The following is a 54,907-nucleotide window of genomic DNA, read 5'->3' on the forward strand; positions in this document are numbered from 1 at the left end:
GACATGATGTAAACATTAAGTACAAAAGAAAAAAGCACCACATTGGGTGCTTAATCTCAGCCAAACAATATCGCACTAAGCCATTTTTTATTACTGTATAATATTAAACACAGATAAATGGCAAATAGAAAAAATTGTCTTTTAAGTAAAAGAGCTAATGCATTAAGGCCAAGTAAGATTAACATAGCTATGTATGTCTTTCCAGTATCTTCGTCATCTAAATGGACAAACAAATAAATTGTAACAAAAATTGCAATAACTAATTGGATATAAAACCAAACTTTTTTAAACCGATCTGTTTTGCTAGGTGGCATTTTCTTATCTATGCTGACTCACCTCTGTCTCTGCAAACTTAACATATATAAAGTATTATTATAGCGGTTCAACTACAAAACCAAAAGTGAGATTTGTAGTAGTAATCAAAACCCCATTACCTTCATTTGCTTCTTCTATTTTATTAACAGTAGTTTGGAGAAACCAGGCTATTAAAGATGAAACAAAAGTAACTGATTTTGAATCAGGATAGTCCAAATTGACATTTATCATGGCTAATAACGTAGCAAATGCGACTCCTGCTTTATGTTGGCGTATCATATCTCTAGTAGCCCTATCATCTAGCCACATTCCATAACCCCACCAATATACTTTAATGTCTACGTTGCCTTTTAGAGAACGTTCTTTTGCCATTGCCATTACTTTATTACTTCTTTTTTTGTTCTCTTTTATGGTCGTGATACTTAGGTCTTTATTTACTACAATATTACCCTCTTTTACTTGTATGTTCAAATCATTCATATGATTCTGAATATCATCAACAAATTCTTCAGGGATTGATAATTCAGAATGGTACGATTGATCTAAAGAGATTGTTCCATCCTCTTTTCTAATAACATATTCTGCTAACATTTCGACATATTTATTTTGATTCTCTTCAATACTTTTTTTAGCGGTAGATGATTCAGCGGCAGTATTAGTTTTATCATAAGCTTCTGCTGGTACTGCTATAGATGTTAAAAGAGCTAACATCGAAAGTGAAAGTAAGACTTTTTTCATGGTTTTCATATCCTTTCAGACTATTTTTTACAATATAAGCATAACATTTAAAAAAAGGTAAATATATGTAAAAAATTCGACACCTTTTTCAATCAAACCAATATATTGTCGAATATTAATTTGAAAGCAATATAAAAAATAGCCACCCGCAGGTGACTAATGCACTTATTTCCCTATTACTCAGTCTTTTCTTCTATTGATTGCTCAATAACATAGTTAATTTTTAGCAATATACCAAGGCGCCAATAATACCAGATTAAGATTGCTAAAGCTAGTAACAAAGCAGAACCAAACATTTTAAAATAAGATAACATATTGTTTTCGAGAGCTTTTAATAAAACTTTGCCTACTTCGTTATTAATAAATTCATTAAATTCTTCTTTGGATTGTAGAGTTTTAGAAGCTATCAGGGAAATGATCCCTAAGAATGTAGCTTCCGTTGTGGACAGGCCCAAGGCAAGGAAAAAGGAAATGGAAGTCTGGGAAGTGGAAGAAGCCCACCTTTTTCTAAAATCATCTGAAAAGGATTCGTTATTACATCGCTTTTCTTTTAGCCCTAGCTTAGGTATGCGCCAAGGTGAAATTATTGGTTTGCGATGGAAGGACATAAATTTGGAGAATGGGGTTATATCAATAACCCAAACCTTAAGTCATGACGGAAAAGAGTTACAGATTGGAGCTAAAACTAATTCTGGAAATAGAACTATAGCTATTGATGCAGAAACAGTAAAAGAGATGAGGAAAGTTGAAAAAAGATACAAAGCTGAAAAATTAAAAGCTGATCCAGGTATGTATGAAGATAACGGGCTAGTTATTTGCACTATTGTAAAAAATCCGGTAACACCAAGAAATTTAATGAGGTCATTTTACCGCTTGATTGAACAAGCGCAGGTAAAAAATAAGATTTCATGATCTTCGACATTCACATGCCACCATGCTATTAAAAGCAAACGTTAATCCAAAGGCTGTTGTTGAACGTATGGGGTGGTCTGATATGAAGATGATAGACCGCTATGCTCACGTTTTGCCTAACATTCAAAAAGAGACTGCTGAAACTTTTGGTAAAGTATTCTTTGAAAATAAAGAAGCTAAATAGAAATTTCATTCGCGCCAAATTCGCACCAAAATTTCTTTTCGCACCAAAAAACATATGGACAATTCTATCTGTTAATAACAAAAACCCCTTGATTAACCAAGGGGTTTAACAATCTTATGTATGGTGATCCGGACTGGGTTCGAACCAGCGACCCCCACCCTGTCAACTATCCGATTTGGGTTCGGAGCCTTTCCGTTATGTCCTCCCGCCTGTCCATCCGCTACATATCAACGTTTGTCCATCCGCTCTCTTTCCGTTAATGAGTATTATACCGTACAGGAGCAGTAAACAGCAAATTTCTTGACCTACAGACTGGGTTGCAAATGTGCCCTCGGGTCTCTTCTATTTTAATCGGTAACGGACGCAATGTTCCCGAAATCAATCCACGTCCAATCCCCGTTTTCTTCCTCGATTCTAACTTGCTTCATAATCGTATCAAACGACTTGGCAACGCCCCTCACCGTCAGGAACTCGCCTCCATTCTTGGAGACTTCCCGCCAATACTTAACGGTTATCTCGAAGTTATAACGTTTACTTTCCGTCAACCTATAGTTAATCGCCATGATTTCGTCGTGATCGAGGTCAGGCTTCGGTAGTAACGATAGCTCTCTTCGATGCTTTAGATACCATTCGCGTTGCTCCGGCAATACCATACGCATGGAGCCGAATAGGTCGTTAATCTTTGTTCGCTTTTGCATAGTAAAACTCATCCTCCGTCCATAGCCAATCTATCAAGTCTAGGTTAGGTGATACGATGATGTCAACGATTTGATTGACGCGGATCGTATGAGAGTTCCAATCCGTTACTAGCTTGATTTGTTCACTATCATTAGCCGCGATCCAGCCCCACGACGTATGGGCTCCCGATTGATCCGACCAGATAGCCAATAGTGGCCTGTTGTTGTTGATGACATTTTGTACACCCTCTAAAAACAAATCCAGCAAAATGACCGCCACCTTCTATTTGAATAGAACATTTGTTCCTATTATATGCGAACAGAACGGGAACATGCAACAAAAAAAGTGCCCACCTACCAGCCGTTAGGCCAATAAGTGGGCTCGTTTCCCTATTTAAGTTTTCCTTCGCTATTGTCCGGTTTAACGTAACTATACGCACCTGCCGCAGTCAATCCGACCACGACCGTAGTCAATAGATTCGCCTTCAATGCGCCGTCCGGCAAGAACACGAACACGCCCGATAGCGCAATCGCTACCAACGGAGCAAACTTCGTCGGCACTCCGAATCCTTTCGCGATTCCAGTCAAAGCCGCCACGATTGCGGCCAGCGTCGCGATGTCATACGTAAGTTCCACGTTATGCACCCGCCTTTCTCGATACCCGATCCGCTAGTACGAAGACCAGCCACGGCATGTCCTCGATTACCTTCTGCGGCTCCTTTCGTAACCGCTCCTTCCATTCGGCCGCATCCGACAGTAGTTCCTGTGCCGCGAGATTATCTATCGACTTATCCGCGAGTTCTAGCTGCCATTCTTTTAACGCCAAATCCACCGCCTCCTCGATTTTCATTATAGGTACCGGGGCCACCGGCTTATCAAAACGGGTTAACTTATTCCCGTTTACAATCGACATAATTAACGTAACGTAATTCGGATCAGTCGCGTACCCGCCCCGTTTGACCGCCTCCGCAAACTCCCGTGGTGTCTTCGCTTTCCACACGCCCGCATTTACGTAGCGCGGTTTCTTCAGCAGAGCGAAATGGTCGTCGATGGCCTCGCCGTAATTGTTGTACGCTCGGAACCGTGCCTTTACTTGTACCTTCGTCTTGTTGCCGGAAGTGCCGAGTATCTTTACGAGGTCACCGCTGGCCCGCGCCTTCGCTACGTCCGCCGCCGAATAATACTCCGTGGTCAAGATCGTAACGCTACCGGCCGACCCCGTTCCTTTGATATTGCCGAGATTATACGACTCGCGCCCCGTCACCATATCGCGCGGTGTCCGCAAGTCCCATCCGACCTCTAGTATGAGTTGCGCGATAACACCGGACGGGCACGGGTAGCGCCCGACTACGTGCGGTGCTATCAACAAGATTAGCCGTTCTTGCTTCGTCATTTGTTCGACCTCATTTCGTTAGAAAATAAATAAGGATGGACCCGATAAAACTCGTTCCCATCCCGATGATTACGCCCCAGCTTCGGCGCGAATCCGATTTGATTTCTGCAATGTCACGCGCGTTTTCTTGGGCCAACGCTAGTGCTTCCCGTGCTTTGTCGTGTACTTGTTCGAGCTTTTCACGGTCACGCGATAAGTGGTCGACCTTTTCTTCCACGCGGACCATGCGCTCCCGTACGTCTTGTAAAATTGATACAGTGTCGTGTTCTCCCATGCGCACCCTCCTAGAATTTGATTCCGGTAATTTCTTCGTAATCGGCCGGTGTGATCTCTCCATACGGGTTGGCATCTGTTTGTACAGCAAGTCGTAGCAACTCGTCCGTAATCCAATTGTATCTATAAGCTAACGACCAGAAGTTCATTACTTACTCCCCCCTTTTAACTGGATGATTTCTAGTCTCAGATTCGCCAACTCTTCTCCCAACGACTTAATTAGTGCATTCTTTTGTGAAAGTTCAATCTTAGTCTTAGCGACTTCTTGGCCTAGTGTTACAATTGGCATTTTAGCGTTGTCCCGTTCCTGCTCCATTTCGCCCAAATCCATAGGTTTTATTAAAATCAATCGAATGCACCTCCGAATCCTCTTACAATTACAGGCTCAGTTGCAACTCCTTTAACAAAAACAAAGCGTACACTAACGCCCCATTTTTCTGCTGTTTTTTCCTTGTTAGTGAAAATGAAGCCTCGGTTGAATTTAACGTTATTAGTGGCATCTTCCCATGTCGGCAACTCGTCAAACGCATTGTTACACACCTCTACTTTATAATCTGCACCAGGAGGAACCGTCGCATCAATCGTTATAAGAATACGTTTAGCAGCAATAGTGGTATCAAAAGGTTTCTTTAGAGAGAACGCTATCTTGTCGGCTGATCGACGGAAAGTAAACGTCCTAGTCGATTTCAAGCCTTTACTGTCGGTTGCCTCGATCGTTAATGTGTGGGCTTCTGTTAAAGAGAGCCGTAGCCACATGTCCAGTGGGATAGTCAAAGTATTTTCCATTTTGTCAGTTCCAGCGAATGTGCGGATTGCCTTACCGTTGATTTTCTCAGTGATGGTAAACGTGTCACCCTCTGGCTCTGTTACCGTGTATTTCTTCATAGGGACAGAACTGAGTGTGCCAAGGTCTTCATTTTGACCGCTTATAACGGGTGGTCGGTTATGGACGACTCGGAATTTACGCGTAATCTCAGTTGATTTACCGCCTTGGTCATCTTCCGCCCAAACAGTTAGGGTGTAATCGACGTCTTGGGCTAGGTCAGATCCTGTTATATCGGTTGTACCGTCATAGAGACGCTTGGCTCGGAATGTTAAGGTTTTGGCAAATGAAATAGGCGTACTACCGTTGGATACCCCCGATTGCAACGCCCTTGCCGTTCCTTTATTTACTTGGTACTTTACTGTAACTACGTTATCCTTGTCGATGTCGGATGCGGTTCCTTGAATGCTTAACGTTGCATTTTCCGTAAGCATTTGGTTGTCGGTTGGTGATGAAAGGGTAAGTGTCGGATTAGAGTTATCAGAATACTCGATAGTTACCGCATACTGATAGTAATGGGTATAGCTTCGCGTGTCACTTCCTGGTTTTGTAACGGTACCGCGATAGTTTTGCCTATAACTATAGACCGCAGTTGAGGGTCTTGTAACCGTGCCGGAATACGTTGCTGTTGCTGTCATACTCCAATATTCGTCTGGATTTCGACCAGATCGTGTGCAAGCCCCAAAAGAAACGGAACCCGTGCGATATAGAGTTCCACTATACCCACCCTCGTTATATGAAATGGAGCTAGGCAACGATCTTTCCGCGCTTCTCTCCGCTTCTGGACAAGAGTTCATCATGCCACTTGATGCAGTATAGCTTTTCGATACAGATTTACTATCCCCAGTAGAGCCACTTACAAGTGTTTGTGTGGGGCTACCGTCTTTATTTAATGTCCCACTGAATCCCCCACTATTATAGGAAATACTGCTCGGAAAGGAATTAGATGAGCTTGTCTGCGAAGTAGTTACCTCTTTACTCTGAGAGGGTGTGTAGGAACCTCCTGTTTGAATCCACCGTGTGTAGGAACCGCCACCGAGTGTAAATGTTACAGTGTTACCGTTCACTCTATATGAAACTGTCCCCGTATTAACTACTACAGACTTAACGCTATTCAATCCCGGTATGGTTAAAGTGTGCGTTTGTGAACTGTATGGTAGTTCATCAAATTGTTTTTCAAGTTTTTTTATAACGGCCACTATACCACCAGCCTTTTGTTAGTCTCGTCATACCAGCCCTCGGTTAAAATCACATCATTTAGAGTTACAAAATTTTCGAAGAACACATTGCCTGTGAAGTTGTTAAACAATGCGTCCTTAACTGTCTGCACCTCGATCTGTAAGGCAGCAATCGCTACCGTATGCTGTTCCAGAAGCTTGTGCGCATCAGCTATTCCTTTTTCCCATCTGTTGACGTCATTTTCAGTAATATCATCTTCGAACTTCCAGTCTAACCGAACGTCATACGACATCAACGCACCCCCTCTCGAATAACAAAATTGAACCGAAATTCCAAACGCTGTCCTTCGCTAACCGGAACGTCCGCCTGCCTCTCCGCAATCAGACCGCCCGCTTCATCGTACAGTCTTAATGAAGAAACTCGCGTAATCCCTTTGACTGATTCCGTACGGACGGTCACCGCCGCCCCATTCCGGCTAATGTTCCGAATAGGTACCGTTTGATTATTAAGAACGATAGATGTCGCGCGTGTAGCGATGTCCTCCGCAATGCGTTCGAGATATCTTACGTCCATCTATAACGTCACCTCCCGCTGCTCCTTACCGATCGTATCCCCGACACGCAGTTCGCCGATCGTCCGATATCGCCGTAGAATTACCGTTACCGTATCGACTACTTCGATTACTTCCCGTGGCATGGGCGCTAGTACCACATCGACATGAGCCGGTGCCATTTCACGGAGGGCAACGTAAGCATCGCATAGATTCGGTGGGATATCGCCGCCAATTACGATAATGACCGTATACTTACGGGGTTCCTCCTCAGCCGTGGCGTCGGGGAAGAACGCATCGGCAATGGATTCGAGTACGGCTAATGTAACCGTCCCCGTACCGCGTAGCTTAGACTTGATAACGGAGCGTCGCTGCTCGATCGGTTTAGATAGATCGGTGGGCACTCCGACAACGGCTTCCCATCGTGCTAGACCCCACGTTGCCGTATCTACGAAGAACTGGTCGGCTAAGTCCCGAATCCCCTCGTGCAATAACGCAAACTCTTCTGATTCTCGGTCAATTATGTTCTTTATGTGCCGCGACTCTCCGTAATGGATCGTTGGCAATGAATCGAGCATTCGGCGCTTAATTACGTCATTCACTGAGTGTCACCGTCCCTAGTACCGCGATTGAATCGGTGCCTATCGCTATATTCTCCTCCGCACCATTAACGGTCAGATCGGCATAATCAAGTACCGAAGCCGAGCCTCCGATCACGCCGGCAACCCGTGTAAAACGTACAACTGAGTCAACTAGCGCGAGCTTACCGAGATAATCCGTCAGTGCTTTCGTCACTTCTTCGCGGGCCTCTTCGATGGTATGGCCGTTCACTAACGTTATCTTTGCGGCTACATTGATCGGTATTTCGGCTACACCAACGACCGTCACTTCCGCACATGCAGGTCTCTCCTTTTCGATGTAAGTCGCTACCTTGTCGATAAGCTCTTGGGAGGGCGCCCGCTTCCGATCATCAAGTAAGACGACTTTTACCGTTCCCGGCCCGTCCCACACCTCGTATACTCGCGCATCAGAGATACCAACGACATCAAGCGCCCATTTCCGGTAATGATGACGATTGCCTGACGTAATAGGCTTTCGGACGCGATCAAGGTACCGTTCTAACAGGGCGTCGTCTGATTCTTCGTCAATACCGCCCTCGAATGGCAGCTCGTTGGTGACGCCGGTTATCCCTGTGATATTACCTTGCGTTAGCTTGATTTCGCCAGCACCCACGTTGCCCGATTTACCGCCTTCAACGGCTTTCGCTGCTAACGTAATAGTCCCGTTTAAAATGACGCCAGACTCCGTGACTTCAAAGTAAATCGGCTCTTCACCATCCGTAGAAACTTCGGTACCTACGGGGATTTCCGTATTCTCATGCCCGTAAATAGTAACGGTACCAATAGCCTTTTCCGAGGGCTTTCGGTAGACACCTAATTCAGCACATCTACGCGTCAGCCACTCGTTGTAAGACGACATGGTACCGTCAGTATTTATCGCGAATCCTTTATCGAGTACCGCGTCCAGCTCCAGCCATAACGCCTCTAACTCGGGTGCCACGGGAGCCGTCGCATCATACAAGATCGCACCAGGTCGCTTGTCTACGTCCGGCCGAGACCTTTCGAGTATCCGTTCAAGGATTTCCTCACGCGTTTGTTGTTCGTACACCGTCACACCTCCTCTACGACATCTAACGTTAGCCCGTCCGTCGTATCAACGTAAAAAGAGACGGTCAATTTGTCCGCCTCTCGTTCTATCTCAAAGTCGTATACATCGTCTATTCGATCGTCGTAGATCAATGCCTCAGTTATGACACGGGGTATCTCCGACCGCAAAAGCTCTATCGGTAAATCTTCCCCGATTAAGTCTATGAGTTCACAACCGTACTCGCCGTCGTAGTAAATCGGAAACCGAAACCGCGCAGTCATAATAACCTTGCTGATAAATTGACGGATGGCCGCCTCGCCGTCGATCATGCCGTCAATATCGCCGGTATTGAAGTCCAGCGAATAAGTTAGCGTTGGCTGGACTTCTGGCTCCGATTGGATCACTCGATCCTCTAGTCGTTGTAACGGACTAAGCGCCATTATAGATCACCACCCGATCTTGAATGATATACGTTTGGCCCTCGTCAATAGACTGGATGATGACGCGATCGCCCGCTTTCAATTCGTCGGTAAACTCGATCTCGCCCTCGATAACCAACTCCGTGATATCGTGCACGTGGGGCGTATAGCCTGCTCTCGTCATAACCTCGCGCACTGTCTCACTGGTTAAGGTAACCTTCCGTTTATGCCGCGTCAGATGCTCCGCAACAATCAAGTCTTCCGCTAACAGCTCAAGTTTTTCATCGTTATCGACTGTAACTCGTATAGCTGGCGGAGGAGCAACGACAGTGCCAAGCTCGATATCCACGTCCTTGTTGTATCCGATCTGTTGAATGAGCTGTCGAAACTGACTCGGACCTCCGCCTTCCAGCCGACTAGGCTCTTGGAGTCTTTTTGAGGATTTCGTCGACAATAGATTTCCGCCCCTTTCGTTTCTTTCTTTTCTTCTTCGGCTTGTCTTCCGGTGGTGGATCGTATTTCAACGTTGGAAGATCGTCCGTCGCGCTCAACGTAAGTGACATCGTATGTTTGCCGCTCTCAAATGTGTGACTATCGGTTGAAACGCAGTAACCTCCGATGATCTCCGTCATTGATTCTTGTACATAGACGCCTACCCCCGCGTACACGGTGTCAATCCCTAGCGCATTGACGGTCGCCTCGTCGTGTATGGTTCCGAGGTCTTTTAGGAGCTGTTTCGCTAACTGCTCGATTTGGGATCGGGTTTTATCCGAGTCAGCACTTTCGAGGTGCTGCATGATGCCGAACCGTTTTATGAGTGCGTCGTTTTTGACTACGGCCACCAACGGCTTTTTCTTGTTATCCCCGCCGGTCACCTTGACCTGTGTTCGTAGTTCTTCGATCGACTGCGAGTATGACGCGTCCAGTATATTAACGCCGTTTTCGAGTACCCACCGAACAGGCTGTTCTTTCCGCGATAACAGATTAAACTTGCCTTCCTTCGAGCAAATAAAAAAGCGCCGTCCGGTCTGCTTCTGCGTAACCGTTAGCGCTGTTATCATCATGTCCCATATGGATTTATTCCGGAGCACAAGCTTTGGTATTACGTATCCTGTATCGTCAATTTTACCGACTGCAATTCCGAACTGTTTGCATAGTTTCTGCGCAATGGCACTCGCCTTCATTCCACGGAATATCTGCGTATCCTGATTCTTCGCAAGATAGATATTATCATCGTATGCCGTAACGCTCATGATCCCGCGATCATTGATATTATGCTTGAACGTCAGACCCCGGAATAGTTCACGTCCATTACTGTAGAGACGTAACTCCTTGCCGAGTTCTACGGGGACAGCTTTTTTACGGCCGTCCACCGTGTTTACGAAAGATATTTCTAGGGTACGGGCTGGCTGCGTAATATCGCCGGACCATGTAGCACTTTGAACAACCATAGGCGCGCCGTCATAATGCACTTCCCACGTCATACTAACACCAACTTCTGACCCGGCTTTATTTTGTTGGGATCGGAACCAACAACGGCTTTGTTCTTGGCGTAGATGTCCCGTGTTTTAAGTCCGTATCTAGCCGCGATCACAGATAGGCAATCGCCTTTCTTTACGACATATGGCTTCGGAATCTCTTTCTTACCGCCTCTTGCGGCCGCCTTTTTCACTTTTGCCGTCGTTGCTGTACCGTTGCCTTTCTTCGCGCCCATGTCAACTTGACGGATGCTTGTGAACTTGTACTCTTTGAGGTCAAGATCGTAGTAGATATCACCGGGCGCCCCGTGTTTTTCGGGCACGATATCGAACCTGCGTATGGTGACCGCATAGTTTATCGGGGTTCCCGTAATCGTCAGGCGGCACGGCTTCCGGGAGTCGCGCCACCTCTCTAGCATCTCTCTAGCTGACCACGGATCGGGAAAGCCTTCGTACTCGCAATAGGACGGGTGGTAGTCGCGAGGAAAGAACGATGAAAACGAAAAGTCTCGCAACTTAGGATCACCGATAACGGTAAATTCACCTAAGTGCGAGACCTCAACGTCCTGATAGCCGAAATCGCTCGATATTTTAATAGACTCCGGATTAACCGGAAGTTGCAGGCGTTCCGCCCCGTTATTGTAAGAGAGCCAGAATTGAATACCGTTTGTAATCGTCATCACCTCGTTTACATAGAAAAAGACCCCTTAAAAGGGGTCTTTCTTTTTGTCGAATTATATTTCTTTATGTCAAATACATAAATATGCTATCATCAAATATAGCAACAAGAAATCCACCATTAATACGCCTCGACGAAAGGAGGTGATAATGATGAGCGAATACGAGTCTTTAAGTATAGCTATCCAACTAGCTGTACTTATCGTAATGATCACTAAGTAGTATATCTACTGTGTCATTTAACCATTTCAGGATTTGCATTGTCACAAGCTGAACCTTCCTTAAGAAAGGTCATAAGTGGGCCAACACTTATGGCTTTTTTCTTTACTCTACTTTGTAGAATAAATGACTACTAGCAATAATTTATCATCAGTAATGACTTCTTGTCAATTATTTTTTACAAAAAATTACGATGAAAATGTAACTACTCCTAATTATAGCCTAAACGTAGTGTTCCAAAACCATAAGGATAACTATCCTTCCCATAAATCCCGTCACCTCTGTTTACACCTGTTCGCTGATTTTACGTACCATAATCGACATGATCTTGTCTGCCGCTGTCTCTAAGTTTCCGTTGTAACCCTGTATGATAATGTCTCCAAACGAGATGTTTTTCACGCCGTTAGAGTCCTTGCCGTCGATCGTAAGGTTTCGTCGTCTATCGGATGGAGTGTTAGAAGCCTCTTCCTTGCTGGCTCGGTTTTCCTCTGCGGTCATTACCCTTTCGCCTTTATGCAAACGAGCTTGGTAGCCATCGAATGGTACGTAATCAAGGCCGCTGTAGTGAGAGCCGTCGTCCCCGACACCGATGTTACGACGTTCGCGGAAATCTCTCATCTTCTCTTGTTGAAGCGAGTAATCCATTTCGACTTCGGTTATTTTCGGGATATTGAGCGCGAACTCTTGACCACCCATCAAGTCAGGCATTTTAAAGTTGAAGGCTTGGTTCATCGCGTCAATTAACGTATTTAACTTCCCGATTACCCAGTTCACTCCGGTCGCAAACGTGTTTTTGATAGTAACCCACATGGAATGGCCTGCTTCTTTCACGGTCTCCCAATTCTTAACCAGTAGATACCCCGCCCCGACTAACGTACCTATACCGACAACTAATAGTCCTATCGGGTTAGCATTAGCCGCGGTATTAAACGCCCATTGTGCGGCTGTTGCCGTTAACATTACGGCTTTATAGGTAGCCCATGCCGTAGTAGCTCCGACAACCAATGGTCCCACAATTTCAAGTACGTCTTTAGTCGTTTTCCCCCATTTTTCCGCCTCTTTACTTCCGAGCCACTTGTTGAAGACGGAGGCCGCATTCGCTCCCTTTTCCGCGAGGTCCTTTAAGGTAGGGAGTAACGGAGTGAACACTTCTATCTTTAATCCTTCCAGTGCGGATTCCAATTGCACAAGCGAACCGTTAAAGTTATCGAGTTGTACTTTCGATACCCTCCCGGCTGTTCCCCCGCTGTTCTCTAATTCCTTCGTAAATTTTCGTAGCTTATCGGGGCCCGCATCCATCAACGCTAGAAATCCGCTACCAGCTTCCATACCCGCGATTATGCCAGAAAGCGCCGTTTTCTGTTCGCTGGTCATGCCTTTCATTGCGTTCTGGAGGTCTTCGAGGATCGTGGCAAGCGATTTCATCTTGCCTCCGCTATCAAACAGTTTAACGCCGAGCTTATCGAACGCTTCTGCGGCCTCTTTCGGAGGCTTCGCAAAACGGGCGAATAGTCCCCGTAACGTAGTACCCGCTTGTTCCGCTTGGATACCCGCATTACCGAGGATACCCGCCGCGGCCGCCGTTTCTTCTAACGACACACCGAGCGCTTTCGCCCAAGGAGCCGCGTACTTCATCGTGTAACCGAGCATTTGAAGGTCAACGTTAGCTGACGTAAACGCCTTCGTAAGCACGTCGGCCACACGTCCTGTATCTCCTGCCGCGATACCAAAACCGGAGAGGATATTCGAGACGATATCGGCGGTTGTTCCGAGGTCTGTTTGGCCCGCCGCGGCCGCATCGAGAAGTCCGGGCATGGCCGCTATGATTTCGTTAGTTTTATAGCCTGCCATCGCGAGGAACTGCATACCTTCGGCGGCTTGACTTGCGCTGAATACCGTAGAGGCGCCGAGCTCTTTGGCTTTCGTGGTTAGTTTCGCAAGGTCTCCGGCGCTAGCGCTGGAAAGGGCCGCAACACGGGACATTGAGCTTTCGAAGTCTGCCGCCGTTTTGATCCCGTCAAAGGCCGTACCGACAGCGACTACTGCGCCCGCCACCATCTTAAGCTTGCCGAGAAGATTCGGAAGTCCCCCCGAGAAATTATTCACCGATTGCGTGGCGGCATTTTGGGCATTACGATAGGAGCCGGTAGATGCGGCAACCTTTTTCACCGATAAGTTCGTCCGCTCGAGTTCCGAAGACACTCGGCGGAGGGTCGGGGTCATCACGTCCACAATCCGTAATCGGCCGACTAGATCAAACGCCATGATTAGCCGCCCCCTTCCTTATTCAACGCCGCAATCTCGTCTTCGACGACCACCTCTGTGGAGGCGTACATAAAGATGCGCTCACCTCTTGGCGCGTTATAAATGTAGGCCGGCGGGAGGCCTTGTCGTTGGAATATCGTGTGTATAACGAAAGCCTCGCCTCCCGCGCGTATTAGTTTTTTACTTGGTCAACCGCTGTTCCAATGTCATACCCAGATAAGTCTAAAATCTCAGAGACAAGCTTAATCCTTTCGCCCGGAAGTAACGTCTTTTCAACAACTTTTACAGGGTCTTGTGTCTCATATTTCGCGAGTAAATCCGGATGTGACCAGTCTGGTTCAATCGTTGCTTTTTGTATCATTATTAGTGCTTTCTTAGTCTGATCGACCGTCTTCCCAAACGTCGCTCTTTCTTGGCTATCTTCGATTTCTTGATCATCAAGAGCACGGATACGGAATGTCCCAAATCGTTTCAGTGGCACTTCTTTTTCGGGTTTTTTATCAGCATCAAGCAGGGCTTTTAATAGATCGTCTGTCATGTAATCATCCTCCTAATTTTTACTCCTCCTCAATGAAATCTAGGAACTCGTAATCTTCAAAAACAAAAGGCCACTCCGTCTCGACGGGTGACCCATGCTCAAATTTCATTACATCAATTTTGGTAAACTGGACGCCCTTTGCGAGTACTCGCTCGGCACCGTATGCCTCGGGATCATCGAGTTTCATAACGAGCTGGCAAACGAAGGCCCCGGCACGGTCGTCCATGATCTGTCCTATCTTACGAGCAAATGCGGACGATATCTTGTATCCGCGAATAGAACCGGTACACTCGATACTCATCGGCTTGTTCCCGGCTTTGCGGCTACCGGATCGCTTAATCTTCTCATATTGAATCTCAACGGATAACTCACCCGCATTGAAATTCGCCAGCCACACGCCGTCCATCCAGATTTCGCCGAACGAACCACTTAGGACGCGGTTGGATTCTAGTAAATTTTTCGCCATCTATACTTACCTCCCTATACGTGGATTCGTAGGAAGATGCGTTCCATACTATCGGTCTCTGTATAAGCGATGTACAAATATACCGCGTCTCCCTTCGATTCAAATTCGGGGTCTAACGTTACAACGGGGTCTTCGAGGACATTCGCTTTACCTAATCGTTCTAGGTACGCTTTGATCGCCGCAATTAAGGCTGCCTGCCCGTCTCGATTGTTATCGATTTTCCCGATGTAGTCGCTCGCGGCCGTTTTCACGATATCCGTATTAATCGCTTGTCGTCCGCGAATCTTACGTATCTTGGCACCACTCGTTAATTGTCCTTTTTCAACGATCACGTAATCACCGTTGTGTACGAGGACAAGCGAACCCGCTTCGAGTGCTTCGTCGATCTGTGCGTTCGTAAGACGTTTGTTAACGTCGTCTAACGGTAGCCTTGCGTACGTAATCGACTTATTGATCGGTGTACCTGCGATTAAGCCGGCAATGTACGTCGCGTACTCACAAGACGGGTACTCCTTGCCGTTGACTACGCCGCCGACAATCAGGTTAGCTACGTAGCTATCCGCTATCTTCTTACTGCGCGCGTTCCCTACTTTCGGATCAGCATCATCTGCCGCCGTACCGCCTGTGACGTATACGAAATGCTTGCCTTCCGCACGATTGCGTTTTACCCACGTTACTGTCGCGTCAATCTCAGCCGAATCCACAGCTCCGTCGTATGCAAACACGTTAAATGCTCGTGTATCAAAGGAATCGCGCATCTCAATAAATGCCTCTGCCGTTTGCTCCTTCGGCATGGTGTAAACGAGCACTTGCCTTGCTCCGCCTTGCAAAACGAAACGAATGGACTGAATATTGGTGACGCCGAACAAGTCAACCGCTTGCTTTTCGGTCTCAATCGTGTAGAACGTCTTTTCTGTCGCTTTTGCTCCGTACTTCATAAGTGGAATTGCAACAATACCACGAGCACCGCCTCGAATCTGTGATGCCGCGGCTTCCACGTACATCAAATAGAGCCCGGGACGGGTCGGCTCATTAAGTGGGTCCCATTCCATCGCGTTACCTCCTTTTATCGGGCTTCAAATCGCCCGTATACGTGCATAATCTTGTCGTACTGTTCTTGCGTTCTTGCCTCGCGTACCTCCGTTGATAACACGCCTAATCGTGCGTAGAGGCCGCCCTCCGTCTTGAATGTCGTTGAAAAAGAAAAAGACCCGATACGGATATACCGCTTCGAGTCTTTCATTGGGATTAATGTAGTTCCATCGTTTGCTTTACGTTCGATTACGTCCATTTTTGCTAGGACATCCTGCGCATCAACACCGTATACCACGATCTGATAGTCGCGATCAATCCGGTAGTGATAACGCGTCTCGGACTCAGAATCGGAGGACAGGAGCCGGACGACTACGTTATTTTTCGCAGGCTTGTCAGGTACCTCGTATTTCAACGCGATCGAAGGTAAAACCGCCTTTATAAACTCGCCCACTGATTCCTGTTCAACAAGTGCGGACATCGTACCACCTCCGTTAGAAACCTAGTCTCTGGACTTCCGCTTTTACTCCGTCTTCAATGTCTTTTAGCCACTTCTGCTTATGTTCGTCGGCCGGAGCATCTATAAACTTCGCAACAGTGCCGGGAGTTGTCGGATTCTTGATGTCGCCTTTTACCTCGTGAATGTAGTAAGCGTAATTAAAATTCGGCCACTTGGGTGTGTTTTCTATTGCAACGGCCGAAATCTCACCGCTTACCTCACCGTTTTTCTGCCGGACCTCCGTACTAATGCCGCGCCGTAGCGTGCCTTTGTCTAAAGGAGCAACGTCTACTGACTCCGCTTTCCATTCATCCATTGCATCGTGCATACCACGTTTGGTCGCGGCGAATACGACATCAGGCGTTCGCTGAATCGCGTCCTTAAATGCCCGCATGTCAAGTTCGAATTCCATAGTTACAGTGACACCTCCGTTAAGATAGGCTTGCCGCCAATATCGCGCTTAATCTCAATAGCTAACGGGCTATACTGGCGTACTCTGCCGAGCTCGTCGGTGAACTCGATCCGGTCTTGGTCAGTGATAGGCGCAAGCTTGTCACAAAGCACCTGCGCAGAGGACACGACTTCCTGTGACGTAACGCCGTGTACACCGCCTTGATTCGTTTGTGCCCGGACAAGCTTCGTCTTCTCTTGTATCCGGCAACGTAACGAAAAAGGATCGCCGTATACCGGTCGATCCCATTCGTCTGTCTTCGGATTGCCCTCGTCGTCTAGCAACGCAGGGTAAACCGTTATTTTGTTTCGCATTGGCACCAAAGGCATTTATAACACGCTCCATCCTACGCCGCGATTCCCGAGCTTCACGTCATTTTCCGCCCCGATTAGTTCACGACTTATTGGCGGTATCAGATCGACTAGCTCTCTCGGTTTGTCGCGGAATGTAAAGGATGCTACACCGGATAACGAAAACGCACTGACGCCGTTATGGGCTTGCCGTAACGTGTCGTTAAACTCTCGGGCCAATACTGCCGCGAACTCATATACAGCCGCATCCGGTACTGTATATTTCGGGTATGCAGACGCTAGTGTACGTGACGCGACGTTAATTATCCGTTGTTTTCTCGCTTCGTCACAGTCCGTCCAGTCCTCGATATCAATAACATTTACGTCAATATAATCGTCTGCGGCTTCGATTGATAACGTCATAGGGAAACACCTCCGGTTTTATTCGGAGGCTTTGCCACGTCCCTTTTTGGCGGGCTGTGCGGCGGGTTCCTCCGTATGAGTTACGTCATCTGTACGTTTGACCCATTCGGGGGCCAACGCGTCTAACATAGCAATTTCGTCTTCTTTTTCGGTTGAATACGTACCGAAGAAGTTAAACTTGACGCGGACATCGCCACTATCAACTTCATAGAACGGGGATGCTTTATAATCAGCCATTTGTTACCTCCTTACGATACCGATGTGGAGATATTTTCGAGAATTGCAATCTTCTCTTTTGCGTTCTTTACCTTAACGCCGTACTCACCACGAATTTGGCGAGCTACAAAGTCAGCTCCTGGTACACCCGCATCTACATCGTACAGCGCACGACCTTGCAACGGATGCATCGACAAGATAGTTCGATCGAAAAGAGCTACCTTATTTTTCGGGAAGTTCGGATCAACGATAATAGTCGCTTCACCGCCACCTACGATGTCGGAGACGAAAGTAGAGATTCGGTGACCAGTAGTGGTATCTTGACGCTCAGTGCGAATTGTATTAGATGCTAGCTTCGAAATTTGACGTGCGCCCGCAGTGTTCGTAAGGATCGTGTTAACGTTACCGCCGCGCAAATAAACTTCCTCCATCAAATCGTTGATGACCTTAGCGTCGATCTCCTTACCGCTTAAGTTCTTTTTAGCAGCGCCCTTCTTATCCGCGTAATACAATAGACCACCGCTCATGCTCGGTGTGCCCTTGTTACCCATAATTTTACGACCGTAGATTAGAGTATCGTTCATCTCGCGGGACATCTCTTGCAAGCGTAACTCAACTTGGTAGTTTAATTCGTCGGTGACGTTGTGGGTACGAACTGCCATTTGCGTATTGGAGACGGATGCATATCGTTCATAGATTTGCGTGTAGTTATCATCAACGTAGCGATCGTGACCCTCGTCTTGACCTACGCCAGCCCCTTGCAATTGCGGTCGAGCTACGATTCGAAGTTCTGCTCCAGCTTTTAGAGCCCCCGCCGTAGTTCCGTCAAATCCACGAATTACAGTAACCTCATCGCCGGCAACAGCAGTTACTTTCATGTATTCTTCGCCAGCTACCACGATTGCGTTAATGCGGAATTTCTCACCGTCGCTATCGTTTACGACCAATTGGGTATCTGTAGCCGTAACATCTGCCTTTACGTTGGCGCGGTTCGAGTTGAGGTTATCTGACATCCACTCAAATTTCGTCTGCGTTAGTGGCTCGCCATTTAGACCTACCAAACCTAGTAGAGTAGGTGAGTCATTGATAATTAGATCAATACCTGCTGATAGTTCACGTACTTGGTCTTTAAAATCATAAGTAAATAGCATTAATGGGATTCCTCCTTGTTTTTGGGTATTAAAAAAACCACCGCTAATAGACCGGTGGTGTAGTTACTTACGTAATTGACTTAGCTTATTGGACAGTTCTAAGACTTTACCAAAGTCTTTTTTCTTCTTTGCTTCCTCTAGTTGTGCTTCGAGTGTTTTAGCTCCCGTTTCATGACCGTACCCAGATGGTCCGCCAATCGTACTAGGCTCCTTTTTGGTCTGCGCGATAAGAAACGGTTTAGTCTCAACTAATGACTGTATTACGCTGTCCATCCCTACCACATTGCCAGACTCATCGAACGTTACTTTAGCTAAATCAGTTGACGCGAGAATGTAGGCATCGTCGATATGAGCAATATTCGCGCTAGCTGCCGCAGTAATAAAAACGTTACGAATTTTCTCCTGTCGGTACTTTGCTTCCATCTCAGCAACACTCTGCTCTAGTGTCTGTTTTGCTGCGGCTTCCTTCTCGTAATCTGTTTTCCATCGCTCGATCTCGGTCATCTCAGATCGCTGTTTCTCTTCTTGTTCTCGTTCGTATTCCGCGAGCTTCGTTTTCAACTCATCATAATCGGCATACTTTTCCGATTTCTTACGTTCACGTGCGATTCGATCCGCAACAATCTTATCTAGTTCTTCCTGCGTAAAAGTTTTTGGTGTTTCTACGGGATCATCGGTTGGTGGCGTTTGATCCTCTGTGGCGTCCTCCGCAAAGGTTTGCAAATTCATCGGAAATAAAAGTTTAAGCGTGTCAGTCATTCGTTACCTCCCGCTTAAAGCCCGTCGGCTATATAGTTCCGAAAGTTTTTCGCCATTTCGTAAGGCCAAACACTATTCCGGTGTTCTAACCGGAGAGACTAAGTGACGACAGCGAGGATGAAAAATATCGCGTCGTCCTCTTAAATCTTCAAGATACGGGTAATCTCCGGGAGCATCAGGCGTCAGCTTAACGATCCGGCCTTCCCAAAGTCCGCAATCATCTTTTGCCCCATGTCTCGATATCCTGCCGTAGTATACTTCGCGCCCAACAGCTTCGTTTATCGTTCCTTCCATGTGCGCGAACATCATTTTCGTACGAGTAACCATATCGACGTAAACTTCCGGCTTCCATCGCCTTCCCGCCGCATCAATAATTCCGGTATTGAGGGAATCCCCTAGTGTCTTACGGAGCCTCGTTAGTGTATCGCGATTGATTGTACGTCTACCGTTTACTCCCTTCGCCATGTTTGCTCGCATAGATTCTGCGGTTACCTTGCGCACAGCGTTCCGTACTCTTCGTTTTACGTTTCTTGTCACCGCAAGTAGGTCCTCTTGCGTATCAGCTATTACAGCGTTAGTCATTGCCTTGTTTATTCGGTTGAACCTCGCTATTGAACGGGCTTCCTCAATCGTTGACGCGGCTCCTAGTACGTAGATAGCGTCTGCTATTCCATTGCTGGCCGCTAAGGGTACGTTTACTCGAACCCATTCCGCAGATTCTTTGTCCAATGCGGATAGTATGCGAGCGACTTCGCTTAGAGATGCAATCCCGTTGTCCCGTGAAATCGACGTGATATCAAGCCGGTCAAGCTCACGGAATATGTCCTCCACGGCTTGCTTGTAAGCGCGAACTAGTTTCTCAGTTTCGTAGTCGTAGTTGGGCATCGGTGGTTGTCGCATTACTCTTCGCCACCCTCGTCATTAAAAATGGACGAGTCCACCGTCCCGTTTGCGGCTTCTTCGTCCTCCTCAATTCGTGCTATAATCTCGTCAGCTTTTTCGTCGTCTACTTCGTCCATATACTTAATTGCTGAACGGACATCGAGGGTAGGCTTGCCCCCAGTTCTCAACGACATAGTTTCCGCGATCTCTTTCTCATCACGAGGTATGCCGTCCTTCCAACGAATAGTTGGGTATGCTGGTGTATACGACTCGAAACCCTCTACGCCGTCATTCGCAAAGTTCTCTAGTATTTGCGATGAGTACAACGCGTCACGAAAAGCATGGTCAACGTGAGCTCTTATCCGTTTAACCTTTGATATAATCGGCATAAAACGTGACTTTATCGCCGAGCCATCAGTATGTGACGTTCCGGTTCCGCCTTTGTCCTCCGCTAATGTCGTACCGAATAGCCATTGTGGCGTCTCGCTCATCTGGAATACGATGCCTAGTAAAACGTCTAGCTCTTTAAAGGCGCCGTCTAACTGCGAATCCCATGTCATATATCCGGGCGTGACTTCCGTTTTATCTACGGGGATATAGCGTCCACTGAATCGTACGTCGGGCTCACCTAAATCGGGCCCGTACGCAGTTGGATCGCTGTGTTTCCACAGGATGTAGTCAATCTGAACCAGCCTATCGTTAATCGCGGCCAGTACCGACTCTATCTTTTCAATGCCGCTACTTCCCCGCCAATCGGTATCAGTAGACTTGTACGGAATGTGATAGACGGCCATGTGAGAGAGACCCGTTGCAACAACGTCTTTCTCGTGTCCTGTACTTACCGTGTCCCCTATGGTGAATGTTTGAATAGGCGCATCATACCGCGTATCTACTGATTTAGGATGTAGCCGGAACCTCTCGTAGATTATTGCCCCTGGAACATGGCGTTCGACGTTAAGGTACGGAGTTTGCGTCATCTTCGAGCCCTCTACGATTGACTCTATTAATCCGTTTGTCTCCGTCACCCACTCGACCCACGCTATATTAATCGCCTTGAATCGTTTTCGCGACCCTTTCGATAGCTCGGGGAATACGTTCGACGGGTCAACCGCTTCGATAATCGGTTCAGGTTTCACTTTGATTTCAATACCATCGGGCACTTCAGATAAATCCTGCCGTGGAGCATAGTATGTCTTGATGAACGCGTCTCCCCGAATCCCAGCACCGGTAACTATCTCGTGACCCAAAACGTTCAAATCGTTTTCCTCAACAATAGAGGTCAGTCGTTGCTGCTCGATGGAGGAGTCAGGCTTGCCGGATTCATACGAAGGTGGCTCACCGAACATTAAATCGGCCGGCTTCGTTAGCAGTACGTCCATCAAGTTGACCGCGATATAGAGCTTCGATAATTGGGGAGCGTGCGGCGTATCCTTTAGGATTTCGGTTGCACGTTCGAGTACTTCCGCTTGCTTGCCGTCGAAAATCTTACGGCCTCGATAGTATTTGGACAGGCGTTCAATGTCGCGTGAAGGTGGGAATTGCGCACCTGTGACGAATAGTTTAGCGATAAGTCTCGCCTCCTTTCTATAGATATGCGGGCTTGTCTGTCACTCGTTTTCTACGCAGCTTTGCCGCGCCATACGCCATATGCAAGGCATCTGGACCATCATCGTGATTATGATTCGGGTACATTTCGAACATCTCGATAAGCAAACGTTGGTCCCGCTTAAATCGAATCTTCCCACTCTGAATATCCGGCAACAATGATTCTATTCGGAGTGCTTTACGCATGCGTTGCTTGATCTCCTTCAGCCGTCGATGTGTGGGGTACCCTTTCCTCCGTAACTCTTCAGCCAGTTTATGTGCAAACCATTCCTGTGCTTGCTGTGCCTCGACCGCGATTCCCTCATACTGAAACTGAAGTGAACGATTAACAACTTCTTGTAGCAGAATGTCGGGATGTACTCGTTTAAGAAACACATCTAGCACGTAACAAACACCCGTGTCACGATTACGGCCTATTGTAATAATTGCGGAGTAGTCCCCCTTCTCCTTACCCATCGCGAAGTCAATTCCGCAGTAATAATCTAACGTCAGGCCTTGCATGTCTTCTTCCGTATAGTACGTGAATGTTTCGGGATTAAAAATCTGCGACTCCTCATCGACCGGATTGCCGAGGTACTCTTGGTTAAACGCCCGTGCGCCCATTGCCTCCCGCTTCTCCATGAAAAACTTATAGGTGTATCGCGGCCATAACGTTTTAGTTCCCTTCAGTAGCTCCGTTTCGTTCTCTTCATAAAAAGAGTCCGCATTCTGTTTTGCATTCGGAACATCCTCGTTGTAAAGCTTTCGCCATAATTCCCATAAGTCTTCACGTTCTGACCACGACAAAATTGCAGGAAACTTGCGCGATACGAAGTCTTTACGCTTTGTGAGGACGTGGTTAAGCAAACTGTCATAATGTACGATTGTTCCCATGTAAACGCAAAGCCCACCAAAACCAAGTGCTTCTAACATCTCAGATCGGAACCAGTGAAGGTTTTTCGCACGCAATTCAGGTGTATTTGTGTTTTCCCCTGATTCCAAGTCGTCGAGCAAGAACAGATCCGGTCGTGTTGCCCCATGTCGGAGGCCCCGCATCTGTGTACCCATACCCTTTGCCTCGACCTTTGTTCCCGTTGTCGTCACGAACTCATACTTGTTGTCCGTATCATTCATGGACTTCTTTTCGTAGAGCAAAATACCGAAGTCCTCACGTAATTTCTGATTAAAGACAAGTTGATTACGCGTCCACTGTATGAAGTCCCCGGCTACGTCAGTCGTTTCTGAAACCTCAACAATATAGCGTTTGTGCCGGTATGCTACGTTTCTACATAGGAACCCATTTGACAAGTAAGCAGTCTTCGCATGATTTCGTCCAACAGACCATGCCACATTTTCCGATACATTACCTCGCGTTATTTCATCGAGTAATTGACATAGCTCACGGTGAAAATCGGCTGCATCCTCATAATCAACTCCTGCCGGTATGAGGTTATCTTGGTTGCCGGGGTTCCTCGCCTCAGAAAAGTATTCGTACATGAACAGGAGGCTATCGTACTCGCAATCGTGGACACGTTGGAGCCTAGATAATTCTGAGTCAAGTAGCTCCCATTGATCAACGTCATAATCCGTTAAGTCGCCTACATCAGCCAGCCGCTTATATTGAGCAATGAGTTCGATACGACGGTCGATTTCGAGCTGTCGCGCCGGACGATCATGCCATTCACCATTGAGGAACGCCAATCACTCGTCACCTTCCCTCTTCAACGAGTCCGCACGTTCCTTCAAACGGGCTAGACGGTCTTCAAGCGACTGAACAGTAGAGCCTTCTTCCGTTTTGACCTCCTGACGATCAATAAGGAGTCCACCAAATTTATAAAACAGCTCAATCCCTTTCATTGAACCTTGCCCTTTAAGCGTCATGTCCAGATGTTTCTCCATGATGTGCGGAAGGTGTGACATAAACGCGTCTGCCGATAACTCATTCGTGTACGCAATAAAGTCACGATTATGATGCCGCCATTTATAAAGAGCACTAATTGAACATTTCGCCTGCTCTGCAATCTCGTCGAGAGTTAAACGTCCTTGTTCGCCATCATCGGGATTACGCGGTAGGAAGTTGTTAATTGCGAGTAATTGAGCTGCCGTTATTTGCTCACGCGTTAATTTCGCTTCTAATTTACGCAAGTCTTTCGCCATTTTACCGTTCTCCTTCGTTAAGATACGTTATTATATTCGAAACGTTCACGCTTTCTCGGCCGTTACCGGGGAGTCGCGGCATAACTGGCGAAGCTAATCGCCAGCACGGTCGTTCTAACGTCATCAAATGTAAAAAGAAGCCACCGATAGGCATCCGGTAGCTTCCGTTTAAATTCGAGGGGTATTCGATTAGACCCGAAGGTTTAAAACTTGTAAGAAAACGCTCGGAACCTGACGGTGAAGGATCGTACACCCGCCTTGGGGGTATCCGTGAAATGCATAAACGTTGCATACGGTTGTAACCAAACGTACGTTTGAGTCCGATAATATATGATCCGTAAACACTTGTTCGCATACGTAAACCCCGTCACTATGCGATTTAATATGTTAACCATACGTTATAAGATTGACATAATCGGGTGTATATCAATATCTAGTACGAACACGGGTTGAATACGAATACATTTCGAAGAATAACCGTGAATACCGTATGCATCCGGGTTGAAGTTTTCGGAAGGGTCACGCGTGGAACGCTCGTGCGGATATTTTCGGGTTAGCATCACGGTTCAATCGGTACGCTTCGTTTCCGGTAGTCCCCGAGTTCCTTCTATATTATGACGCGGGTTAATGACGGGTAGGAACGTGTACCGATTTGTCCATCTATCCGTCTCCCTTCCGTAGCCATAAAGCTATTGTGATAAGTAAGATTAGTCCGCCCAAACACGCCCAATAAGGTAGTGCGAATAGCACACTGATACCCCACGCTAGAAGTACGATTCCTACGAGTATTGCCATAAGAACTCCGAGTAACATTAACGCGATCTTAGCGTAGAAATTAGGTCCGAAGAGCATCGTGTATTACCGCCTCCTTTCCGTTATTTATCTATATGGCCCGTTACGGAAGCTCCACAAGAACAGGCCGCCTACAAACGCTAAAGCTAACGCGCCTAATCCGACAGGTACTCCGATAATCCACACGGCCCACATCGGTAAAGTAAACGTCATACACACGGCCTCCTCTCGTTAATAATTCGTACGTAAAGAGTACTGCTACGGCTCATTCGAGCCTCCGCCCTCAGCGGACAAGCCGCCTCGGTATCAATATCTTCTACCGCGTTGTAATTACTTCTATACTTTGTTCGCGATGAGAGATGATAGCGAGGCAACTTGTTTGCCGAAGCTCGGCGTTAGCCGATTATATTTACGGGATAAGAAAGGGAAATCACGACAAACCGCGCCACTATGCGATTTTCGCTCTCGGATATGTTACGCTGGCATAACATATATGTTACGGTAGCATAACATATTGTTTACGTAATCTAGGCGTCTAGGCGCTTTCCTCCTCGTCATTATCCACCGCCGCCTGTTCAAACAACTTCACCGCCGTAGCCAAAACACTCGTATCCCCACGGTAAATAAAATGCGGATTAAGCATGTAATACTTCTCGCGGCCGATCTTCGTACAGCCCAGCAATCGTTTGTCCCGCGAACACAGTCCGTCCAGTACGCGTGCAGCTCTTTGACGACTCCACCCCATTAGGTCAGCGACTCTATTAACGTTGAAATAAAACGATTGTTCGTCCTTTACGTATTGATCGTAGTCAAGAAATATCAGTATCGAAAATAGTAACGACTTCTCATCGTCAGTTAACCGTTTGTTGCGTACTAAGTCACGGTTGTTCGCGTGAAATACCATCGTGAAGTCGTGTGTTCTATCGAACTTCTTCGGCCTATATGATCGAACGCGCTGGCCGGGCGATACGTCCACGAGCACCTTTTGTGGCTCGGTTGTTCCGTTGTGAAAGTGGCCCGATTCCACCACGTCAAGAATTTCGCCAGTTGTTACGTCCATAAACCTACCATTACTACTCATCCAATCGCTCCCCATTCTCTTTGTAGTTACGCTCCCGTAATGTAAACTTGCGGCCGATAGCGTGGAGCGTTACGCATTAAGAACGGTTCATGACGCCGTTCCTCGACCGCATGTAGCGTACGTAAACTAAATAAAGCTCCCGACGGAAAGTACTCGTCAGAAGCTCTCGTTTAATTTACGTTTGAAATCATCACTCTCGAAAACAATATGTACCTTGCGTCTTATTTCCCGTCTTTAACAATCGCGAATACCTTAACCCTCATCGTCTGTTTCCGATATCTTAATACGAAGGTCCTTTCCGTCTAATTCTCGCCACTGCGACTCCCGTAATTCTCGAATGTGGTCGGCGTATTTTTACCCAGAAAAGCGAACCCGAATTTATGACGGACTAAGCTACAAAACCCCATCAAGAAGGGAAGATTTGAGGTAAAAATATTCTAGTACTTATCTTTTCCATTTCCAATAATTGACTCAACCCCAATTAGCTGTTTAAATAAAGGTACTACCCAATTGAACTTTTGGTGGGTAATTTTAGATTAAATCTTTTATAAATAAGAAAGGGTGTTTTTTTTGAAAAGATATTTTTTAATTTCACTAACCTTGTCAAGTGTTATATGTAGTTCTTTCTTTTCTCCTAACGCAGTCGTCCATGCAAAGAACAGCGAATATGAGTTACATACTACAAAAAAAGATTTTGAAAGAGCTTTAAAAAAGAATGGTGTTGCCTTTATAGATACTGAACTAGTTCCACTGGAAACTATAGACAGTTATTATGATAGTGAAGATGAGGGAACGAAGAAGTTACAATCTTTTAAATCAAATGAAAACCCTTCTTTACACGTTGATGAAAAGCCTACTTCTAAGATTGATTCGTACGGGTTAATTCAAGATGGAGATAAAGAAATACCTGTTTATATCATAAGTCCAATTGATACGGTAATGCCGAAAAATATGAATAAACAAGATATCATTGAAAAAGTAATTAAAGCTGCTTTAGATAATTATTATGCTAAAGAGAAGGAAGAGAAGACAGATAATCCCCCTAATAGTCTAGTTCCGTTTGCTATGGGAACCTATGAACCAAAAGCTTCCGCACTTAAAGTAAATCATGCTTGGTCTACTAATGATTCTTATTGGTTAACTATGTATAGAGTATATGAAGCTCCACGTTCAGGTTCAAATGTTTATACATTTATGCAAGCTGATCATGAGTATCTGGGCCCGACTAAAGGGAATAACAGAATTATACCATGGACATTTAAAACTCAATGGATAGCTAGATATGATGGATTGATGCATAAACCACAGCCTCAGAGCATAAAAGGAGACAGTGACATGTCTATAGCTATTAATAAATATATTACTTTGTCAGCTGATTTCATTTCAGCTTTGACACTGAAACATGAGTTTTCCATGTCAACTAATCACGCTGTATGGACAATGTACCCCTATAATTTTGCTGCCTTCCGAAAAGGTTTTCAATTCTCACAAGGAGCATACATTGATAAAGGGGCTGATTGGAATTCTGTTAACCTCCAAGTATGGGATGAATTTTGGCTGACTCATAGTACTGGTTCAAATTCTGCTGACTTACAACATAAATATAATGTGAAATATTTCTATAAAGACGACAGATTAAGACTTACGACTAAAGAATAAACCTTTATATTTTTCTGGAGGTAAATTTTGAAAATACTTATATTTGTACTATGTTTGATGATTTTTACTATTAATTCTTATCTTTATATTTTTGTGAGTAGTTTAGAAAGAAATCATCACTCCACAGAAACCCAAAGCATATTTTATTTAATTAATATCGTGCTTCTTTTCTTGGTTGTTCAGACAAATAAAAAATATAAGTAATAGTAAAGTTATATTTTGTGATCGTAAATTCTAGAATATCGAAATGACCTTAACTGACGACTAATGAATTTAGGCGTCAGTTTTTTATTCCATCATCCTACCACTTTCTGCATAGAGGCGGCCTGTTCCTCGTCAATTCCGAATATTCTAGCGCTCGTAGCCCAAAAGGTCGGATTACCAGCGCCAGCCACGTCCTCAGACGCGGTTGGTCTTTGATACGATTAGTAACCGGGATTGTCCGTCCAATCTGGTTCCGTCATAAATAATACACTCCTTTGTTTAATAGCCGGGATCATCGGGCCATTCTGGATCAGTCATGTCGCGTAGCCTCCTTGTACTAATGGCCGGGATTATCAACCCAGTTAGGGTCTGTGCAGCATTTCCACTCCGGAAAGCTCTCGAAAACTATCTTCATCATATCCACCTCCTTGCCTACACTTTTCGACAAGAAGATTTCCGATTCCTTCCAAATATACAAAAAGCCGCCGGTTTTCCGACGACTAATTGCGATTTTTCACGGCTTGTACTAACGCGGCGATCGAGATGACCAACGCTACCACCGCGATTACCAATGTAATAGTTTCCACGGTTCCAACGCCTCCGTTGACTATCGTACATAATCGAGGGTATGATTGGAATAAGATAATGGGGAGGGCAGGGACCCGTTAGGCTCCCATACCCGTCTGTTGACCGACCTCTTACGCCGCTAACGTAAGGGGTCTTTACTTTAGGTTCCGACCGTTGCTGTTTCGCCTGCCAATGCGGTAGTTGACTATCGCAGTTGCCAAGTTTACCAGCGCGGTCACCAGAAGCACGACCTCCACCATTACCCGTCCTCCTTCTCATTTACTGGAAGGTATGGAAATCACACCCTCTACAAGAAGGATAACACGTTCCGTTAAACGTGACAATAACAAATGGAGTTGTTCGCGATGAAAATACATATTAAACTAGCCGATCTACTCAAAGAACGTGGAATCTCGCAACGAGAACTCGCACGCCTGACGGGTATACGTGTCTCGTCAATCAACGAAATGTGCAACAATGATACAGTACGACTACCACTCGATAACCTTGCGAAGATATGCCAAGTGCTTGGCGTTGAGATTACGGATGTGCTCGAACTTATAGATGAACGTCTCTAGCATGCATAGATACGAAATCCTCCGAAAGTAAACCCCTTACGCAATAAAATAGCTCTTGACTTCGCTCGCCTTTATGTCTTTCGCGTACTGTTCTTGTCTCGCCTTATTGCGTATCTTAGCGTTGTTATCTACGAATTGCATTTCGTAAGGGCTGCGTCTTCTGCGCGAAGGTTTCCGGTAAGAGATTCCGTCCGTCCCTGTATCCTCTACTATTTTAAGCGAGGTCTCACCGCCCATACCGGAACCTCGTCGCTTGTGTTTTCCGAGTGTTCGGCGGGCGTATTGTGTCGCAGATAGGATCGGATATTCGTGGTGGGTCATTTTATGCTCGTCGTTGTCCGTAAGCTCCTCGTGTAGGATCGCGTCTGTCAAGCGTTCAAGTTCGGCGGGCTTAGGTCGGTCACCAGTTTGTGAAATAAAATCGTCAATCCATGCGCTGATTGTTGCGATACGATCCATTCGTTCCATTCGGGTTAAAACTAACGTGTCCATTCGGATTCCTCCCCAGAAAGTAGATGCTTGATTGCGGTTTCAGCACTAGAAGAATCGTCGATCCCTCGGTAATTTGCAAACGTAAAAGTGCCGGTTAATGACGATCCATCCCTAAACCAAACGGAGGCACCCACTTCTTCACACGGGTACGTACGCTCAGAAATATAGAAAGGCTCCCTTCTCTTAGAGAAGTCAGTTTCTACCGTACGTTTAATGCTATGAATCAATATTTTATCTAACATTAAGCCGCCTCCTCACCGTAATTCCACGCCTCATAGATTGTCGCAACTTGATCTAATCCATTTCCTACTAGTTGTCCTACGCGCTGTTTACTTACACCCATCGCCTGTCCAGTCTCAACCGTATATAACTCCCGTTCATACACGTAATACAACGCTTCACGCTCCCGATCCGTCAGCCCCGCCCGTTCGATCGCCTCCGCCAAATCAATCAGCACGTCACACGCCGCGTAGTCGCCCCGTTCGAACCGGCTTGACCGTAAATGGTGGATATCGCGTAGGATTGCGTGTACGCCGTCACGGTCATTTAACGCGTACCTTACGGAAAGATTTCGGTGCCCTTTTTCGATATCTACAGCACATGCGCCCATTAAGCCGCCTCCCTTAGTTGTGCAATCCGTTGGTTCGCGATATCAGCGTACTTTGACTCCGTTTCAAATCCGATAAATTTACGCCCGGCGCTTATTGCTGCTACCGCGGTTGTACCGGAGCCCATGCAGTTGTCGAGGACGATTTCGCCAGGATTCGTGTACGTTCGGATAAGGTATTCGAAAAGGGCAACGGGCTTCTGTGTTGGGTGGACTGATTCGTTACTGCTATTAGCATTGCTGAATGTCAATAGATTTTTTGGGTACCATTTGTCATAGACCTTTTCTTCGAGATTTGATTTCTCACCGCCCATGATTTCGGTCCGTTTATATTCTCTAGTTTTTCTTTTCTCAATCTTGTCGGGTGGACGTTCAACCATGATCGGGTAGTAATTAACCTTACCCTTGCCAAAAACACATATATCCTCGGTTTGCTGCATAGGGCGGTGTTTGGCTACCAAATGCCCCCTAGCTGTCACTTTGTCCCATACCCATGAATACTGCTCATCACCAACGCGCTTGTAAACGGCTGGGTTGCCGTCAATATGATCGCCCCATTGTCCTTTATGATACGCTTGTATTGCTCCCACAACGTTTCAAACGGAATGACCGTGTCCCACTTGCACCGGGTCGTCCCATACGGTAGATCGCACAAGATCATATCTACGCTCCCATCCGGAATCATCCGCATCCCCTCGATACAATCGCGCTGATATATCCGATTTAACTCGATCTCTCCGAGTAGTTTCTTTTCCGCCATCAAACCGCCTCCTTCATTTCGCGTATGATACACGGTAATAAACGCCTGCCTAACGCGCTTATTAACGGTATTATCTTCCAATCTACCGTTGAATGACGTATACTTGCGTTAAATAAACGGTTAACGATCGGAGTGAACACTATGTCTTTCGTTGCTCACAATTTTTCTTACTCTGAATCCTTCGACTCTTATATCTCTTTAGATAAATTCAACCGTCTGTATTTATCGTACGGACTCCGCAACAAACTTGGAATTGTTCCCGGCACGCCGTTCAAATGTCACGTGGGTTATGACCCAAAGACCGGCAATATCGGCCTTGCACGTCCGGGCGAAATCTCCGTAGATGACTCGGTACAGCCGGCTATCTTCGACAGCAAACGTTACTACGCGGCCGTGACATCCTTTGTACGTAAGCATAACGTTCCCGTCGGCAAGTACCTGTATATCGAACGTTCTAACAACTGGTACGCGTTCCGTCACAAAGAGCAGGAAGAACCTTCGTCCGCACCCTCTTCACCCAGACGCGGCCGTAAGAAATCGTAAGTAATCTCCGTTGAGGTAGCGTGGCGGCCATCCGTGTAACCAGCACGGTAGCCGTCCGCATATGCCTCGCGAACATAAGCAGGCCAGTCGGGTACGAACGGGTCTACTTGACGATCACCTTCACTATATCGAATATCCAGCCCATCACTACAAACACAAGAATTAAGAATACTATCGGGTTCTCGTTTGCAAACTTCCACATCAAACCGCCTCCTTATGCTTAACATCCCGCATCACGCAATCAATCTGCTGCCATAGGTCAAGGACTGATCCGTCATTGTACAAATCGTAGTCGACCTCGAACCAGTCGATATACTGTTCGGTCTCGTGGTGGAGATCAGCTTCCGTAAAGGTATCGCCAGCGTCCTCCATTCGTTTTAGTCGCGTCCCATCTTCGGCGTTAATACGGATAATAACGAATCCTTCATCGCGTAGACGGTCGTACTCGTTCATCTGGCGGAGGTCTGTAATTACTACGTCGAAAAGATGTGCTCGATTCACTTCGCGCATGGTTCGCTTAATCCACACGTCAGGATCAATCGACCTCATCGCCTGCCCCACGCCTTGTAATAGCGCACGGGGCTTCTTGCTGTTAGCGACTTGTTCGGGGAACAGCTCGTGACACACACTTTTTATGCCGTCACCGAATGCGAACGGTACGAAATCGTAATGTTCGACTAGGTAGGTCGCGACCGTATCCTTGCCCGATCTCATCTTTCCGGTAAGAGCGATTTTCACGTTAGGCAACGGCAGTCACCTCCGTTTCTTGGTCGCGGGAGTCATCGATGATACGAAATTGTTTATCACCAATCCAACCGGAACTTTCTTTTGTTAAAAAGCAATTTTTACCGTAACGCTCATGATTGTAGCCCGTCACACGTTCTTTAAGCGTTAGCGCTCTACCTCCCAGCCGATGGGCCGTTGGATAAACAACGTCACCTACACGCGGCTCCGTAGGCTGTGGAGTGTTCAAGTAATCCGTGGGCACATCGAGGTCCAACGCACGACGTAACGCAATAGCCTTGCCGATATGGGCGTTGAAGCAGTCGTCCGGCGAACACTTGGCGATACCACGAGCGTATATCCTTTCCGGGGTTACCGCGCCGCGAAGTAAGCAGACTATGGTTCTCTTTTCCTTGTTGACGATAAAATCAGCAGTCATCCCAAGATGTCCCTCAAGAAGGTAAATATCATCGCGTCCACGTAGATGCGGATTCCTTACATCGGTCATATCAGACCTTAGTTCTACCACGTCCACCTTGGCACGTTCCACGATCCCATCACGAGACTTATTCGTCAGAACTTCCATCATCTTATCCCGGGTCTCCTCGTTGTTAGGCGCACCCACGAATTTCGCCAGCTCCGCCTGTACGCTGTCCACGATCGCTTTAAGGATTTCGGAAGGAGACGATGAGGCTACGTTGACGGTTAGGTTTACGGTGATGTTATTCGTGGCCGGTTCGTCTAAAGGCGTTATAACTACGTATTCGCGGTGATAGATAATCTGAGCATGTCCGGTTACAAGTACGCAGCCAAACACCTCCGGTACTTCCCTGATGGTCTGGACGCTCCCGTTTGCGTACAGTCCCTCAGCGTCTTCTGCCGCGACGATTAGAATACGTTCGCCGGCCTTAGCCTTTCGTTTCTCTTCGCGGTAACGTAAGCCGTCAACGTGGATAATATCAGTAGGTTCGAGGACTACGTAATCGTCATGAGCTAGATTAAGCTCAGTGCCGTCACCCCACTTTCCGTCCACGTCTATAAAGAAAGACCCATATAACTTCGTAACTGTATAAACCTCGCCCTTTCGATATTCACCTAACATCACTCCCGCGTCCGCGATGATCTTTACTCGTTCACCAACGTTTGCCTCACGTTTAACCTCGCGATACTCACGCTTAACTCCGTTATCATCCGTCAAAATAGTTACATTCGTCATATACCGATCGCCCTCCGAAATTTTTATTTAGGCTACGTCAAAGTACGGCGCTGTCCACGGCTCTGCTTTCGTGACCTCTTTACGTAATTGCTCGGCTAGTTCCGCAATCTCCCATTGAGCGCCGCGCCCCTCTCGTCGTTTGCTGTAGAAGTCGAGAAGGGCCCGAAGGTTCGCGGTCATAACTAGATTGGTTGCGGCCGCGTTCGGGAGTACCATTCGGGCATCTTCCGGCGGGACTCCTGCGCGACGTAAACGGTCGTATACCGATTGCAGGGTGCTCATCGCATCTTCGAACTCTTCTACCGCCGTAATGTTTCGCCAGATGGCGTCACCAGTCTCTTCGTTAAATCCGATCAATCGAGTAGAATCCGTGTCCTTTCCGTTGAGTGTAGGCGGCACCACGTAATCAAATCCGCCAGTCTTATCGGAACTGCCCATCCGCACATAGCGTTGTGATTGGACGGAGTAGCTAAAGCCGACCCGATGCCGTGTCAATTGCGCTAGGAGTGCGCGGGATACGCCCTCGATCGCGAATGTAAACGTTAAATGTTCCATAGTAGACGTATGGCCTGAACGTGTGATGTGGCGGAACAGGCGGTCGGCTTCCGTACCACCTTCGCCGTCGGATGCGGTCTGGCCGAAATATTTGTCGCCTTCGAGAACAACGATTTCGGACGGCTTGTTGGCGGAATAACACGTTCTGATTGCGGTGAGGGCTACGGCTTGGCCGTCAGTTGCGCCCCATCGGTCGTGTTGATTACCTTCATATCCTAGGAATTCGTCAAGTATATCGAAGCTATTGTAAAACTCTTCGCTCAGTTGCGTATGCGAGATCAGCTTCACGGACATTTGCGTTTCTACCATTACGCTGACACCCCCGTACTCCCAAAACCACCGGCTCCGCGTTCTGTCTCGCTTAATTCGTCCGCAACGATAAACTGCGCCTGCATTACCGGCAATATCAATCCTTGGGCAACACGATCGCCATTACGTATTAGGTACGTTCCTACTGGATAATTGTGCCACCGTTCGCCTCGGACTAGCTCGCCGGATATCGTCCGTAAACACACAGTGATCGGATATTCGATTCGATAGTCTGTTGCAATCGTTTTGCCCTCTTTGAAGTCGTAATCGGAGTCATGGGCAATAAGTGGCTCTTTTTCCGTAATATTATCGAACATCATCGCGACTTCGCCCCGGTAGTCACTGTCGATAATACCGATACCGTTCGATTGCCGAAGCCCCGTATTAAGAGCGATGCCCGATCGCATGCACACTAACATCATGAAGCCCTCCGGTATTTCAAACGCGAGTCCTAACGGAACCTTTTTCGTCTCACCGGGCGAAATGGCTACGTCCTCAACCGCGACAAGATCGAAGCCGGCCGAGCCAGTCGTAGCGTACTGCGGAATTACTGCGTCCGGGTGCAGACGTTTGATTTTTACGGGGATCATTCGGTACCCTCCCTAAATTGAGCAATTTTTTAGAATATACAAATTTATCAATAATTGGTAACATAAATATCGACAAAAAATTTTACATAAAAGGAGTCGTTTCTGTTGAAAAACAAATTCTCAAAAATTCTTTCCGTCGTGGCACTTTCGACCCTTGTCTTTTCTCCAAGCGTTCTTGCCGCAGACAAAGTATGGAAAACAGTAACATATGAAAAAGTATTACGTCATTGGTCGGGCAAGTTTGATCCTGAGATTAATTACGACAACGGGAAAGGATACTCAGGTAAACTTAAGCTTGTAAGCACATCTTGCGATGTCAGAGACGCTGAAATCGAAGAATGTGATATCACCTATGAGGGATGGCTTTACTACCAATATTAATAAGCTATAAAGCGCGAACCTCAGCTTATCATTAAAGGGATAGCTGAGGTCTTTTAATTTTACTTAGCTACGTCCCAGAATTTTATCTGAAATTCGGTCATCATTACTTCGCCTCCTTAATAGATTCGTAGACTTCAAGAAGCTTTCGTTCAGCAAAATGCAAGCCAGCTCTATAGGCTTTCGTTTCCAAGTCGTCTGGTTCTCGTAGGATCACTCGATGGTGCTCCTCGTGTAGCTTATAAAGTGTATGAAATACGATATCGACTAACTGTTCACCAACCGTGGGTTTTCCTCGTAACATTTCGATTAACTCGCGTTGTTCATTCGTTGGGCCGTAGCTCATAGATTCATGACACCTCGAAATATGGTATGATGGAAAAAGTTAGTTTGTTTTACGGGACTAAAAAGTCTTACGCGACTGCAAAAACCTTAGCGAATCTTACGGTACTTGGGGGTGTGTCTATGACGATTCTCAGTTTTTTTGTACCGGGAATTCAACTAGCTGTAGGTCTTTCCATGCTTCAGCTTGTAGCACAAGGCATTGCCATTAATATGACTCCAACCGCTAAGGGGTCGCGTAAAGCAAACTACTATCATCGTCTTTACTACCGAACAGGACACGCCCCACCCTCGCATGAATCCGCGCCCTCTAAATCGCTAGTTCCGTCCGTCTCGTACTTCGCTAGAATTGCCGGATCGAACGGCTTCATCTTGGTGCGTAGCTCCTCGTATTCCTCTTTCGTAATAGCCTCGTATGGCGCGAGTTGATACGTGCCGCCATCAAGTGCCAAGAACGATACGCCTACGAAATCGTCCCATCCGTCCCACACCGTCTGCTCAACCGTTGCCCATTCGTCCGGCCTCACAGTAATCGTATTGGACGAATTGTGGTCGGTGTACGAACGTTGGAATCGGAAGTAAGTCTCGAATTGACGCGTTGCACTTACGTCATCTTTCGTTTCTAACGCGCCAGAAGCAACAGGAAAGTCGATGACCAACGTACGAGCGTTTGCGAGGCGTTCCGCTTCGGTGTCGCCCGGCGTTCCTACTTCGGGATTCACCGTCCAGCCGAGCTCCTGCGCTACCTTAACGAGTGGATCGGACGCGTTGATACGGATACGTCGAATGTAGTACGGGCTGTGCGACCAGTGTAGACCGGAAGATACGCCGCCAGCTAATTGCGAGATGGTGCCCTCCGGCTTGACCGTTGTCACGAGTAAGGGCGCGTTCACCCGGAGTTCCTTCGCATAGGACTCCGCCTCGTTATTCGCTACGGTGCCGAGGAGTTCGAGTAAATCACGTTCTTGTCGTTCGCTATAGTTAACGGCTGCCATCGCGTCTTTCCATCCGGTTAGTGACGCGCCGAGAAGCCTGTCACGCTGTTGTATCGCGTCCCAATGTGGCAATTCGAGTGTTACGAGAGTCATTCGTAAGCCTGCGCGGGCGGAGCGTCGTTGAGCTTGTAGGAGTGTAGAGATGTCGAGTTTACCGTCGCGAACGAACTGCATAACGTTGACCGTCGTTAAGTTGCAGACCCCATATGAATCGAGCAGTATTTCCGCGCAGGGATTAAGCCCTTCGGCGTTCGGCCGTCTTCTTCGCGCCTCTTCCAGATTGATAAACCCGGGTTCGCCTTCCGATTGCATGATCGTAAACACTAGATTCAAAAACTCGCGACTAGGTTTCGTTTCGAACGCGATAGAGTTATTCGATAGTCTCCGATGATCAAGTCCGAACCGTCCGTCTCCCACCTTCGCAATAGAGTCGAACCACCCCGGCTTTTGTCCGATAGCCTCTAGCATTTCACCTACCTTACGATGATGCGCGAGTTGATCCTCCGTCCACACGCCGTTGATGCCGTACTTTGCAAGCAGGCACTCGTAGTCGTCCGCGTCAAAGAGAAATATTTCGGCTGTTCTGCGCACGCCCCCGACCACTACGTTAGCTCCGATAAGATTGCCGATATCGAGAATGTGGATCGGACGTACGCGGTTGTAGACTGGAATATGGCCCGAGCCCACTGGTATCTTGATTAGTCGTTGGTCTTTCTTCAACGGAGCCAGCGAAGGATCAATCTGATTCTTTAACACGCGGTCAATCCCCGCAAACATCTCCGCAAGGGGTTCGTGGCCCGATGCCGTCCCTCCGAATCGTCTCAGACGTTCACCTTTCGGACGAACCGAGTTGTACGAAATTTTAACGGTGTGGACCGATTCGTATTGCGGCTCCGTTAAGACTTCGAAATAGGCTCGGAGGGCTTCGACCCATCCTTCTTTACTGTCGCCCACGTAGACTTTCACGTAGCCGTTATCGAGTTCGGTTACCTTTGTTCGTTCCAATCGTCGGTTTACGGGAACAGGTTCGTAGGGTGCGTTGATTAGCGTTGTATTTGTACGGATTGGCGCTAACCCTGCCGCAAACTTCTTCGTACACTTGAATCCGACGCCTGTACCGATCATTAACAAGTAGAACAGGTCGCCTAAATCCGACCACGATCGAATGTTAATGAAGGAGCAATTAAAATTCGCGAGAGGGTACTTATCCGCGATTCCACTTTCGGCGCCCCCGACCCACAACGTCCGCCCACTCAGGAATTGACGTAGATTGAACATTCCGTCGAAGAACGACTCGGCTTCGGCCTGTAAACTCGCGTAAGGTACCGTATAGCCGATCTTTTCATAATGCTTTACCGCGAGACCGAAATTGTACTCCGTAGCACGGCGGCATGTTTCTTTCCACGTCTCACGGCGACCAATTTCGGGCAGCCACCGTGAATATGTCCGGTAATATGCGAACTTGCCGAGCTCGTTCATGTGTTTGGGAAAGTCCGGGTACGTCTCTATAAATTCATCCGTTAGCAATTGAGTCAATCCGCGTCATCTCCCTTTCGATATCGTTTATCGCGTTAATTATCGTTTGCCTGCGTAATTTTAGCGCTAGACATCTTCGTTCACTGACGATTAGGCTCTCGTTTACGTCCTCTAGCTCATCATGTAGGTAACGGAGTGATCGTTCAATGTGGGTTTCTTTCATTTATTCTCAGGCATTTTCGAAAAGAATACTTTACTCACAATGCCAACTAAGAGGAGTAAAGCTAACCCTTGCGAGAATGCGAATTCGATGCCGAAGATACCACCAACAAATACGGACGTTACCCATCCCATGACTAAATACCATAACACCTCACTCAAAATAAACACAGCGATTGACAGATGCTGTTTCATTTAGGTTCCCTCCTTTAGGCATTCGTGGCCTATTAGATAGCACATTACCAGAATAAATATAGTTATTGCGGTGATAGGGTACTCCCCCGCTGAGTACACTACAATCAAACTTGCTGTGAGGCAAGCAGTCGCCCCTATAAGTAACGCTACGAGGACAAGAAAACCCATGACAATCTTTTTGAGCATCGAGAAGCCTCCCTACTCTGTGCCGTTTTCAATTACCTCTAGTACCTTTCTAGCCCATACCCTGTCTTGTTCTTTGATCTCCTCCGACAAGGCACTATAAGGAATCCAATATGCCTGCCATCTCTCCCTACGTTCTAGTGACACTTCATGCGCGACTGATTTGGACCACTTAACCCATTGTTCGTGTTCTAGGTCTGCCAGTTTTTCTATAATCTCTTTTGTCAAAACACTCACCTCTCCTCATCTAATCCAAAGATAAATCGACCCACAAAATAACCAGCTATTAGCACGACGATACTCACGGGAATGCCTATTAGAAGCGACCCAAATACCCAAGAGGCTAGGCTAACCATCAGGAAGACCACGAACCCAACAGCGATTAAGAACACTAGGCCTGCCAAAGTAACTATGAGATGGTTTGCCTCCCATCAAACCGCCTCCCACACTTTGACCATTTTTTCTACTTGATGTACTTCAACGCATTCGACTTCATTCTCGTATTCCCATGGTGCCTCGTCCTGACACTCTGTTGCTCCGACACTATAGCCCGTGGAATAATATTTTCCATCGGTCCATTTGAAGATAATGTCGTGGTATATAGACCATCTTGATTGGTCGACAATTTGATCTAGAATTACTTCCACTCCGTCGTAACCTTCCCATGGAAGCCCATATTCTTTTAACTCTTCCGTTCTGAAATTAACTTTTGCCATAATCAAATCGCCTCCTCAACGTCTATCAATTTATTCGCGATAAGATACGCCAGCACCACCGCACACGCATCGCTGTCATCGTAGCCAGCCGCAAACTCGTAGTCTTCCGGCAATCCGAGTATCTTACGTACACTTGCCGCGACCTCGCCCTTCTCCGCCTTGCCATTACCGGTGACCAACCGTTTTACAGCCGTCGGACTAATCTCGTCTGTCACCGTATAGCCATACCGAGCCAGCCCTTGGTCAACGGCCGCCCATGCTCCAAATACGCCTTGTCTCGCCCTTTTCGATCGGCCATCCGTAAAGTCTTCACGTATGATTGCGGTAAGTGGTCCGGCATCGTGAGCAACCGCTACCGTCTTGGCCTCAATGTATGCAAACCGCTGACCGTCCGTATGTGCAGTAGATGTAACGAGCGATGAAGCGTATATTAGCGTAGGCACCCGGTTCACTACGTCTATCACCGCAAATCCGGGGTTCATCGAAATGTCCAAACCGAGATATCGTTCCTTTTTACGAGTAGCCATCGGTCACCTCCGTAAGCCCGCTGCGCTCTCTAAATGACGCGCATAGTCGAGCAGATTGTCGTACACTACGTCTCTGTCCTCCGTATGTAGCTCGGAGGCTAAACGGCGGAGGTCGCCGGACACGACCGCCATCACCGTTTTAAGCGAGTCTACTTCGCGTTCTAATTCGTCATAATTTTCGATCATCTCATAGGGAACTATTGGCATTAGGCGGCCACCTCATCGAGCAACGACTCGTGGACCACTACTGATCCTTGAACTTTATCCGAGTAGATTATATACAACAGTCCATCCTCATCCCTAGAAGCTTCTGGTTGATACGCAGAACCGAGTACGAAAACCATATCGCCTTCCGCAAATATAGTCTTACTACCAATCTCGTAGTCGCCCCATTGAGCAATTAGTATCTCAGTGTTTAATATTTTCTTAGGACACTCTTTAAAATCAATCATCAGGCCGCCACCTCCACGATTTTCGCCCCGTAAGGTACGTACTTCAACGGCCGATCCGGTGCATTTACGACTACATTCCGATAGTCAATACCGCGATAGTCTGCAATCGGCTTTAGCTTACGGAAGACCTCGATTGTGGCGAGCACATCGTTCATCGCGCGATGGTGTCCGTTTAGCTCGATGCCGTATCGGGCACATACATCTTTTAACGAAGCTGACTCCGTAGGTGCTACGAGCTTGGCGAGTGATCGGGTGCAGACGAACTTTTCAAGGAACATAACGCGTCCAGTAACAAACGATAGGTCGAATGGGGCATTGTGAGCAACGACCGTAGTATCAGCGAAAAATTTACCTAACGCACTGGTAGCGAAGAAACTGTGAGTGCCTCCGTGCAACTCTCTCTCTCTGTGATACCCGTCAGTTCCGCGATAAAGTTTGGTAATTCGCGTCCCTCATCGAGCTGCACAAACGTCTGGAACCGACCATACTCACGTTCCAAATCCGTTCTGATCGCGGCAACTTCGATAATTTGATCGTTCTCGTGGTCGAGCCCCGTCGTTTCCAAATCAATGAACGTGTAGATTTCGCCCATCAAGCCACCTCCTTATCGAGTATCGAAGTAATTTGTTCGAACGCGACGATATACGATCGTTTCTTCCACTCAGGCATTCGCGACCTACGTACCATCGCCACTTGTCGTTCCAGTTCATCGTATTCTTCGGCACTCAACGAAAGGGCGCACGCTGTCTTAAAGTTGTTAAACGTCCACTTTTCAAGGTCAAGCTTCGGCGGTCGGCCCTCTTTCGATCGGACAACTATGTCCAACAATTCGTCCCGAAGTCCGATTCGGTCTTGATCCGTGATAGTCACGTGAAACACACGTAAATCAGGCTTGGCCGCGTATTCCTCATCCGTCAGTACCCAATTGGCTTTAGACGCGTTCACATACACGATGAGGTAGTCGTCTAACGGTGCGTCAGAAGTCCCGTACATTTCCGTATAGCCGACGCATTGAGCAACGTGCTTGGCTTCCGGCTCGGTCATCGAATGGGGACTCGTCTTGGCTGCGGTCGTCTGCTTCGACTTGATTTCGAGTCCTACGCGACGTCCGTCTTTGTATCGGAGGATGCCGTCGGGCTTTCCGTAGAGGGCGAAGCGTTGGCCGTCGTGATCCATAACGTGTAGTTTCTGCGCGAAGTCCTCCCACATCGGAAGGCCGTCCGGTGTACGTTCGACGGTGAAGGGCGGTGCCTCCCCGAAAGCACGCTCGTAATGCTTCTCGATGAATAGTAGATCGCGTTGTATTACGTCACCGATTGCGGTACCGAGTCGTGTCCAGCGTCCTTGGTGCGGAGGTCGCGGTTGGATATCCTTTTTGGCTCCACGTAGCTTTTCGTATAGTTCGCGTTTATCTGCGTTGGCGCTAGACGGCGAAAAGTACGGTTGGGCCCGAAAGTTGAAGAACGGGCGGGTACGAAGGGCATTCGCTTTCTGCTCGGAAATTATAGCGTCAAGCTCGCTGTCCCAAACCTCGGGCGCAGAATGCCATCGGTCAAGCATCATTTTGAAATCATCGGCTAGTTGTGAGATAGAGCATCGTCCCCTTTCGTAACTGTTTCCCATTGGGTGATTTCTACAGTCCTTGTTACTTCTTCTACCTCAACCACATCGCCCCAACAACCATATTCATAGTGCCCAAAATAACTACCGGCACGCTCAACATCAAGCATAAAATGCTTCCCGTCAGGTGTTTTAAAAATACACTCGCACACACTATATTTCCCTTGATCTACCCACGAAGTCACTTCGACCTTTTCGTAATCAAAACCACACTCATCTCCAAAGAATATTGCCAAACGTTGTTCCTCCGTCGTCTTCATATCTACCCGTCCCCCTCTTCACTATCGAACCATTCACTCGGTTTAATCTCGCGCATCCAACACGGCTCGATTACTGTGTCACACGCTAAAGGCGTTAACAGTTCGACCGCACCAGTCATCAATCCGTCTAGGAGCGAGACTGCTTCTGGCGTCATCTGTTCGTTCGGTACGCTGAATTTAAGCTCGTCGTGCAACGTTAGGTTAAATTCCCAACCGCGTGCCAATACACACACGTAGTAAGCGAGAATCATTATGATTTGTAGTACGTTCGCGCCCGAACCTTGAATCGTATGGTTGAACGCTTGACGCTCGGCACGCCCTGTCGCTCGGATTAATTGCCAGAACTCCGTGCGCTCCTCGAATTTTAGGCGGCGCGACTTCCGACCAAGCTCAGGGTCGTTCTTATCCTTGATTCCGGCCTTACTCATGAGTGTGCATAACCGTTTCCACTGCGCTACATATTCGGGGAATCTTCGTTTCTGACCCCATAGTGTCGCGACCCATCCGTATTTTCGAAGATGCTCGAACGTGGACTCAACCATCCCTTTGAATCCCGGCAATACCTCGTCAAACTTAGCGTAAGCAACTTTCGCCGCCTCTTCTGACACGCCTCGTTTAACCGCAGTCTTAGCAAACTGTTCAACTGCCTGCCCGTAGCCCTCCGCAAGAAACATGTCCTTCATCAACTTACGGTAAGGAACCGTTGCTAGACCACCTTTGTAGGCGGATTCCTCACATAGCTCACGATCAACCCCAAATAGAATTGCGGCAAACTCAACGTAAGGATCGAGGCCTTTTCGGTACATCTCCGCGAACGAATGATCATTAAACTCGGATGCCATTCGGTGAGCTTGAATGCGTGGCTCAATCGAGGACAAGTCGCTACCGAGGTACGTGTAACCCGGTGCAGGCTCGAATGTCATACGGACGCGTGTCCCCTCTTCACTGCGCGACGGTATGTTTTGAAGGTTTGTTCCCTTCTTGACCCCAACATCGCAAGCTACGAGGGCTTCCATAGTAGCTAAGTAATTATCGTCACCAATATGTGCTGGTTTTAAGTGGTTCGGCTTGCCTTTGTACCCACTCGATCCGTAGCGTCCAGTGGAAACTGTTCGGAGCTGAGTATGTAGGCGGCCGTCCACGTCTAAAGATTCCGGTATCTTATCAATGTATGTGCCGAGTAACTTGCTGTAGGTCGCGTATTCCGCCAGTGGCGCAAGGGCCGGCTCCTCTTCGAAGTACTTCTGCAATACATCCGAGGACACAGCGCGCTCCTTCTTCTTATCCTTAACGATTTCTTTCGTCCTGTCTCGGATACCCAACCGGTCATAGATGAGATACGCGAGGTGATCGTTCGATGATAGGTTGAACTCGCGGATGAAGTCGGGTGCGTTCTGTGGGATGGCTTCGGGCAGTTTTTCGGACTCATATCGTTTGCTCCGCATTTTTAGATCGGCATATTTTTTCGTAGATGGATTGGAGGTCGCGAGTTCGGATCGGCACCGTTGGAGCATCTCGTGACGCTTTTGAATACGTTCTTGTTGCGCCTTACACCACGAACTAATCTTATCGCCTCGTAACGCCATCGACATGTCGTATAGGAACGCGTCGTCGATCTTGTAAGTATCGAATATGGCTTTCTCGGCGGCTTCGAACTTCGGCCGGAACTCATCGCCAAGCCCCGACAGCTTTACGAGATTGACCTGAAAGCCTGTTCGTTCGATTGTTACGTTGACCTCGGGCAAGAACTGGCGAATCTGGAAATATGGGACGTGAAGGTTGTCGCTCGCAAGCATCATTTCGATTTGCCAACGTGTCAAATACCACCCCTTGTGTACGTCCTTGATAGCGTAGATGCCCACGACCTCGATCGGGTACTTCATCGGGGAGGTACTGCCGAATAGATCCTCAAAGGTATAGTCGTCGAATACAACGTGATATCGCGAAGTAATATACTTCTTGTATTTCGTGAGTAATGGTTTCAACGCGTAGGATTCTTCGTGGTCATTTAGGATGAATTGTGCGTCCTTCGAATCATATCGGATGCCTCGTGGTCTGAATCCGTCATTTAGCAGCATTGCCAAGTCAAACTCTGCATTATGAAACGACTTGACGTGACCCGCGTCTTCCATGAAAGCTCGGACAGCATCGAGAGCCTTCGAACGTGTACACTGGTCTTCCCCGGTCAGATGCCCATACGCAACGTAATAACCTTCATCCAGTAACGGAAGCCAAAACGAGTAGCCGCCGGTCAGGTCGATCATTTTGTCCAAACCGGAGGTCTCGGTGTCCCACGCGGTAAAAGACTGTACGAGAGGCAGTTCGATGCCATACGAGAGCAACTTACGTCTGATGTGGGTATCGTTGAACAGCCCGAATGCCTTTCGGAACCATTCGTCTGCCTGTTGAAGCCGAACTTCTTCGCGTAGCCGATCCATCATACGAGCGAGTTGCCCGTCGTTTGTGATCACGTGGTAGTTGGTCGGCTTGTTCCGAAGAGTCTCCGCAATTCTCTCTTCGCGGGCCTCCGTGGCTTGCGCCGCCATGATACGGCGCCCCATTTCGAGGACTTCGGCTTTCGAGAGCTTCTTCTCCGAGAGCCTGCCTATCGCCCCGGAGAAGAATGCGGTCTTGGCTGTTTCGTAGATGACACGTTCCTTGTCGGTTAGTTTCTGAGCGCCGACCCGCGCCCACGCCTGCTCGATCGTTTCTTTTGCGGCAGACTTACGTTTAGTCGCGTCTGCCACTCGTTGCTTAACCTCAGCGTCGGCTACGGTCGGTGAACGGAGTTTTAACGATAACTTTACGGTCAGAGCGACCGCCTCCTTTCGTTACGCTACTCGTAAGTTAACGGAGGATTCTACTGGCGCGATGAGCTCTAGCTGATCCGCCTTAGTCCATGTTCCGTCGGTACTCTCCACAAACGCGGGCTTACTTAGCCGGTAAGGCATAGAAGTTCCATCATCATCTACGACAGTGGTGATAATTCCTACATGCTCATTTAGACCGTGACAAACCGATGCTCCAAGGAATCTTACCGTGTCGCCTACCTTAAACTTGCCAACCTTACGGCCGAGTGCGGCCCATTTCACCTCCTCGTCGGTTGCCTTCTCTAGTTGATCAGGCTTCGCGTAGCCCCTACTTCCATTTTGTCTTTCAATAGTCACTCCATCATCGTCCTCGCGTAAGCCAACAGTATAGATACCTCCATCATCAAAACCTAACAGTGGAAACTCTCTTCCGCCGCTAACCAAACGCACCTTATCGCCCGGCTCAAACTGATCAAGTGCGACTTTACGCAATGCTTCTGCAACCTCTTCGTCAGTGGCGCGGACTAGTCCATCCTCTAGGAACCAGCCTGTGATCCTCTCGTCTAAGTCCTCGGCACGGTATGGCGTGCGGGACTCATCATCGCAGACAACCTTCACGATTTGCCCAACTGAGGCGTGTGTCATATCGGCCTTTACCACTTTCGCATACTCCCCGACTTTCAAACGTTTAGCTTTCTTCTTCATCGCTTCCAGCTCGGCAACTCTCGCTTGTGCCGCGGCTAGTTCCTCGTCGATGGAAATCGGCTCTAGTACGACGTATTCACGGTGATAAAGGCCTACCCCTGACCCACACACCGACACACCGGTACTACGCTTTGACGTAACATACAGAACATCCCCATTCTTATAGGCACTTCCTGCGTACTGTGCATTCACAACGATGATCTTCTCTCCCGGTTCTGCCTCTCGCGCGACCTTACGATAAGTCACGCCCTCATGCGTTACTAGTTCGTTCGGAACAGTGCCGATTTTTTCGAGTAACTCGTAATCATCTTCATCGCCCACAGTGTCGTATGTCTCGCCGTACTCGTTGATAATCTGCGGGTCATCGAAATAGTCGATTTCTACTACCTCATACGGTTTTTCTGCTACGATATAGTCTCCGTGCGACTCACCATACATTAGGTAATCGCCTACCTGCGCATCACGATCCGTTACCACACGATATTGAACGCCATTTACCGTTTTGAAGTTTGCCATTATTAAACCGCCTCCGATAATTGTTTTTTAATAACAGTCGATAACTTGCGCCATTTCTCGTTGATATTGTCCGGCGTCGCCCAATATTCGGACAGCTCCCGATTTTCAATCAAGTACACTTCGCCGTCGAGCACCCCGATGAGATAATCCGCGTCGTCCCGCGTGTAAACTTCGCCACTATTACGCGATCCACATACAACGAGCGCACCGCCCCGGTCCTCCCGTCTACGTACGGTCTTTACTTGAAACGTCTGCCAGTCGCGTGACAACGGGTGCCGCGCTACAATGTCGTACACTTCGGGGGCTTCGGGATTGGCGATCTCATAGCCGTTAGCAAGGAGCGCTGTTTTCGCCACTAGCTGCGAATGGGCTCCGATATTATTCGAGTAGTTCGCCATCTGGTCGCCTCCTCTCGGTTAAAATGGCAAGTACTCGTCGGAAACGGTAATCGGCCCGTCCTCTAATACTGATTGATCTACGTTCTTCGTCGCGTTTTTGAGAATTTCGCGGATATCGTCCTCGGTGCGGAAGTTCGCGAGTTCTTCGTACTTGATTTCGGTCGAGCCGATAAAGGCACGTGCAGCATCGAGTACCCCTTCGTCAAGGTCAGCCGATTCCAGCGAGTACGATTTATCCGCCTTGCTGATCGTGACCGCATCGCCTGTCAACGTGTAGTCCGGCTTAAACTTTTTCGCGGCTTTTTCAAGCTTATCGAAATCAATCATGAGATTGTTAGCGTGGAACTCCTTAAGGTCAAGAACACGCCACGTCTTATATTCGGGATCGTATACCGGCACCATGAAGTAAAGTTTGCGTTTGGCTTTCGCCTTGCACGATAAGCAATTAGTTCCGTTTGGCTTCGCGTACTGGTCGAATAGAGTAACGCCTTCGTCTTCGTTAGCTGGCGCCTTCTTCGGACTGTGCGAGCACGTATGCTTACGGTAGTAGGTTTCGCGTGACGGGTACTTCTCGCCATCCTCATGCGTGTAGTAAAAGTACCATTCGGTATACGGCGCGAGGAGGACAAACGTCTTGCCGCCGGTCAGTTCTTGACTGAGCTTAACGTAGCGTGTAACACCTTCCGGCAAGCCTGCGTTAATGCCTCCGCCGGCTCCTTGTGCTGCCTTGTCGCGAGCCTCTTCACGTTCTTTTAACTTTTCACGGATTCCCATGCACATCGCTCCTTTAACGTTATGATCGGTGGATTGCTTCGAATTGGTCTCGTAGTTCCTCGCCACTTGAAACATCGGAGGCGTAGTAACGTAGCGCGTTGATCAACTTACCCATCGTGTGTTCCGTTAGCTGAATCGTGTATGTCTTCTCAACGGCTGGTGTCGTGGAGATTAGCGTGATTGGTGTGTTGTGTGCGGGGTCTGTCAAAGGCTCTAGCACGACGTAATTCTGAAGAGAAGTATACCGACGTCACCTATGTCATCGTAAAACGTCGCATCACCGTCTAAGTCAAAGCCCACTAGCGCGTAAACCTTATCCTTAGTTAAATCAACCGTTGGTTCTGTAATCTGGATGAGCCTATCGCCCATTAACGCCTCACGTTCAACCTTACGATACAACTTACTTTCGTGAGTAATCGTCTCCATTATCAACACTCCTCGTCATCATTTCGGACACCGGTAGTCCCGCGTCCGCGAGACGGCATGAACGGTCGTCTACTAGAGTAGCTTGCGCTTTGCCCCCACAGGTTTACGACAGGCATACGGGGCGCCTCGCCTTCTTCGTCCACACCGCCTTGCCGACGCGGGAGGTCGGCTGCTTCTCTTACGCGCTATACACCGCAAGGGACTTCGCTACGTTTTTCTTTTCTAGCCGCAAAGCCCGCAATTCCGCGTTTAATTGCGTGATGTGCAAATCAATACCGTTGATAAGCGCTTGGCACGCGTTTATGGTCGCCACACTCCGGGCTCGTTCACGTTTTAAGACAATGCGCGACCTCTCAACCGTCATTTCCGCAATTGTGATGCGGGTCTTTCTGCTCAACGATGACTCCTTTCGTTCGAGCTTCCGTAACTCTTTGGTAAGATAAATACATACTTTATCACGGACATCTGGCGTCGGTTTAGTGTATTGCATGACCGTGACTACGAGGTCAGATGACTCGTGAAGGATGATTCCGATTTGACCACGGGCGTACAATCGGCCCGGCTTGCCGTACTTATCTATCGTTGTGCTTATGAACATTGCTCGCGACAGTTGATTCCGAATCCATTCGGCAGCTTTCGTTTGACTTACGTTGAATCGTTCGACTGCGCGTTTGATCGCGTGAGATGAAACGGTGAGATTCATCCGAGCCGCACCGCCTTTCCGAGCAAGGTGGATGAGGCGGGTAAGGTAATCGGAATATAGTCCGCAGGATCATCATAGGGCGGGAAACCTCCGTTGTAGATATATTCGATATTTTCGGATTGCTTACGTTTAGGCATCGGGATCATCTCCGTTTCAAGAGTAATTATTTCGCTATGTTTAACAGAACGTTCTGTATAATGACAATTAAAGATGGTTAAGATTTTGTAAGGACCACTTGTTATAATTGAGAACAACTTAGAAGTACTCTATAATGACAATAAGAAAGAGATACGACGCGCATATGCTCGTTCGTAATAATTTCTTAGGTTTTGTTAGACAATCCGTGGTAGGGTAGTTTGACAAAAAGACCTAAATCGTGTGATGGAACGTCTATGTGAATCGGGCTTACCTCCAAAGAGTTGCGCCAACAACTCCGAAAGAGCCGAATCATTATAGAAACCATCAGACCAAGCGAGTAGGATCGCTTTCTTTCTCGAATCGCCCTTCGCCAAAAGGGCGATTTTTTCATTTATTGATTCTCTAATAATCATTTCTTGCTCTGTCTCTCTAAAGGTATCTGCTAACGTACCGATTATCGTATTACCTTCGTCGTCAATTTCTATTTCTAGTGGGATGTTATCGGTTCTGCTGTATTTCCTTCTCTTTATAAATTTTCTAAAACATCTTTCTAAATTAAATCTTGCTAACCTGCTAAAGGACCCTTTTTCTACATTGAAGTCTTTTATTGTCTCATCTAAGGCGTCTATCAACTCCTTTGTTAAGGAAGCCTCATTCTGTACCTTATACCAGTTCCTATTAACGTAGTCGTTTATTATAGGAATGAAATCCTTATAAACTAACTCTTTGGATTTCTCGCAGCCTCTTTGGGCGGCTATTGCGATTATTTCTATTTGGTTGTGGTTCAAATTCTACGCCTCCGTTTTAATTAATTTTCCCTTATACTACTAATAGGGGAACGCTTGGTTTAAAATTGGGACATCTTTCTAAGAAAAATTTAAAAAGTCGTAATCAGAGGTGCCATATGACCTTTAAAGTCGGAAGGTGCCGCTTGTTTGAACGGTTGAAAATCGCTGATATGACGCAGGCTGATCTCGCAGAAAAAATCCAGATGAAGCGCCAGCAGCTATCTGACTACGCGAATAACCGAAATGTCATGTCGCTGTCTAATGCGAGGTCTATTGCGCACGCCCTAGGCTGTCATATCGACGATCTGTACGAGTGGATCGAGATACCTCCCTCGGAGCGAAACCGTAACAACAATCGGAGCCGAGAAGAGTAGCGGAAGTCTCCGCTCTCTCACCGACTTTTGTACCGAAACTTCGGTACAATCTTTTTTAGTGGTTGCCCAACTAGCTGGCTCCTATTGTTTTCTTGTTTTTATTGTATACCCGGTAAAGGCTAATTCTGCTACTAGGTTTATAATTTTGATTTTTCTCGCTTTTTGTCGAATTTAGGCGAAACAAAGGGAAAAACACAAAAAAAAAAAGACACCCTCTACAGGTGTCTTAAATAGGTTAGTAATACTACCAACCTCCTCCAACTATTCTGGAAGTTACATATGCGACGCTCTCTTCTGATCCATTATCATAAGTAAACTGTTCTGCCTGTGTTGGCTGAGTAAATAAAACGGAGACAATTGCTACTAAAGTAACCATAAATGCTTTCATTCTAATTCGCCCCTTTTAAAATATTCAAATATCTATGTTCAACGTCCTCTCCTAAAATAGCCTTATGTTCGAAGAGGATCGCGGACATTTTTTGATATACGGAAATATCTCTGAACTCTAGTGCTGTCTTAATGACCTCAAGAACATCGTTGAATGCTTCTTTATACTGCTCCATAGCTAGATAATACTGTAATCTAACAACTTGAAAATTATAAAACTGACTCTTATTGTACTTATCCTTCTTTAATGCGACTGACTCAAAGATTGTGTTATATTTCTCTAAAAAAACACCAATTCTCTCTAGCTGTCCGTTTGAAAGTAATATCTTCAGCGCGTATGGAGCTACCGTAATAATTTCATGTTCGCGATTCTTATCTACAACCAGTCGGATAAACTCACTTACCGCTTCTAGCTTACCTTCCATTACTTCGATTAACTTTTCATTCGACAACGCCGCCCAACGGTAATAATCACCTAGGTTGTGGCATTCCCGGAGAAGTTCTGCCGCCTTTCTGAGTTCACCCATTCCTATTAAACTTGCTGCTTGGTAAAGAAGCGACTCCCCTAGATGTTTAATATCTTTGGCGTCCTTTGCCTCTTTGTAGTACGCATCTGCTACAACAGAAAGTTCCTCCCACTCTTTGGTAACATTATACCAAGTAACGACACGATAGTATCCATCTAACTGTAGATTTACTGTTTCTGCAACACCATTTTTTTGAATGGGATATTCTGTCGGCAGATCGTTCAATACTGCTCGTAATTTATGTAATGCTTCTACACCCTTCTTACGCATATCTCGATCGCGTTCAATCAAGAAAATTCGATGGCAGCAAATCGCATACCTTTCTGATATTTTCTTTTCGATGTTTGTAATTGCGTAATACACAGACGCGGCCTCTGCTAGAAAGCCGTAACCGAAAAGTGCCTCTGCCAAAGTTAAGGCGGTGGACATATCCTTTATATCTATTGTTTCCAAGAATAACTCGACTACTTTACTGCAATGACTGACACCTTGCTTACAGTGAGAGCATGCCTTAATAAAGTCTGTTACTTTGGGAAGAGAAACTTTGGACGAGTCCTTGAAAAGCTCTCCATAAATCATTCCATAAAAAAAATCGTCGTCTAGTCTGAACACGTGTGTCAATAAATCTACCTGGTCCATCGTAATCGCTTGCTTGTTCTTCATAATATAAGAAAGCGATTGGGGAGAGATATACAACAATTTAGCTAGGTCTCTTTGACTAAGATTATGTGAATGCATTTGGATTAGTATTTCTTCCCTTAATTTAAGACGATAATAAGTCAAGTCACTGGTGTCGATCATTGGTTATCACCTGCCATCAATTATTCGAAATAGTATAATCAAAGTATAATTCACATTATGTGTATTGTCAACACATTATGTGAATTGAAAATACATTATGTGATGTATTATATTTAAATATGTGTTATGATGAATATAAATTTAGTAAAGGAGAGATATTCCAGATGAAGAAGGAAATTGAACTACAAGGAAATACATTTAAAGAGTGCTTAGATATTATGAAAGCAGAGAAGAAAATAAAAACTTATAAGGAACTAGCCGAGTTGTCAGGCGTGAAGGAAACCACTCTCAGCATGCGCCTTACACGAGGAAATATGAACCTAAGTGACGTTGTTACCCTACTTGAAGCTCTTGATTATGAAATCATATTTCGTAAAAAATAATTACTACCTTTACAAAAATTTATCTTAATAAAACTTTTTTTATCTGTAAACACATTTTTTAACACATATTTTAGTTCCGCACTATTTTTTATTTCGTTTGGGTCCTTGTAACGGAACGGATACCCTACGACGTTAACCGTCATGTATCCCGACAGCCCTCCGACGACCGCCCGTTTCATCTTCTGACCAGCCTCGTCGTGATCCGCCATAACCCCGATAATCTCTATCGGGCTCTTCCGCAAAGCCTCCGCCTTCTCTTCCCTGATCACCGAACCACCTAATGCTACCGCCGGCACTCCCGCACTCCACAAATACATTGCGTCAATCTCGGATTCCACAAGCACCGCTTTTGTAATCCTCTGCTTATAAACGATGTCCAGCCCGTACACCATTTCGCGTATAGGCCGTCTTCCCTTTGCGTACCAAAACGTTTTTTCGTTAACTTTCCGATATTTAACGTTTCCCAGCGTTCCATCCGCGTTAAACCAAGGAATGGTAATCGCGTTAGTCCTCGGATCATAGCCCGTTCGGAACAGTTGTTGTATTTCTTCGGTTATACCTCGCGAAGCTAAATACGGGTGATCCCTGCCTAGGTACTGTTCGTAAAAACCGGCGCCTGATGTATGGACTCGCGGCTGGTCTATACGTAATCGCCCCGACAAGTCCAGCGTAAGCGCCTCGGGATCAACCGTTCCCTCCCCGTACTTCCATCGCAAGTAATCCTGCGTCTCCTCTTCCGTTTCCTCCCGTAGAAACGCGGGCAACTTTACGATCCCGCCGCGCTGGTAATCCGGGTCCTTGGCGCCCATATCCGACCAATAGCCGGCTTTTGCTATGTTACGTGGGTCGTTGTTGTCACGTAGCCATACGTAGAATGACGGAGACCGATCCCAACGGAAGGGGCTGGCCGCAAGTAGCTTGTCATCCGTCCACGTTGCGTCCGTCCACGAAAACTGCTCGAGCTCAGCCTGAATATCTATCTCCATTTGTACGTCCTCCTTAAAACGGCATCTTAAATTGATCTGCGGCCGCCTCTCCGCTTGGTAACTCACGTACAAGCCCATAGTTCGGCATGTAAACGACTTCTAACGTGACACCTTCGCCTCCATTACGCCCTTTGTTTAGCTGTATAATCCCGATTCCATCCAACGTATCTATCCCGATAGTTAGTGCCGAATCTTGGAGGAACGACTTACTCTTCATTAGTTCAGCGCGTGTGGGCGGTCTAAGCTCTCGATTGCCCTCATCGTCTCTGTCGTCACGGACCTCTTCCGCCTGTGTAATGCCATGAATAACACACTGATACCGACCTGCCAACGCCCTGATTTTGTTCGAAGTCTCGGTCGCGTCTCCTCCGGTTGTCTTAGATCGGTTCGCCTCGTAGGTCATATAATAGTACGGGTCAATAACAACCACGTCCGCCTTTGTTGCCACGATGTCAGCTTCTAGGTCGCGAACTCTACGGGATGAGAAGTCGATATCGTCTACCGCACGAACAACGATGGTGCCCGGTATAATTTCGTTGATCTCCGTTAAAAATTGTTCGAACCCCTGTTCAAACTCTTCCGTTAATTTCCCATTAAGCAGCGCTCTGTTTTCGAATCCTACCTCGTAATCCACACCGCCAATGTTTGCGTTGACAGCTCCTTGGCGCGCTGAGATAGACGAATAGGCGCGGGCCATCCATTCAAATCGAGACATTTCCATCGCCCATACGAGTACGTTTGCGCCCTGAGCCGCAGCTTCTATCGCTTCTTCCATCGTAAATATTGACTTGCCTCGGCCACTCCGCCCGTACCACGTATAAACATTGCCGGAAAGGTAGCCGCCTATCTCTTTATTAATCGTAGGGAATTTCGACTTCCATATCTTAAACGACGTTCCTTCCTTACGTTTTCGATATTCGTCTAAGAACGTTACCGTATCACGTTTAATATCCGTTCCTACCTTTGATCGCGTAGCCGTTTCCGACCTGATCTGCTCTGTTTGCTCGATGAGCCACGTGGCAAACTCTTCCGTCGATAGTTCCGTAAACTTATCGCCGACGTCCCGTCCGGTTAAGAACGAATGTAGCCGTAATTTGCCCGCATCGTTCCTCATTTTACGGGCCATGTATTCGAAGGAGTCGCCCACTTCCGGCATGTACGTAAAGCCCGCACACTCAGCGACTACAGTTCGATAATCTGGCGCCTGTCCTCCGTTGCTGTCCGCGTAGTCCTTAATGAATCGGTAGGCCTTCCGTTCAGCTTCCGTGGGGAAATGCTCGGCCCGAATATCGTATCGAAGAAATGCTCCCGTATCGTTTGTGTCAATCACTTTCGATAGAAATGATTCACCGTATGCCAAAACCGCTCACCTCCGCTAGTCACGAAATGTCTACCGATTTATTACCAAAATAATGACTTATTTGAGCTACGGTCATGCCGTTGATATGGCGGGCACCGCCATTCCTTTCTAGCAGTTTGTCAATGTAATCTAGCCCCTTAGCCGTAACATAAGTAATGGGAACGTTAAATAGGCTACTGTTTCCGAACGTCCGTTGCTTTACCACGAAGTAGCCCTCGTTAACATACATCTGGTAGGGCTCGTTTTTGTGATTTAGAAGTCTAAGGGCACGCAAAAATGCATATAGTTTCTTTTCACCAATGCCCAGTGATTTACCTGATTCCCGCATGAGTTGGTAGTTTTTCGCGTCGATAAATCTGTCATGAGCCTGTACTTTTGGTTGCTGTAAAAGTAGTTGTTCTTCTGCGTAGGCTCTAGCTTCTTGTTCTTCTTTTAATCTAGTTGCCAACCCTATGATGAAATCTGGATTACTCAACGTTTTTTCAATCGTCTCCGAAGTCATATAAGCACCGTGTTTACGGATTGAAGGGATAACCTCATGAGTAATCCATCGTTTGAACGACTTTGCTTCGGACTTACGACTTCCTAGAATTA

The 54,907-nt window shown here is 47.1% G+C and carries 74 protein-coding genes and 1 pseudogene (1 of these 75 running past the window's edge); 7 read left to right on the forward strand and 68 right to left on the reverse strand.

The features are described 5' to 3' along the window. Nucleotides 1–372: 372 nt before the first annotated feature. On the reverse strand, nt 373–1,053 hold the full coding sequence (locus GOP56_RS10970) for a hypothetical protein (protein ID WP_163245598.1): 681 nt from the start codon (nt 1,051–1,053) through the stop codon (nt 373–375). Between the two features lie 567 nt (nt 1,054–1,620). Here GOP56_RS10970 and GOP56_RS10975 point away from each other — a divergent pair. Beyond that, nucleotides 1,621–2,020 (forward strand): annotated as a pseudogene (locus GOP56_RS10975) (site-specific integrase); the annotation flags it as partial. A 476-nt stretch (nt 2,021–2,496) separates the two neighbouring features. On the opposite strand, the gene GOP56_RS10985 reads toward GOP56_RS10975, so the two are convergent. The 33 genes from GOP56_RS10985 to GOP56_RS11140 form a co-directional block, all read right to left on the reverse strand. Continuing rightward, nucleotides 2,497–2,847: a YolD-like family protein gene (locus tag GOP56_RS10985; protein ID WP_163245601.1), complete on the reverse strand. Its 351-nt coding sequence runs from the start codon at nt 2,845–2,847 to the stop codon at nt 2,497–2,499. Further along, nucleotides 2,825–3,094 carry a hypothetical protein gene (locus tag GOP56_RS10990; RefSeq protein WP_216842787.1) on the reverse strand — a complete coding sequence of 90 codons (270 nt, stop codon included), beginning with the start codon at nt 3,092–3,094 and terminating at the stop codon, nt 2,825–2,827. The genes GOP56_RS10985 and GOP56_RS10990 overlap by 23 nt, the downstream gene beginning before the upstream one ends. A 122-nt stretch (nt 3,095–3,216) precedes the next feature. After that, nucleotides 3,217–3,462, reverse strand: a complete 246-nt coding sequence (locus GOP56_RS10995; protein WP_163245602.1) for a hypothetical protein — start codon at nt 3,460–3,462, stop codon at nt 3,217–3,219. A 1-nt stretch (nt 3,463) separates the two neighbouring features. Further along, complete coding sequence (locus GOP56_RS11000) at nt 3,464–4,219, reverse strand: glycoside hydrolase family 73 protein (protein WP_163245603.1); 756 nt, start codon at nt 4,217–4,219, stop codon at nt 3,464–3,466. 10 nt (nt 4,220–4,229) lie between these two features. After that, nucleotides 4,230–4,493: a hemolysin XhlA family protein gene (locus GOP56_RS11005; protein WP_003341744.1), complete on the reverse strand. Its 264-nt coding sequence runs from the start codon at nt 4,491–4,493 to the stop codon at nt 4,230–4,232. Between the two features lie 10 nt (nt 4,494–4,503). Continuing rightward, nucleotides 4,504–4,641: an XkdX family protein gene (locus GOP56_RS11010; RefSeq protein WP_163245604.1), complete on the reverse strand. Its 138-nt coding sequence runs from the start codon at nt 4,639–4,641 to the stop codon at nt 4,504–4,506. After that, nucleotides 4,641–4,841, reverse strand: a complete 201-nt coding sequence (locus tag GOP56_RS11015) for an XkdW family protein (protein ID WP_163245605.1) — start codon at nt 4,839–4,841, stop codon at nt 4,641–4,643. The genes GOP56_RS11010 and GOP56_RS11015 overlap by 1 nt, the downstream gene beginning before the upstream one ends. Beyond that, nucleotides 4,838–6,382, reverse strand: a complete 1,545-nt coding sequence (locus tag GOP56_RS23590; RefSeq protein WP_216842805.1) for an Ig-like domain-containing protein — start codon at nt 6,380–6,382, stop codon at nt 4,838–4,840. The genes GOP56_RS11015 and GOP56_RS23590 overlap by 4 nt, the downstream gene beginning before the upstream one ends. 131 nt (nt 6,383–6,513) lie before the next feature. After that, nucleotides 6,514–6,786, reverse strand: coding sequence for a hypothetical protein (locus GOP56_RS11025; protein WP_163245606.1), 273 nt, complete (start codon nt 6,784–6,786; stop codon nt 6,514–6,516). Further along, entirely contained in the window at nt 6,786–6,953 is a 168-nt protein-coding gene (locus GOP56_RS23930) for a hypothetical protein (protein ID WP_254068385.1), read from the reverse strand. Before GOP56_RS23930 ends, GOP56_RS11025 begins: the two co-directional genes overlap by 1 nt. Nucleotides 6,954–7,067: 114 nt before the next feature. Further along, complete coding sequence (locus GOP56_RS11035; RefSeq protein ID WP_163245608.1) at nt 7,068–7,646, reverse strand: putative phage tail protein; 579 nt, start codon at nt 7,644–7,646, stop codon at nt 7,068–7,070. Further along, nucleotides 7,639–8,712 (reverse strand): baseplate J/gp47 family protein, encoded by a 1,074-nt coding sequence (locus tag GOP56_RS11040; RefSeq protein ID WP_163245609.1) that lies wholly within the window; start codon nt 8,710–8,712, stop codon nt 7,639–7,641. The genes GOP56_RS11035 and GOP56_RS11040 overlap by 8 nt, the downstream gene beginning before the upstream one ends. Nucleotides 8,713–8,714: 2 nt before the next feature. Further along, nucleotides 8,715–9,131 carry a DUF2634 domain-containing protein gene (locus GOP56_RS11045; protein ID WP_163245610.1) on the reverse strand — a complete coding sequence of 139 codons (417 nt, stop codon included), beginning with the start codon at nt 9,129–9,131 and terminating at the stop codon, nt 8,715–8,717. Beyond that, nucleotides 9,121–9,564, reverse strand: coding sequence for a DUF2577 domain-containing protein (locus tag GOP56_RS11050; RefSeq protein WP_163245611.1), 444 nt, complete (start codon nt 9,562–9,564; stop codon nt 9,121–9,123). Before GOP56_RS11050 ends, GOP56_RS11045 begins: the two co-directional genes overlap by 11 nt. Next, nucleotides 9,527–10,594: an XkdQ/YqbQ family protein gene (locus GOP56_RS11055; protein WP_163245612.1), complete on the reverse strand. Its 1,068-nt coding sequence runs from the start codon at nt 10,592–10,594 to the stop codon at nt 9,527–9,529. The genes GOP56_RS11050 and GOP56_RS11055 overlap by 38 nt, the downstream gene beginning before the upstream one ends. Next, the gene (locus GOP56_RS11060; RefSeq protein ID WP_254068387.1) at nt 10,591–11,268 is read right to left on the reverse strand and encodes a LysM peptidoglycan-binding domain-containing protein; all 678 of its coding nucleotides are present in this window, start codon (nt 11,266–11,268) and stop codon (nt 10,591–10,593) included. The genes GOP56_RS11055 and GOP56_RS11060 overlap by 4 nt, the downstream gene beginning before the upstream one ends. 502 nt (nt 11,269–11,770) lie before the next feature. Further along, entirely contained in the window at nt 11,771–13,750 is a 1,980-nt protein-coding gene (locus GOP56_RS11065; RefSeq protein ID WP_254068389.1) for a phage tail tape measure protein, read from the reverse strand. 172 nt (nt 13,751–13,922) lie between these two features. Then, on the reverse strand, nt 13,923–14,288 hold the full coding sequence (locus GOP56_RS11070; protein ID WP_163245613.1) for a phage tail assembly chaperone: 366 nt from the start codon (nt 14,286–14,288) through the stop codon (nt 13,923–13,925). A 19-nt stretch (nt 14,289–14,307) separates the two neighbouring features. Then, nucleotides 14,308–14,754: a phage tail tube protein gene (locus tag GOP56_RS11075; protein ID WP_163245614.1), complete on the reverse strand. Its 447-nt coding sequence runs from the start codon at nt 14,752–14,754 to the stop codon at nt 14,308–14,310. Between the two features lie 14 nt (nt 14,755–14,768). Further along, nucleotides 14,769–15,806: a phage tail sheath subtilisin-like domain-containing protein gene (locus GOP56_RS11080; RefSeq protein ID WP_163245615.1), complete on the reverse strand. Its 1,038-nt coding sequence runs from the start codon at nt 15,804–15,806 to the stop codon at nt 14,769–14,771. Between the two features lie 14 nt (nt 15,807–15,820). Next, nucleotides 15,821–16,267, reverse strand: a complete 447-nt coding sequence (locus GOP56_RS11085; RefSeq protein WP_163245616.1) for a hypothetical protein — start codon at nt 16,265–16,267, stop codon at nt 15,821–15,823. A 13-nt stretch (nt 16,268–16,280) separates the two neighbouring features. Continuing rightward, nucleotides 16,281–16,697: an HK97 gp10 family phage protein gene (locus tag GOP56_RS11090; protein WP_163245617.1), complete on the reverse strand. Its 417-nt coding sequence runs from the start codon at nt 16,695–16,697 to the stop codon at nt 16,281–16,283. A 2-nt stretch (nt 16,698–16,699) separates the two neighbouring features. After that, nucleotides 16,700–17,065, reverse strand: a complete 366-nt coding sequence (locus tag GOP56_RS11095; protein ID WP_163245618.1) for a hypothetical protein — start codon at nt 17,063–17,065, stop codon at nt 16,700–16,702. Beyond that, nucleotides 17,066–17,449, reverse strand: coding sequence for a hypothetical protein (locus GOP56_RS11100; RefSeq protein WP_163245619.1), 384 nt, complete (start codon nt 17,447–17,449; stop codon nt 17,066–17,068). It abuts the gene before it with no gap. 18 nt (nt 17,450–17,467) lie between these two features. After that, entirely contained in the window at nt 17,468–17,686 is a 219-nt protein-coding gene (locus tag GOP56_RS11105) for a hypothetical protein (RefSeq protein ID WP_163245620.1), read from the reverse strand. Between the two features lie 11 nt (nt 17,687–17,697). Further along, nucleotides 17,698–18,816, reverse strand: a complete 1,119-nt coding sequence (locus GOP56_RS11110; RefSeq protein ID WP_163245621.1) for an SU10 major capsid protein — start codon at nt 18,814–18,816, stop codon at nt 17,698–17,700. A 63-nt stretch (nt 18,817–18,879) separates the two neighbouring features. After that, nucleotides 18,880–19,575, reverse strand: a complete 696-nt coding sequence (locus GOP56_RS11115) for a phage scaffolding protein (RefSeq protein ID WP_163245622.1) — start codon at nt 19,573–19,575, stop codon at nt 18,880–18,882. 72 nt (nt 19,576–19,647) lie between these two features. After that, entirely contained in the window at nt 19,648–20,475 is an 828-nt protein-coding gene (locus tag GOP56_RS11120) for a phage minor capsid protein (RefSeq protein ID WP_163245623.1), read from the reverse strand. Next, complete coding sequence (locus GOP56_RS11125; RefSeq protein WP_371807993.1) at nt 20,475–22,049, reverse strand: phage portal protein; 1,575 nt, start codon at nt 22,047–22,049, stop codon at nt 20,475–20,477. The genes GOP56_RS11120 and GOP56_RS11125 overlap by 1 nt, the downstream gene beginning before the upstream one ends. Beyond that, nucleotides 22,042–23,538, reverse strand: a complete 1,497-nt coding sequence (terL, locus tag GOP56_RS11130; RefSeq protein WP_254068391.1) for a phage terminase large subunit — start codon at nt 23,536–23,538, stop codon at nt 22,042–22,044. Before terL ends, GOP56_RS11125 begins: the two co-directional genes overlap by 8 nt. Before the next feature lie 204 nt (nt 23,539–23,742). Continuing rightward, a complete protein-coding gene (locus GOP56_RS11135) occupies nt 23,743–24,198 on the reverse strand; it encodes a phBC6A51 family helix-turn-helix protein (protein ID WP_064017138.1) in 456 nt (151 codons plus the stop codon). A gap of 879 nt (nt 24,199–25,077) precedes the next feature. After that, nucleotides 25,078–25,203 (reverse strand): hypothetical protein, encoded by a 126-nt coding sequence (locus GOP56_RS24200; RefSeq protein ID WP_256379980.1) that lies wholly within the window; start codon nt 25,201–25,203, stop codon nt 25,078–25,080. A gap of 322 nt (nt 25,204–25,525) precedes the next feature. Then, nucleotides 25,526–26,071: a hypothetical protein gene (locus GOP56_RS11140; RefSeq protein WP_163245625.1), complete on the reverse strand. Its 546-nt coding sequence runs from the start codon at nt 26,069–26,071 to the stop codon at nt 25,526–25,528. Between the two features lie 570 nt (nt 26,072–26,641). Here GOP56_RS11140 and GOP56_RS11145 point away from each other — a divergent pair. Together GOP56_RS11145 and GOP56_RS11150 are read left to right on the forward strand one after the other, a co-directional pair. Further along, the gene (locus GOP56_RS11145; protein WP_163245626.1) at nt 26,642–27,730 is read left to right on the forward strand and encodes a hypothetical protein; all 1,089 of its coding nucleotides are present in this window, start codon (nt 26,642–26,644) and stop codon (nt 27,728–27,730) included. A gap of 1,136 nt (nt 27,731–28,866) precedes the next feature. Next, nucleotides 28,867–29,079, forward strand: a complete 213-nt coding sequence (locus GOP56_RS11150) for a helix-turn-helix domain-containing protein (protein WP_163245627.1) — start codon at nt 28,867–28,869, stop codon at nt 29,077–29,079. Nucleotides 29,080–29,115: 36 nt separating this feature from the next. Here GOP56_RS11150 and GOP56_RS11155 read toward each other — a convergent pair whose 3' ends face one another. Genes GOP56_RS11155 through GOP56_RS24385 form a run of 5 tightly spaced genes read right to left on the reverse strand, consistent with a single transcriptional unit; the run spans nt 29,116 to nt 30,938 of the window. Beyond that, nucleotides 29,116–29,571: a hypothetical protein gene (locus GOP56_RS11155; RefSeq protein WP_121473976.1), complete on the reverse strand. Its 456-nt coding sequence runs from the start codon at nt 29,569–29,571 to the stop codon at nt 29,116–29,118. After that, entirely contained in the window at nt 29,559–29,813 is a 255-nt protein-coding gene (locus GOP56_RS11160; protein ID WP_121473975.1) for a hypothetical protein, read from the reverse strand. Before GOP56_RS11160 ends, GOP56_RS11155 begins: the two co-directional genes overlap by 13 nt. Continuing rightward, on the reverse strand, nt 29,813–30,181 hold the full coding sequence (locus tag GOP56_RS11165) for a sigma factor-like helix-turn-helix DNA-binding protein (protein WP_163245628.1): 369 nt from the start codon (nt 30,179–30,181) through the stop codon (nt 29,813–29,815). The genes GOP56_RS11160 and GOP56_RS11165 overlap by 1 nt, the downstream gene beginning before the upstream one ends. After that, a complete protein-coding gene (locus GOP56_RS24380) occupies nt 30,181–30,639 on the reverse strand; it encodes a DNA-methyltransferase (protein ID WP_371807966.1) in 459 nt (152 codons plus the stop codon). The genes GOP56_RS11165 and GOP56_RS24380 overlap by 1 nt, the downstream gene beginning before the upstream one ends. Nucleotides 30,640–30,653: 14 nt before the next feature. Continuing rightward, on the reverse strand, nt 30,654–30,938 hold the full coding sequence (locus GOP56_RS24385) for a hypothetical protein (RefSeq protein ID WP_371807967.1): 285 nt from the start codon (nt 30,936–30,938) through the stop codon (nt 30,654–30,656). Between the two features lie 141 nt (nt 30,939–31,079). On the opposite strand from GOP56_RS24385, the gene GOP56_RS11175 reads away from it, so the two are divergent. Further along, complete coding sequence (locus GOP56_RS11175; RefSeq protein ID WP_163245629.1) at nt 31,080–31,481, forward strand: hypothetical protein; 402 nt, start codon at nt 31,080–31,082, stop codon at nt 31,479–31,481. 201 nt (nt 31,482–31,682) lie between these two features. On the opposite strand, the gene GOP56_RS11180 is transcribed toward GOP56_RS11175, so the two are convergent. From GOP56_RS11180 to GOP56_RS11195, 4 genes are read right to left on the reverse strand one after another with little or no spacing between them, the layout of a single operon-like run. Continuing rightward, entirely contained in the window at nt 31,683–32,219 is a 537-nt protein-coding gene (locus GOP56_RS11180; protein WP_254068713.1) for a deoxynucleotide monophosphate kinase family protein, read from the reverse strand. Between the two features lies 1 nt (nt 32,220). Beyond that, a complete protein-coding gene (locus tag GOP56_RS11185; RefSeq protein ID WP_163245630.1) occupies nt 32,221–33,420 on the reverse strand; it encodes a hypothetical protein in 1,200 nt (399 codons plus the stop codon). Between the two features lie 27 nt (nt 33,421–33,447). Beyond that, nucleotides 33,448–34,284, reverse strand: a complete 837-nt coding sequence (gene thyX, locus GOP56_RS11190) for an FAD-dependent thymidylate synthase (RefSeq protein WP_254068393.1) — start codon at nt 34,282–34,284, stop codon at nt 33,448–33,450. Further along, nucleotides 34,284–34,874: a dUTP diphosphatase gene (locus GOP56_RS11195; protein WP_163245631.1), complete on the reverse strand. Its 591-nt coding sequence runs from the start codon at nt 34,872–34,874 to the stop codon at nt 34,284–34,286. The genes thyX and GOP56_RS11195 overlap by 1 nt, the downstream gene beginning before the upstream one ends. 105 nt (nt 34,875–34,979) lie before the next feature. Between GOP56_RS11195 and GOP56_RS11200 the strand changes: the two genes are divergently transcribed. After that, entirely contained in the window at nt 34,980–35,255 is a 276-nt protein-coding gene (locus GOP56_RS11200; protein ID WP_101668968.1) for a hypothetical protein, read from the forward strand. A gap of 103 nt (nt 35,256–35,358) precedes the next feature. Here the strand turns inward: GOP56_RS11200 and GOP56_RS11205 are convergent, their stop codons facing one another. The 20 genes from GOP56_RS11205 to GOP56_RS11295 form a co-directional block, all read right to left on the reverse strand. After that, complete coding sequence (locus GOP56_RS11205; protein WP_163245632.1) at nt 35,359–35,598, reverse strand: hypothetical protein; 240 nt, start codon at nt 35,596–35,598, stop codon at nt 35,359–35,361. A 262-nt stretch (nt 35,599–35,860) separates the two neighbouring features. Further along, entirely contained in the window at nt 35,861–38,068 is a 2,208-nt protein-coding gene (nrdJ, locus tag GOP56_RS11210) for a ribonucleoside-triphosphate reductase, adenosylcobalamin-dependent (protein WP_163246843.1), read from the reverse strand. A gap of 216 nt (nt 38,069–38,284) precedes the next feature. Then, the gene (locus GOP56_RS11215) at nt 38,285–38,479 is read right to left on the reverse strand and encodes a hypothetical protein (RefSeq protein WP_163245633.1); all 195 of its coding nucleotides are present in this window, start codon (nt 38,477–38,479) and stop codon (nt 38,285–38,287) included. Nucleotides 38,480–38,677: 198 nt separating this feature from the next. Then, nucleotides 38,678–38,890, reverse strand: coding sequence for a hypothetical protein (locus GOP56_RS11220; protein ID WP_163245634.1), 213 nt, complete (start codon nt 38,888–38,890; stop codon nt 38,678–38,680). Nucleotides 38,891–39,093: 203 nt separating this feature from the next. Beyond that, the gene (locus tag GOP56_RS11225; RefSeq protein ID WP_254068395.1) at nt 39,094–39,378 is read right to left on the reverse strand and encodes a hypothetical protein; all 285 of its coding nucleotides are present in this window, start codon (nt 39,376–39,378) and stop codon (nt 39,094–39,096) included. A gap of 2 nt (nt 39,379–39,380) precedes the next feature. Further along, a complete protein-coding gene (locus tag GOP56_RS11230) occupies nt 39,381–39,830 on the reverse strand; it encodes a crossover junction endodeoxyribonuclease RuvC (protein ID WP_163245635.1) in 450 nt (149 codons plus the stop codon). Between the two features lie 78 nt (nt 39,831–39,908). Beyond that, a complete protein-coding gene (locus GOP56_RS11235) occupies nt 39,909–40,112 on the reverse strand; it encodes a hypothetical protein (protein ID WP_163245636.1) in 204 nt (67 codons plus the stop codon). Next, entirely contained in the window at nt 40,112–40,357 is a 246-nt protein-coding gene (locus tag GOP56_RS11240) for a hypothetical protein (protein WP_163245637.1), read from the reverse strand. Before GOP56_RS11240 ends, GOP56_RS11235 begins: the two co-directional genes overlap by 1 nt. Further along, nucleotides 40,357–40,752, reverse strand: coding sequence for a 3'-5' exonuclease (locus tag GOP56_RS11245; protein WP_254068397.1), 396 nt, complete (start codon nt 40,750–40,752; stop codon nt 40,357–40,359). Before GOP56_RS11245 ends, GOP56_RS11240 begins: the two co-directional genes overlap by 1 nt. Next, a complete protein-coding gene (locus tag GOP56_RS23935) occupies nt 40,710–40,949 on the reverse strand; it encodes an exonuclease domain-containing protein (RefSeq protein WP_254068399.1) in 240 nt (79 codons plus the stop codon). Before GOP56_RS23935 ends, GOP56_RS11245 begins: the two co-directional genes overlap by 43 nt. Beyond that, on the reverse strand, nt 40,949–41,308 hold the full coding sequence (locus GOP56_RS11250) for a hypothetical protein (protein WP_162988332.1): 360 nt from the start codon (nt 41,306–41,308) through the stop codon (nt 40,949–40,951). The genes GOP56_RS23935 and GOP56_RS11250 overlap by 1 nt, the downstream gene beginning before the upstream one ends. 626 nt (nt 41,309–41,934) lie before the next feature. After that, on the reverse strand, nt 41,935–42,237 hold the full coding sequence (locus tag GOP56_RS11255; protein WP_163245638.1) for a hypothetical protein: 303 nt from the start codon (nt 42,235–42,237) through the stop codon (nt 41,935–41,937). Nucleotides 42,238–42,239: 2 nt separating this feature from the next. After that, nucleotides 42,240–44,984, reverse strand: a complete 2,745-nt coding sequence (locus GOP56_RS11260; RefSeq protein WP_371807968.1) for a DNA polymerase — start codon at nt 44,982–44,984, stop codon at nt 42,240–42,242. Between the two features lie 84 nt (nt 44,985–45,068). After that, nucleotides 45,069–46,268: a hypothetical protein gene (locus tag GOP56_RS11265; RefSeq protein WP_163245639.1), complete on the reverse strand. Its 1,200-nt coding sequence runs from the start codon at nt 46,266–46,268 to the stop codon at nt 45,069–45,071. 2 nt (nt 46,269–46,270) lie between these two features. Further along, on the reverse strand, nt 46,271–46,666 hold the full coding sequence (locus tag GOP56_RS11270) for a hypothetical protein (protein ID WP_104149215.1): 396 nt from the start codon (nt 46,664–46,666) through the stop codon (nt 46,271–46,273). 18 nt (nt 46,667–46,684) lie between these two features. After that, nucleotides 46,685–47,440, reverse strand: a complete 756-nt coding sequence (locus tag GOP56_RS11275) for a single-stranded DNA-binding protein (RefSeq protein WP_163245640.1) — start codon at nt 47,438–47,440, stop codon at nt 46,685–46,687. Nucleotides 47,441–47,653: 213 nt separating this feature from the next. Continuing rightward, nucleotides 47,654–47,866: a hypothetical protein gene (locus GOP56_RS11280; RefSeq protein ID WP_163245641.1), complete on the reverse strand. Its 213-nt coding sequence runs from the start codon at nt 47,864–47,866 to the stop codon at nt 47,654–47,656. Between the two features lie 178 nt (nt 47,867–48,044). After that, nucleotides 48,045–48,569: a hypothetical protein gene (locus GOP56_RS11285; protein ID WP_163245642.1), complete on the reverse strand. Its 525-nt coding sequence runs from the start codon at nt 48,567–48,569 to the stop codon at nt 48,045–48,047. After that, nucleotides 48,566–48,706 carry a hypothetical protein gene (locus GOP56_RS11290; RefSeq protein WP_162988330.1) on the reverse strand — a complete coding sequence of 47 codons (141 nt, stop codon included), beginning with the start codon at nt 48,704–48,706 and terminating at the stop codon, nt 48,566–48,568. Before GOP56_RS11290 ends, GOP56_RS11285 begins: the two co-directional genes overlap by 4 nt. A 195-nt stretch (nt 48,707–48,901) precedes the next feature. Further along, the gene (locus GOP56_RS11295; RefSeq protein WP_163245643.1) at nt 48,902–49,495 is read right to left on the reverse strand and encodes a hypothetical protein; all 594 of its coding nucleotides are present in this window, start codon (nt 49,493–49,495) and stop codon (nt 48,902–48,904) included. 203 nt (nt 49,496–49,698) lie between these two features. Here GOP56_RS11295 and GOP56_RS11300 point away from each other — a divergent pair, with 203 nt between their 5' ends. Continuing rightward, nucleotides 49,699–49,869: a helix-turn-helix domain-containing protein gene (locus GOP56_RS11300; RefSeq protein WP_254068715.1), complete on the forward strand. Its 171-nt coding sequence runs from the start codon at nt 49,699–49,701 to the stop codon at nt 49,867–49,869. Nucleotides 49,870–50,113: 244 nt separating this feature from the next. On the opposite strand, the gene GOP56_RS11305 is transcribed toward GOP56_RS11300, so the two are convergent. Then, entirely contained in the window at nt 50,114–50,257 is a 144-nt protein-coding gene (locus tag GOP56_RS11305) for a hypothetical protein (RefSeq protein WP_158642191.1), read from the reverse strand. 1 nt (nt 50,258) lies between these two features. Beyond that, complete coding sequence (locus tag GOP56_RS11310) at nt 50,259–51,584, reverse strand: helix-turn-helix transcriptional regulator (RefSeq protein WP_163245644.1); 1,326 nt, start codon at nt 51,582–51,584, stop codon at nt 50,259–50,261. Between the two features lie 164 nt (nt 51,585–51,748). Between GOP56_RS11310 and GOP56_RS11315 the strand changes: the two genes are divergently transcribed. After that, entirely contained in the window at nt 51,749–51,967 is a 219-nt protein-coding gene (locus GOP56_RS11315; protein ID WP_101668987.1) for a helix-turn-helix domain-containing protein, read from the forward strand. Here GOP56_RS11315 and GOP56_RS11320 read toward each other — a convergent pair. The 3 genes in view from GOP56_RS11320 to GOP56_RS11330 are tightly spaced (at most 19 nt apart) and all read right to left on the reverse strand, a layout consistent with a single transcriptional unit that may run on beyond the window. Continuing rightward, nucleotides 51,940–52,953 (reverse strand): toprim domain-containing protein, encoded by a 1,014-nt coding sequence (locus GOP56_RS11320; protein ID WP_163245645.1) that lies wholly within the window; start codon nt 52,951–52,953, stop codon nt 51,940–51,942. The two genes, GOP56_RS11315 and GOP56_RS11320, sit on opposite strands and share 28 nt — an antisense overlap. Before the next feature lie 13 nt (nt 52,954–52,966). Then, complete coding sequence (locus tag GOP56_RS11325; protein ID WP_163245646.1) at nt 52,967–54,313, reverse strand: AAA family ATPase; 1,347 nt, start codon at nt 54,311–54,313, stop codon at nt 52,967–52,969. 19 nt (nt 54,314–54,332) lie between these two features. Further along, nucleotides 54,333–54,907 carry the 3' portion of a phage antirepressor gene (locus tag GOP56_RS11330; RefSeq protein WP_163245647.1) on the reverse strand. 226 nt of this gene lie beyond the right edge of the window, so 575 of the gene's 801 nt are visible here — the last part of the coding sequence; its start codon lies beyond the right edge, outside the window — the gene reads right to left on this strand; its stop codon occupies nt 54,333–54,335.

The sequence above is a fragment of the Brevibacillus sp. 7WMA2 genome (genome assembly GCF_010748895.1).
Taxonomy (GTDB): Bacteria; Bacillota; Bacilli; order Brevibacillales; family Brevibacillaceae; genus Brevibacillus_B; species Brevibacillus_B halotolerans.

Excerpts from the sequence above, each read along its gene's own strand:
- GOP56_RS10970 (WP_163245598.1), bottom strand. The coding sequence starts at position 1,053 with ATGAAAAAAGTCTTACTTTCACTTTCGATGTTAGCTCTTTTAACATCT.
- GOP56_RS10985 (WP_163245601.1), bottom strand. The coding sequence starts at position 2,847 with ATGCAAAAGCGAACAAAGATTAACGACCTATTCGGCTCCATGCGTATG.
- GOP56_RS11000 (WP_163245603.1), bottom strand. The coding sequence starts at position 4,219 with ATGACGAAGCAAGAACGGCTAATCTTGTTGATAGCACCGCACGTAGTC.
- GOP56_RS11005 (WP_003341744.1), bottom strand. The coding sequence starts at position 4,493 with ATGGGAGAACACGACACTGTATCAATTTTACAAGACGTACGGGAGCGC.
- GOP56_RS11010 (WP_163245604.1), bottom strand. The coding sequence starts at position 4,641 with ATGAACTTCTGGTCGTTAGCTTATAGATACAATTGGATTACGGACGAG.
- GOP56_RS11025 (WP_163245606.1), bottom strand. The coding sequence starts at position 6,786 with ATGTCGTATGACGTTCGGTTAGACTGGAAGTTCGAAGATGATATTACT.
- GOP56_RS11045 (WP_163245610.1), bottom strand. The coding sequence starts at position 9,131 with ATGGCGCTTAGTCCGTTACAACGACTAGAGGATCGAGTGATCCAATCG.
- GOP56_RS11055 (WP_163245612.1), bottom strand. The coding sequence starts at position 10,594 with ATGACGTGGGAAGTGCATTATGACGGCGCGCCTATGGTTGTTCAAAGT.
- GOP56_RS11060 (WP_254068387.1), bottom strand. The coding sequence starts at position 11,268 with ATGACGATTACAAACGGTATTCAATTCTGGCTCTCTTACAATAACGGG.
- GOP56_RS11065 (WP_254068389.1), bottom strand. The coding sequence starts at position 13,750 with ATGGCGTTTGATCTAGTCGGCCGATTACGGATTGTGGACGTGATGACC.
- GOP56_RS11070 (WP_163245613.1), bottom strand. The coding sequence starts at position 14,288 with ATGACAGACGATCTATTAAAAGCCCTGCTTGATGCTGATAAAAAACCC.
- GOP56_RS11075 (WP_163245614.1), bottom strand. The coding sequence starts at position 14,754 with ATGGCGAAAAATTTACTAGAATCCAACCGCGTCCTAAGTGGTTCGTTC.
- GOP56_RS11080 (WP_163245615.1), bottom strand. The coding sequence starts at position 15,806 with ATGGAATGGGACCCACTTAATGAGCCGACCCGTCCCGGGCTCTATTTG.
- GOP56_RS11085 (WP_163245616.1), bottom strand. The coding sequence starts at position 16,267 with ATGTCCGCACTTGTTGAACAGGAATCAGTGGGCGAGTTTATAAAGGCG.
- GOP56_RS11090 (WP_163245617.1), bottom strand. The coding sequence starts at position 16,697 with ATGGAATTCGAACTTGACATGCGGGCATTTAAGGACGCGATTCAGCGA.
- GOP56_RS11095 (WP_163245618.1), bottom strand. The coding sequence starts at position 17,065 with ATGCCTTTGGTGCCAATGCGAAACAAAATAACGGTTTACCCTGCGTTG.
- GOP56_RS11100 (WP_163245619.1), bottom strand. The coding sequence starts at position 17,449 with ATGACGTTATCAATCGAAGCCGCAGACGATTATATTGACGTAAATGTT.
- GOP56_RS11105 (WP_163245620.1), bottom strand. The coding sequence starts at position 17,686 with ATGGCTGATTATAAAGCATCCCCGTTCTATGAAGTTGATAGTGGCGAT.
- GOP56_RS11110 (WP_163245621.1), bottom strand. The coding sequence starts at position 18,816 with ATGCTATTTACTTATGATTTTAAAGACCAAGTACGTGAACTATCAGCA.
- GOP56_RS11115 (WP_163245622.1), bottom strand. The coding sequence starts at position 19,575 with ATGACTGACACGCTTAAACTTTTATTTCCGATGAATTTGCAAACCTTT.
- GOP56_RS11120 (WP_163245623.1), bottom strand. The coding sequence starts at position 20,475 with ATGCGACAACCACCGATGCCCAACTACGACTACGAAACTGAGAAACTA.
- terL (WP_254068391.1), bottom strand. The coding sequence starts at position 23,538 with ATGTACGAATACTTTTCTGAGGCGAGGAACCCCGGCAACCAAGATAAC.
- GOP56_RS11135 (WP_064017138.1), bottom strand. The coding sequence starts at position 24,198 with ATGGCGAAAGACTTGCGTAAATTAGAAGCGAAATTAACGCGTGAGCAA.
- GOP56_RS24200 (WP_256379980.1), bottom strand. The coding sequence starts at position 25,203 with ATGACGTTTACTTTACCGATGTGGGCCGTGTGGATTATCGGAGTACCT.
- GOP56_RS11140 (WP_163245625.1), bottom strand. The coding sequence starts at position 26,071 with ATGAGTAGTAATGGTAGGTTTATGGACGTAACAACTGGCGAAATTCTT.
- GOP56_RS11150 (WP_163245627.1), top strand. The coding sequence starts at position 28,867 with ATGAAAATACATATTAAACTAGCCGATCTACTCAAAGAACGTGGAATC.
- GOP56_RS11155 (WP_121473976.1), bottom strand. The coding sequence starts at position 29,571 with ATGGACACGTTAGTTTTAACCCGAATGGAACGAATGGATCGTATCGCA.
- GOP56_RS11160 (WP_121473975.1), bottom strand. The coding sequence starts at position 29,813 with ATGTTAGATAAAATATTGATTCATAGCATTAAACGTACGGTAGAAACT.
- GOP56_RS11165 (WP_163245628.1), bottom strand. The coding sequence starts at position 30,181 with ATGGGCGCATGTGCTGTAGATATCGAAAAAGGGCACCGAAATCTTTCC.
- GOP56_RS24385 (WP_371807967.1), bottom strand. The coding sequence starts at position 30,938 with ATGGCGGAAAAGAAACTACTCGGAGAGATCGAGTTAAATCGGATATAT.
- GOP56_RS11175 (WP_163245629.1), top strand. The coding sequence starts at position 31,080 with ATGTCTTTCGTTGCTCACAATTTTTCTTACTCTGAATCCTTCGACTCT.
- GOP56_RS11185 (WP_163245630.1), bottom strand. The coding sequence starts at position 33,420 with ATGACGAATGTAACTATTTTGACGGATGATAACGGAGTTAAGCGTGAG.
- thyX (WP_254068393.1), bottom strand. The coding sequence starts at position 34,284 with ATGGTAGAAACGCAAATGTCCGTGAAGCTGATCTCGCATACGCAACTG.
- GOP56_RS11195 (WP_163245631.1), bottom strand. The coding sequence starts at position 34,874 with ATGATCCCCGTAAAAATCAAACGTCTGCACCCGGACGCAGTAATTCCG.
- GOP56_RS11205 (WP_163245632.1), bottom strand. The coding sequence starts at position 35,598 with ATGAGCTACGGCCCAACGAATGAACAACGCGAGTTAATCGAAATGTTA.
- nrdJ (WP_163246843.1), bottom strand. The coding sequence starts at position 38,068 with ATGAACGAGCTCGGCAAGTTCGCATATTACCGGACATATTCACGGTGG.
- GOP56_RS11215 (WP_163245633.1), bottom strand. The coding sequence starts at position 38,479 with ATGAAACAGCATCTGTCAATCGCTGTGTTTATTTTGAGTGAGGTGTTA.
- GOP56_RS11225 (WP_254068395.1), bottom strand. The coding sequence starts at position 39,378 with ATGGCAAAAGTTAATTTCAGAACGGAAGAGTTAAAAGAATATGGGCTT.
- GOP56_RS11235 (WP_163245636.1), bottom strand. The coding sequence starts at position 40,112 with ATGCCAATAGTTCCCTATGAGATGATCGAAAATTATGACGAATTAGAA.
- GOP56_RS11240 (WP_163245637.1), bottom strand. The coding sequence starts at position 40,357 with ATGATTGATTTTAAAGAGTGTCCTAAGAAAATATTAAACACTGAGATA.
- GOP56_RS23935 (WP_254068399.1), bottom strand. The coding sequence starts at position 40,949 with ATGGGCGAAATCTACACGTTCATTGATTTGGAAACGACGGGGCTCGAC.
- GOP56_RS11255 (WP_163245638.1), bottom strand. The coding sequence starts at position 42,237 with ATGAAGACGACGGAGGAACAACGTTTGGCAATATTCTTTGGAGATGAG.
- GOP56_RS11265 (WP_163245639.1), bottom strand. The coding sequence starts at position 46,268 with ATGGCAAACTTCAAAACGGTAAATGGCGTTCAATATCGTGTGGTAACG.
- GOP56_RS11270 (WP_104149215.1), bottom strand. The coding sequence starts at position 46,666 with ATGGCGAACTACTCGAATAATATCGGAGCCCATTCGCAGCTAGTGGCG.
- GOP56_RS11275 (WP_163245640.1), bottom strand. The coding sequence starts at position 47,440 with ATGGGAATCCGTGAAAAGTTAAAAGAACGTGAAGAGGCTCGCGACAAG.
- GOP56_RS11280 (WP_163245641.1), bottom strand. The coding sequence starts at position 47,866 with ATGGAGACGATTACTCACGAAAGTAAGTTGTATCGTAAGGTTGAACGT.
- GOP56_RS11285 (WP_163245642.1), bottom strand. The coding sequence starts at position 48,569 with ATGAATCTCACCGTTTCATCTCACGCGATCAAACGCGCAGTCGAACGA.
- GOP56_RS11290 (WP_162988330.1), bottom strand. The coding sequence starts at position 48,706 with ATGCCTAAACGTAAGCAATCCGAAAATATCGAATATATCTACAACGGA.
- GOP56_RS11300 (WP_254068715.1), top strand. The coding sequence starts at position 49,699 with ATGAAGCGCCAGCAGCTATCTGACTACGCGAATAACCGAAATGTCATG.
- GOP56_RS11305 (WP_158642191.1), bottom strand. The coding sequence starts at position 50,257 with ATGAAAGCATTTATGGTTACTTTAGTAGCAATTGTCTCCGTTTTATTT.
- GOP56_RS11310 (WP_163245644.1), bottom strand. The coding sequence starts at position 51,584 with ATGATCGACACCAGTGACTTGACTTATTATCGTCTTAAATTAAGGGAA.
- GOP56_RS11315 (WP_101668987.1), top strand. The coding sequence starts at position 51,749 with ATGAAGAAGGAAATTGAACTACAAGGAAATACATTTAAAGAGTGCTTA.
- GOP56_RS11320 (WP_163245645.1), bottom strand. The coding sequence starts at position 52,953 with ATGGAGATAGATATTCAGGCTGAGCTCGAGCAGTTTTCGTGGACGGAC.